The 56712-nt window shown below is 60.9% G+C and carries 52 protein-coding genes, 2 tRNA genes and 1 riboswitch (2 of these 55 cut by a window edge); of the genes, 22 read left to right on the top strand and 32 right to left on the bottom strand.

All coding sequences use genetic code 11. The features are described from left to right. The 3 genes from mgtE to acpP all read right to left on the bottom strand — a co-directional run. On the bottom strand, positions 1-1001 hold the 5' portion of the coding sequence (gene mgtE / locus LKD23_RS02960) for a magnesium transporter (RefSeq protein WP_227620283.1). Its footprint begins 379 nt before the window's first position; only the first 1001 of its 1380 coding nucleotides appear in the window; its start codon is at positions 999-1001; the stop codon falls past the left edge of the window. Between the two features lie 343 nt (positions 1002-1344). Further along, positions 1345-2784 (bottom strand): proline--tRNA ligase, encoded by a 1440-nt coding sequence (proS, locus tag LKD23_RS02955; RefSeq protein ID WP_227620282.1) that lies wholly within the window; start codon positions 2782-2784, stop codon positions 1345-1347. A 127-nt stretch (positions 2785-2911) separates the two neighbouring features. Beyond that, positions 2912-3145, bottom strand: a complete 234-nt coding sequence (gene acpP, locus LKD23_RS02950; protein WP_227620281.1) for an acyl carrier protein — start codon at positions 3143-3145, stop codon at positions 2912-2914. Between the two features lie 410 nt (positions 3146-3555). Here acpP and dapF point away from each other — a divergent pair, with 410 nt between their 5' ends. From dapF to LKD23_RS02935, 3 genes are all read left to right on the top strand, one after another. Beyond that, positions 3556-4395 (top strand): diaminopimelate epimerase, encoded by an 840-nt coding sequence (gene dapF, locus LKD23_RS02945; RefSeq protein WP_227620280.1) that lies wholly within the window; start codon positions 3556-3558, stop codon positions 4393-4395. Between the two features lie 69 nt (positions 4396-4464). After that, positions 4465-5652 carry an LL-diaminopimelate aminotransferase gene (locus LKD23_RS02940; RefSeq protein ID WP_227620279.1) on the top strand — a complete coding sequence of 396 codons (1188 nt, stop codon included), beginning with the start codon at positions 4465-4467 and terminating at the stop codon, positions 5650-5652. Between the two features lie 225 nt (positions 5653-5877). Further along, entirely contained in the window at positions 5878-6429 is a 552-nt protein-coding gene (locus tag LKD23_RS02935) for a hypothetical protein (protein ID WP_227620278.1), read from the top strand. 87 nt (positions 6430-6516) lie between these two features. Here LKD23_RS02935 and LKD23_RS02930 read toward each other — a convergent pair whose 3' ends face one another. Next, on the bottom strand, positions 6517-7398 hold the full coding sequence (locus tag LKD23_RS02930) for an aldose 1-epimerase family protein (protein ID WP_227620277.1): 882 nt from the start codon (positions 7396-7398) through the stop codon (positions 6517-6519). A 148-nt stretch (positions 7399-7546) separates the two neighbouring features. Between LKD23_RS02930 and LKD23_RS02925 the strand changes: the two genes are divergently transcribed. Further along, on the top strand, positions 7547-10165 hold the full coding sequence (locus LKD23_RS02925; protein WP_227620276.1) for a peptidoglycan-binding protein: 2619 nt from the start codon (positions 7547-7549) through the stop codon (positions 10163-10165). Positions 10166-10168: 3 nt separating this feature from the next. Continuing rightward, positions 10169-10861 (top strand): peptidoglycan-binding domain-containing protein, encoded by a 693-nt coding sequence (locus LKD23_RS02920; RefSeq protein ID WP_227620275.1) that lies wholly within the window; start codon positions 10169-10171, stop codon positions 10859-10861. Positions 10862-10972: 111 nt separating this feature from the next. Here the strand turns inward: LKD23_RS02920 and LKD23_RS02915 are convergent, their stop codons facing one another. From LKD23_RS02915 to LKD23_RS02900, 4 genes are all read right to left on the bottom strand, one after another. Beyond that, positions 10973-11698 carry an NAD-dependent protein deacylase gene (locus LKD23_RS02915; RefSeq protein ID WP_227620274.1) on the bottom strand — a complete coding sequence of 242 codons (726 nt, stop codon included), beginning with the start codon at positions 11696-11698 and terminating at the stop codon, positions 10973-10975. Between the two features lie 76 nt (positions 11699-11774). Next, positions 11775-12674, bottom strand: coding sequence for an NAD(P)H-hydrate dehydratase (locus LKD23_RS02910; protein WP_227620273.1), 900 nt, complete (start codon positions 12672-12674; stop codon positions 11775-11777). A gap of 2 nt (positions 12675-12676) precedes the next feature. After that, positions 12677-15295, bottom strand: a complete 2619-nt coding sequence (locus LKD23_RS02905) for a translation factor GTPase family protein (protein WP_227620272.1) — start codon at positions 15293-15295, stop codon at positions 12677-12679. Positions 15296-15306: 11 nt separating this feature from the next. After that, on the bottom strand, positions 15307-15726 hold the full coding sequence (locus tag LKD23_RS02900) for a hypothetical protein (RefSeq protein WP_227620271.1): 420 nt from the start codon (positions 15724-15726) through the stop codon (positions 15307-15309). Positions 15727-16079: 353 nt separating this feature from the next. On the opposite strand from LKD23_RS02900, the gene LKD23_RS02895 reads away from it, so the two are divergent. From LKD23_RS02895 to LKD23_RS02865, 7 genes are all read left to right on the top strand, one after another. After that, positions 16080-18107 (top strand): peptide ABC transporter substrate-binding protein, encoded by a 2028-nt coding sequence (locus LKD23_RS02895; protein ID WP_227620270.1) that lies wholly within the window; start codon positions 16080-16082, stop codon positions 18105-18107. 300 nt (positions 18108-18407) lie between these two features. Further along, positions 18408-20435, top strand: coding sequence for a peptide ABC transporter substrate-binding protein (locus tag LKD23_RS02890; RefSeq protein WP_227620269.1), 2028 nt, complete (start codon positions 18408-18410; stop codon positions 20433-20435). A 429-nt stretch (positions 20436-20864) separates the two neighbouring features. Then, positions 20865-22892, top strand: a complete 2028-nt coding sequence (locus LKD23_RS02885) for an ABC transporter substrate-binding protein (protein ID WP_227620268.1) — start codon at positions 20865-20867, stop codon at positions 22890-22892. A 27-nt stretch (positions 22893-22919) separates the two neighbouring features. Further along, a complete protein-coding gene (locus LKD23_RS02880; protein ID WP_227620303.1) occupies positions 22920-23870 on the top strand; it encodes an ABC transporter permease in 951 nt (316 codons plus the stop codon). Next, positions 23870-24811, top strand: coding sequence for an ABC transporter permease (locus LKD23_RS02875; RefSeq protein ID WP_227620267.1), 942 nt, complete (start codon positions 23870-23872; stop codon positions 24809-24811). The genes LKD23_RS02880 and LKD23_RS02875 overlap by 1 nt, the downstream gene beginning before the upstream one ends. Positions 24812-24835: 24 nt before the next feature. After that, entirely contained in the window at positions 24836-25891 is a 1056-nt protein-coding gene (locus tag LKD23_RS02870; protein WP_255668054.1) for an ABC transporter ATP-binding protein, read from the top strand. Then, positions 25884-26825 carry an ATP-binding cassette domain-containing protein gene (locus LKD23_RS02865; RefSeq protein ID WP_227620266.1) on the top strand — a complete coding sequence of 314 codons (942 nt, stop codon included), beginning with the start codon at positions 25884-25886 and terminating at the stop codon, positions 26823-26825. Before LKD23_RS02870 ends, LKD23_RS02865 begins: the two co-directional genes overlap by 8 nt. A 133-nt stretch (positions 26826-26958) precedes the next feature. Here LKD23_RS02865 and LKD23_RS02860 read toward each other — a convergent pair whose 3' ends face one another. The 5 genes from LKD23_RS02860 to LKD23_RS02840 form a co-directional block, all read right to left on the bottom strand. Beyond that, positions 26959-27873 (bottom strand): CinA family protein, encoded by a 915-nt coding sequence (locus tag LKD23_RS02860; RefSeq protein ID WP_227620265.1) that lies wholly within the window; start codon positions 27871-27873, stop codon positions 26959-26961. A 17-nt stretch (positions 27874-27890) separates the two neighbouring features. Continuing rightward, positions 27891-29216 carry a competence/damage-inducible protein A gene (locus tag LKD23_RS02855; RefSeq protein ID WP_227620264.1) on the bottom strand — a complete coding sequence of 442 codons (1326 nt, stop codon included), beginning with the start codon at positions 29214-29216 and terminating at the stop codon, positions 27891-27893. Between the two features lie 3 nt (positions 29217-29219). Continuing rightward, positions 29220-30419, bottom strand: coding sequence for a tRNA uracil 4-sulfurtransferase ThiI (gene thiI / locus LKD23_RS02850; RefSeq protein ID WP_227620263.1), 1200 nt, complete (start codon positions 30417-30419; stop codon positions 29220-29222). A 157-nt stretch (positions 30420-30576) separates the two neighbouring features. Then, entirely contained in the window at positions 30577-31728 is a 1152-nt protein-coding gene (locus LKD23_RS02845) for a cysteine desulfurase family protein (protein WP_227620262.1), read from the bottom strand. Between the two features lie 138 nt (positions 31729-31866). Continuing rightward, positions 31867-32154 carry a hypothetical protein gene (locus LKD23_RS02840; RefSeq protein ID WP_227620261.1) on the bottom strand — a complete coding sequence of 96 codons (288 nt, stop codon included), beginning with the start codon at positions 32152-32154 and terminating at the stop codon, positions 31867-31869. A gap of 168 nt (positions 32155-32322) precedes the next feature. On the opposite strand from LKD23_RS02840, the gene LKD23_RS02835 reads away from it, so the two are divergent. Then, positions 32323-33210, top strand: a complete 888-nt coding sequence (locus tag LKD23_RS02835) for a GDSL-type esterase/lipase family protein (RefSeq protein WP_227620260.1) — start codon at positions 32323-32325, stop codon at positions 33208-33210. Between the two features lie 193 nt (positions 33211-33403). On the opposite strand, the gene LKD23_RS02830 is transcribed toward LKD23_RS02835, so the two are convergent. Both LKD23_RS02830 and thiT read right to left on the bottom strand, forming a co-directional pair. Beyond that, positions 33404-33479 (bottom strand) — tRNA-Ala (locus LKD23_RS02830). Between the two features lie 139 nt (positions 33480-33618). Next, positions 33619-34191 carry an energy-coupled thiamine transporter ThiT gene (thiT, locus tag LKD23_RS02825; RefSeq protein WP_227620259.1) on the bottom strand — a complete coding sequence of 191 codons (573 nt, stop codon included), beginning with the start codon at positions 34189-34191 and terminating at the stop codon, positions 33619-33621. 85 nt (positions 34192-34276) lie between these two features. Continuing rightward, positions 34277-34377: riboswitch (TPP riboswitch) on the bottom strand. A gap of 108 nt (positions 34378-34485) precedes the next feature. On the opposite strand from thiT, the gene LKD23_RS02820 reads away from it, so the two are divergent. Next, entirely contained in the window at positions 34486-34737 is a 252-nt protein-coding gene (locus LKD23_RS02820; protein ID WP_015565655.1) for a sporulation transcriptional regulator SpoIIID, read from the top strand. 35 nt (positions 34738-34772) lie between these two features. Here the strand turns inward: LKD23_RS02820 and sigG are convergent, their stop codons facing one another. From sigG to LKD23_RS02805, 3 genes are all read right to left on the bottom strand, one after another. Next, the gene (gene sigG / locus LKD23_RS02815; protein ID WP_227620258.1) at positions 34773-35540 is read right to left on the bottom strand and encodes an RNA polymerase sporulation sigma factor SigG; all 768 of its coding nucleotides are present in this window, start codon (positions 35538-35540) and stop codon (positions 34773-34775) included. 322 nt (positions 35541-35862) lie between these two features. Then, a complete protein-coding gene (locus LKD23_RS02810) occupies positions 35863-36582 on the bottom strand; it encodes a sigma-70 family RNA polymerase sigma factor (RefSeq protein WP_227620257.1) in 720 nt (239 codons plus the stop codon). Positions 36583-36589: 7 nt separating this feature from the next. After that, positions 36590-37423, bottom strand: a complete 834-nt coding sequence (locus tag LKD23_RS02805; RefSeq protein WP_227620256.1) for a sigma-E processing peptidase SpoIIGA — start codon at positions 37421-37423, stop codon at positions 36590-36592. A 366-nt stretch (positions 37424-37789) separates the two neighbouring features. On the opposite strand from LKD23_RS02805, the gene LKD23_RS02800 reads away from it, so the two are divergent. From LKD23_RS02800 to LKD23_RS02765, 8 genes are all read left to right on the top strand, one after another. Further along, positions 37790-37863: transfer RNA gene (locus LKD23_RS02800), tRNA-Asn, on the top strand. A gap of 643 nt (positions 37864-38506) precedes the next feature. Further along, on the top strand, positions 38507-38905 hold the full coding sequence (locus LKD23_RS02795) for a hypothetical protein (protein ID WP_227620255.1): 399 nt from the start codon (positions 38507-38509) through the stop codon (positions 38903-38905). A 437-nt stretch (positions 38906-39342) separates the two neighbouring features. Next, positions 39343-41679 (top strand): peptidase domain-containing ABC transporter, encoded by a 2337-nt coding sequence (locus tag LKD23_RS02790; RefSeq protein ID WP_227620254.1) that lies wholly within the window; start codon positions 39343-39345, stop codon positions 41677-41679. Between the two features lie 114 nt (positions 41680-41793). Continuing rightward, positions 41794-42237, top strand: coding sequence for a hypothetical protein (locus LKD23_RS02785; RefSeq protein WP_227620253.1), 444 nt, complete (start codon positions 41794-41796; stop codon positions 42235-42237). 418 nt (positions 42238-42655) lie between these two features. Beyond that, the gene (locus tag LKD23_RS02780; RefSeq protein ID WP_227620252.1) at positions 42656-43033 is read left to right on the top strand and encodes an endonuclease domain-containing protein; all 378 of its coding nucleotides are present in this window, start codon (positions 42656-42658) and stop codon (positions 43031-43033) included. Positions 43034-43095: 62 nt separating this feature from the next. Beyond that, on the top strand, positions 43096-43551 hold the full coding sequence (locus tag LKD23_RS02775; RefSeq protein WP_227620251.1) for a hypothetical protein: 456 nt from the start codon (positions 43096-43098) through the stop codon (positions 43549-43551). Between the two features lie 2 nt (positions 43552-43553). After that, positions 43554-44666 carry an HlyD family secretion protein gene (locus tag LKD23_RS02770; protein ID WP_227620250.1) on the top strand — a complete coding sequence of 371 codons (1113 nt, stop codon included), beginning with the start codon at positions 43554-43556 and terminating at the stop codon, positions 44664-44666. 32 nt (positions 44667-44698) lie between these two features. Beyond that, entirely contained in the window at positions 44699-46180 is a 1482-nt protein-coding gene (locus LKD23_RS02765; RefSeq protein ID WP_227620249.1) for an Ig-like domain-containing protein, read from the top strand. A 177-nt stretch (positions 46181-46357) separates the two neighbouring features. Here the strand turns inward: LKD23_RS02765 and glmS are convergent, their stop codons facing one another. From glmS to hemZ, 14 genes are all read right to left on the bottom strand, one after another. After that, positions 46358-48190: a glutamine--fructose-6-phosphate transaminase (isomerizing) gene (gene glmS / locus LKD23_RS02760; protein ID WP_227620248.1), complete on the bottom strand. Its 1833-nt coding sequence runs from the start codon at positions 48188-48190 to the stop codon at positions 46358-46360. Positions 48191-48567: 377 nt separating this feature from the next. Further along, positions 48568-49125 carry a hypothetical protein gene (locus tag LKD23_RS02755; protein WP_227620247.1) on the bottom strand — a complete coding sequence of 186 codons (558 nt, stop codon included), beginning with the start codon at positions 49123-49125 and terminating at the stop codon, positions 48568-48570. Further along, the gene (locus LKD23_RS02750) at positions 49122-49994 is read right to left on the bottom strand and encodes a DUF5685 family protein (protein WP_227620246.1); all 873 of its coding nucleotides are present in this window, start codon (positions 49992-49994) and stop codon (positions 49122-49124) included. Before LKD23_RS02750 ends, LKD23_RS02755 begins: the two co-directional genes overlap by 4 nt. A 259-nt stretch (positions 49995-50253) precedes the next feature. Further along, positions 50254-51474, bottom strand: a complete 1221-nt coding sequence (locus LKD23_RS02745; RefSeq protein WP_227620245.1) for a THUMP domain-containing class I SAM-dependent RNA methyltransferase — start codon at positions 51472-51474, stop codon at positions 50254-50256. Between the two features lie 100 nt (positions 51475-51574). Then, positions 51575-52111 carry a S1 RNA-binding domain-containing protein gene (locus LKD23_RS02740; protein WP_227620244.1) on the bottom strand — a complete coding sequence of 179 codons (537 nt, stop codon included), beginning with the start codon at positions 52109-52111 and terminating at the stop codon, positions 51575-51577. A 63-nt stretch (positions 52112-52174) separates the two neighbouring features. Continuing rightward, positions 52175-52483 (bottom strand): septum formation initiator family protein, encoded by a 309-nt coding sequence (locus tag LKD23_RS02735; protein WP_227620243.1) that lies wholly within the window; start codon positions 52481-52483, stop codon positions 52175-52177. 47 nt (positions 52484-52530) lie between these two features. Further along, entirely contained in the window at positions 52531-52992 is a 462-nt protein-coding gene (locus tag LKD23_RS02730) for a hypothetical protein (RefSeq protein WP_227620242.1), read from the bottom strand. Beyond that, positions 52989-53273, bottom strand: coding sequence for a YabP/YqfC family sporulation protein (locus LKD23_RS02725; RefSeq protein ID WP_227620241.1), 285 nt, complete (start codon positions 53271-53273; stop codon positions 52989-52991). The genes LKD23_RS02730 and LKD23_RS02725 overlap by 4 nt, the downstream gene beginning before the upstream one ends. A 57-nt stretch (positions 53274-53330) precedes the next feature. Beyond that, a complete protein-coding gene (locus LKD23_RS02720) occupies positions 53331-53618 on the bottom strand; it encodes an RNA-binding S4 domain-containing protein (protein ID WP_227620240.1) in 288 nt (95 codons plus the stop codon). 73 nt (positions 53619-53691) lie between these two features. Continuing rightward, the gene (locus tag LKD23_RS02715; RefSeq protein WP_227620239.1) at positions 53692-53961 is read right to left on the bottom strand and encodes an HU family DNA-binding protein; all 270 of its coding nucleotides are present in this window, start codon (positions 53959-53961) and stop codon (positions 53692-53694) included. 32 nt (positions 53962-53993) lie between these two features. Next, the gene (locus LKD23_RS02710; protein ID WP_227620238.1) at positions 53994-54719 is read right to left on the bottom strand and encodes a MazG family protein; all 726 of its coding nucleotides are present in this window, start codon (positions 54717-54719) and stop codon (positions 53994-53996) included. A gap of 174 nt (positions 54720-54893) precedes the next feature. After that, positions 54894-55343, bottom strand: a complete 450-nt coding sequence (locus tag LKD23_RS02705; protein WP_227620237.1) for a zinc ribbon domain-containing protein — start codon at positions 55341-55343, stop codon at positions 54894-54896. 204 nt (positions 55344-55547) lie between these two features. Further along, the gene (locus LKD23_RS02700) at positions 55548-56483 is read right to left on the bottom strand and encodes a uridine kinase family protein (protein ID WP_227620236.1); all 936 of its coding nucleotides are present in this window, start codon (positions 56481-56483) and stop codon (positions 55548-55550) included. Continuing rightward, positions 56449-56712 carry the 3' end of a coproporphyrinogen dehydrogenase HemZ gene (gene hemZ / locus LKD23_RS02695; RefSeq protein WP_227620235.1) on the bottom strand. 1206 nt of this gene lie beyond the right edge of the window, so the window shows 264 of its 1470 coding nt (coding positions 1207-1470); its start codon lies off the right edge, out of view; its stop codon occupies positions 56449-56451. The genes LKD23_RS02700 and hemZ overlap by 35 nt, the downstream gene beginning before the upstream one ends.

The raw sequence follows: 56712 nt of genomic DNA, 5'->3' as shown, positions 1-56712 counted from the left end.
ATGGTGACGGCCAGCGACTGGGTGCCCACATTGCCCGCCATATCCAGCACCATGGACTGGAAGCAGATGACGATGGGCAGGACGGCCACCACCGACTCGAAGGCGCCCACCACCGAGGACACCAGCATCCCGAGGAAAAGCAGGGCGATCAGCCACGGCAGACGCTTTTTGACGCTCTCGAACACGCCCTCGTTCAGGTCCTCCTCGCTGGTCAGACCGCCCAGCTTTGCGTAATCATCGCCCATCTCATCATCCACCAGCTCGACGACATCCGCCGAGGTGATGATGCCCACCAGCTCTCCGGTGTCGTTCAGGACGGGCAGCGAACGCTCGGCATAGTCCACGATACGGTCGATGCAGTCGCTGATCTTCTCGTGGTCCGTCACATAGGGGTACGACCGGGCGATGAGCTTCTCGAGGCTGTCGTCCGCCCGGGCGATGATGAGGTCTTTCAGATCGATGGCACCGTAGAACTTCTCGTTCTCGTCCACGACATAGAGGGTGGAGATGTTGTCGTTCTCGCCGGCCTGCTTCACCAGCTCACTCATGGCCTGCCGGATGGTCATGTCCTTCCGGATGCAGATGTAGTTGGTGGTCATGCTGCTGCCGATCTCGTCTTCTCCATAGGACAGCAGCATCTTCACGTCCTCGGCGGAGTCCTTGTCCAGCTGGCCGACGATCTTGGCCTTGTCCTCTTCCTCGAGGTCGTCCAGCGCATCCACAGCGTCGTCCGAGTCCATGTTCGAGACGACCTTTGCGGCCTTCTCGCTGGGCAGCTCCTTCAGGTAGGGCTCCGCGTCATCCAGATAGGAGAAGATCTCGGCCACACGCTCCACGCCCAGCACGGTGTAGAGCTTCTGGCGCTCATCAGGCGTCAGGGCCTCGAGGGCGTCGGCAAGGTCATTCTCATGGTAATCGGAGAGCTTTTCGGCCAGCTCAGCCTGCGGCAGGCCGCTGTGGATGAGGTCGAGTATCTCCTGCTGGTAGTTCTTCTTCTGCATCTTGGGTTCCTCCTCCCCTTTTGGGGCATAAAAATACACCGCGTCGTCTTCTGGTCGGACTCCTGCGGTGTATCATGGGCAGATGCATTCAGGACGCGGCAGAGCTATTCGTTGCTGCCCGCATCGCAGGAGGAGCGTTGTTTGGGTTGGTCTAAATGGTCGCCGGACATTCGTCTCGTTTCCTCCTGTCAATGTATTTGCCTTTCCAGCTAGGTCAGCATACTACGCTGGGGCGGATTTTTCAACCCCTTTTACAAATTTTTTACTGCTTTCTTGCCAGAATGCACAAAAGAGCAGCCGCCCTCCCCGGAGGAAAAGCGGCTGCTCTCGTTTATTTTGACGCTTAGTATGCGACGCCCCAGTAGACCATAGTCTTCGCAGGCTTGCCGCAGCAGGGGCAGACATCGCTCAGATGCTCCTGCTCGAAGGGCATACAACGGCTGGACAGGCCAGCCTCTTCCTTCATCTTCATCTCACAGGCCAGATCGCCGCACCACATGGTCTTGATGTAGCCGGTGTTGGCCTTGGCCAGCTCCTTGACCTCGTCCATGGTGGTGGCGGGCCAAGTGCGGGCTTCACGGTTGGCCAGAGCGCGCTCGTACAGGTCCTTGCGCAGGGCCTCCAGCTGGGCCGGGATGGCGGTCTCCAGCTCGTCCAGAGAGACGAACACCTTCTCGCGGGTGTCGCGGCGGACGAGGACGCACTGGTTCTTCTCCAGATCCTTGGGGCCGATCTCAAGGCGCAGGGGCACGCCCTTCATCTCCCACTGGGAGAACTTCCAGCCGGGGGCGTTGTCGCTGTCGTCCAGCTTGACGCGGGCGTACTTGCTGATCTTCTCGGCCAGCTCTGCAGCTTTCTCGGAAACGCCGGGCTTGTGGGCAGCGATGGGCACCACCACGACCTGAACGGGGGCGACAGCCGGGGGCAGGATGAGGCCGTCGTCGTCGCCGTGGGTCATGATGATCGCACCCACCAGACGGGTGGAAACGCCCCAGCTGGTCTGGAACGGGTGATGCAGCTGGTTGTCGCGGCCGGTGAAGGTCACGTCGTAAGCCTTGCTGAACTTATCGCCGAAGTAGTGGCTGGTGCCGCTCTGCAGGGCCTTGCCGTCCTTCATCATGGCTTCGATGGTGTAGGTGGCCTCGGCACCGGCGAACTTCTCTTTATCGGTCTTACGGCCCTTGACAACAGGGATGGCCAGATCCTGCTCGCAGACGTCTGCGTAGCAGTTCAGCTGCTGCTGGGTCTCAGCCTCAGCCTCGGCAGCGGTCTCGTGGATGGTGTGACCCTCCTGCCACCAGAACTCGCGGCTGCGCAGGAAGGGGCGGGTGGTCTTCTCCCAGCGCACGACGCTGCACCACTGGTTGTACTTCATGGGCAGCTCGCGGTAGCTGTGCAGCACACGGGACCAGTGATCGCAGAACATGGTCTCGCTGGTGGGGCGAACCGCCAGACGCTCTTCCAGCTTGTCCGAGCCGCCCATCGTGACCCACGCCACCTCCGGCGCGAAGCCATTGACCAGCTCGCCTTCCTTCTGCAGCAGGCTCTCAGGGATCAGTACGGGCATCGCCACGTTCTCGTGGCCGGTGGCCTTGAAGCGGGCATCCATGTCTTTCTGGATCAGCTCCCAGATGGCCTGACCGTAGGGGCGCAGGATGATGAAGCCCTTGACGCTGGAATACTCGACCAGCTCTGCCTTGACGCAGATGTCGGTATACCACTGTGCAAAGTTTTCCTCCTGGCTTGTGATCGCCTGTACGAGCTTTTTGTTGTCTTTTGCCATTTTAATCTTATCCTCCCAAGGCCGTGCGCCAAACGCTCATCGTTCCGCACGAACCCATATATAAAGCCCCGCCGCTCTCTCTGCCGTGTGCAGAGTCGCGGATGCGGGGCTTTTCTGCATCTGTTGCTCAGCCCTTGTGGCTGTCCACAAAGTTCACCACATCACCCACCGTGCGCAGGTTCTCGATGGCGTCGTCGGGCACCTCGATGCCAAACTCATCCTCCAGCGTCATCACCATATCCACGATGTCGAGGCTGTCGGCCTCAAAATCGCCCATAATGTCGCTGTCCATCGTGATCTTAGCAGGATCGACGTCCAGCTGTTCTGCCAGCAGTGCGCGGATCTTTTCAAACGTATCCATGATCGCGGTCTCCTTTTTGTGCTTTAATTTCGCATTTTCACGCTGCGCAGGCCGGGCATCTCTCCCCGCCTCCCCTTTGGCGGGCAGGCCGTCCCCCTGCGCAGAATGCTCTCTTTCTTTATATCCCATGACATGGCTGTTGTCAAGCCCCGTTTTTCTCTCCGGGTCGTTTTCCGGGCAAAAATTCCAGTTGAAATCCATCTGCCGCCTCTTTTTTTGCTTGACAGAACCGCCGTTCGTTCTTATAGTAATAGTAGCCCTCTCAGGCGCTTGCGCGCCAGCTCTCCCAGAGGGAGAGCCACTGGCGTGCCGGTCAGGTCTGTTCTGGATGAAAAAGCCCATGCTGCGATGCACAGCTTCGCTCCGCTTTATCCATCAGGTCGTTAAGAGAGGCCAAAGGAGTTTTCAACATGAAGCTTTCATTCACCAAAATGCAGGGCTGCGCCAACGATTACATCTACCTCGACTGCCGCACCAGCGGCGTGCCGGAGGACATCGCGGCCCTTTCGCAGAAGCTCTCCCGCCGCCACTTTTCCATCGGTGCGGACGGCATCATCTGCATCTGCGCCCCGGTGACGGAGGGTGCGGACGGGCGGATGCGCATCTTCAACGCCGACGGCAGCGAGGCGCAGATGTGCGGCAACGGCGTGCGCTGCGTGGCCGAATGGCTCTACACCCACGGCGCTGCGAAAGAGACGCTCCGCATCGACACCAACAGCGGCACCAAGACCATCACCCACAGGGGCGCACAGCTCTGGCAGGTGGAGATGGGCGGATACTCCGCCATGGCTGCGGCCCTGCCCGCTGTGAACATGGGCGAAGGGCCGCTGGTGGACTGCCCCCTCACCGTGGAGGGCAGGACGTGGCGCGTCACCTGCATCAGCGTGGGCAACCCCCACTGCGTGACCGTGGTGGAGGATGTAGACTGCCTGAAGCTTGAGGACATCGGCCCCGCGTTCGAGCGCCACGCCAACTTCCCGGAGCGGGTCAACACCGAGTTCGTGGAGGTGGTGGACGCCACCCACCTGAAAATGCGGGTGTGGGAGCGGGGCAGCGGCGAGACATGGGCCTGCGGCACCGGCACCTGCGCCACCGTGGCGGCGCTGACCGAGCTGGGCCTCTGCCCCGCCGGAGAGGACGTCCATGTCCAGCTGCGGGGCGGTGAGCTTATCATCCGGGTCCTGCCGGACAAAAAACTGCTCATGACCGGCAGTGCGGTCACCGTATGCGAGGGCACCGCTGAGGTATAAAGCATCCTTGCCCTCTCCGTAACTGAGAGGGCAGGCCGCCTATCAAGTAAAGAATCGAGGGAAAGTATTATGAAAATGAACAAGCACTACAACGAGCTGAAGGCCAGCTACCTCTTCGTGGACATCGCCCACAAGGTCGCCGCCTATCAGGAGGCCCACCCCGAGAAGGAGATCATCCGTCTGGGCATCGGCGACGTGACCCAGCCTCTGGCCAAGTGCGTCGTGGACGCCATGCACGACGCCGTCACCGAGATGGGCACCAAAGAGGGCTTCCACGGCTACGGCCCCGAGCAGGGCTACCCCTTCCTCAAGCAGGCCATTCAGGGCTACTACGCAGGCCGCGGCACCCAGCTGGCGGAAGATGAGATCTTCATCTCCGACGGCGCAAAGAGCGACCTCGCCAATCTGCTGGGCCTCTTTGACGTGGACAACACCGTCCTCGTTCCGGACCCCGTCTACCCCACCTATGTGGATGACAATGTCACCGACGGCCGCAAGATCATCTACGGCCGCACCAGTCAGGAGAATGGCTTCCTCGGGATGCCCGACGACAGCGTGAAGGCTGACATCATCTACATCTGCAGCCCCAACAACCCCACCGGCGCGGCCTACACCCGCGACCAGCTCAAGGCATGGGTGGAGTACGCCAGAAAGAACAACGCCATCCTCCTCTACGATGCTGCCTACGAGTGCTTCATCTCCGACGGCGAGCTGGCCCGCAGCATCTTCGAGATCGAGGGTGCCCGCGAGTGCGCCATTGAGATCTGCTCCTTCTCCAAGATCGCAGGCTTCACCGGCACCCGCTGCGGCTACACCATCGTGCCGAAGGAGCTGGAGCGTGACGGCATGAGCCTCAACAAGCTCTGGCTCCGCCGCCAGACCACCAAGTTCAACGGTGTGCCCTACATCGTGCAGCGCGGCGCGGCCGCCGTCTTTACCGAGAGCGGCATGGCTGAGATCCAGCACAACCTCGACTACTACCGCCAGAACGCCAAGGTCATCGCCGACGCGCTGGACGAGTGCGGCGTGTGGTACTGCGGCGGCAAGAACAGCCCCTACATCTGGCTGCGCTGCCCCGGCAGCATGAAGAGCTGGGAGTTCTTCGACTGGCTCCTGGAGAACTGCGGCGTCGTGGGCACCCCGGGCGTGGGCTTCGGCGAGTGCGGCGAGGGTTACTTCCGCCTGACCGCTTTCGGTGACGCCGAAAAGACCAAGACCGCCGCCGAGCGCATCAAGGCCGCCATCAAGGCTCTGTAAATTTTATCGCACAAAAAGAGGGAGGCTCCCGCCGAGGGCCTCCCTCTTTTGCATCCAACGATTTGTGAGCTTGTCACAAAAATCAGTCGTTCTTTACTGCAAATCGTCGATTTTTAACCATACTCTTGTCCCTCCCCCGAAAAAATGATAAGATAATGTTAGACAGATGAGCAACTGTCCTTTGCGGCCATGAACATCCATCTATTACTTACAGGAGGAATCATCATGAAGCACTGGAAACGCATTCTATCCGCGCTCCTTATCAGCGCATTCGCTCTCACACTTTTTACAGGATGTGACAAAAAAGTAAAGCTGGAGGATGAACTGTTCAACCAGATGGCTGACTACGGCGAGACCATTGGGTTAAAGGTCGAAAAAGAAAAAGATAACAGCATTGCTGAGACCGCCTTTCATTTCCTCAGCAGTCGCTGCACAGGCAAGCTGGATAAGAACTTCTTTGGTAAAACCAAAAACTGGAAGTGGACTCCGACCGAGAACGGAAAAGAGTTTTTGGCCCTTCTTCCAGATCAGGAGACCTCTCGGTATCGCATCAGTTGGACGTTACTTCCTTCTGACCCCAAGAGCCAGTATTATAAAGATCCTCAAGTCATTGCCGCTGCTGTCATGCAGGACGCTTTTATTGAGGGCACAAACAGTTACGAAACCTTCAACTCTTCGCTTACCTTTGAAGATACGATTCATGTCAGCATAGCTCAGGGCAAAATCGGAGGATATACATATTGTCTTGTTATCCAGCGCCGCTCTTCTGTCAACTGAGTTTTTATTCTAGCGACACACTCTGACCTCATATAAGCAAGTCGTCCCCGCAGCGAAAAATGCTGCGGGGACGGCTTTTATTTTACTTTACCGCTCAAATGTCGTGCTAAGGGTCGTGCTCCACTCCCCGCCGGGGGCGAGGCAGGCCGCAGCGGCCCGCTGGCTCCACTCCTGCGGGTCGTCCACCGAGGCGGGCAGAGAGTTCCACGGCTCGATGCAGACGAAGCGCAGCGGCTTCGACAGGGCCGACCAGATGAGGGTATAGGGGAAGCCGGCCACATCGCAGACGATGCTGCGGCCGGTGTCCTTCTCGTAGATGCCCAGCGTCTTGGTGCGCAGGCCTGCCATGCAGAAGCTGTCGTTGTCGAAGAGGTCGTTGGTCAGCGGGATTGCCTGCTGGTTCTTCCACTGGTAGTAGCATTTGCCCGTCAGCAATCCGCCCCCGCTGGCGTCGAGGATGACCGGGCTTTCGGGCTGGTCGAAACGGAACTCATAGTCCTCGACGGTGTGCTCTGCATCGAAGGGCACACAAAAGGCCGGATGGTAGCCGATGCCGAACCGCAGCTCCTCGCTGCCGGGGTTCGAGACGGTGAGGGTGTGGTGAAGGGTCTTGCCGTCCAGCCGGAAGGTACTGGTGAGGACGAAGTCGAAGGGGAACCGCTCTGCCTTCATGGTCTCGTCCGGACGCAGCTCGAGCCGGATGGTATCGCCCTCGGCCTTTCGCAGGGTGTGCTCCACATCCCGCGCGAAGCCGTGCTGCCCGCCCTTATAGGTCTTTCCGCCGTGGGTGAAGCTGCCGTCCTTGAGCTTGCCCGTCCACGGGAAGAGGATGGGCGCGTGGCGCTTCCAGACTGCCGGGTCTGCCTGCCAGAGCAGCTCTTCTCCCGCTGCGTTCTTCAGGCTGACGGCCTCGGCACCATGGGTGTCCACCGTAAGGGTCAGATATTCGTTGTGAATGGTCGCCTGCATTTGTCTGCACTCTCCTTTTTCAGTGTGTTTTTGCTGCTTCCAGTATACTCCCCCTGCCCCGAAAAGCCAAGAGGATTCACCCATTCTCTCCCAGCGGAATAGGCTGTACCGAGCCTTGTTCTGATTTTACGCAAAGGAGAGTTTTTATATGGCTACCGGAATCCTGCGCATCCAAGCTTTTGCAGCCCGCCAGTCCAGCCCCATCGAGGGCGTGACCGTTAATGTCAGCGGCGACGGCTTCACCGCCACCCGCCTCACCGACGCCGAGGGCAATGCCGCCGACGTCACCCTCACCACACCCGCCTGCGCCCTCTCGCTGGACGAGAATAACACCACGCAGGCCCCCTACGCGGTCTGCAGCCTTGTGGCCTCCAAACCCGGCTACCGCACCGTCCGCATTCAGGGCGTGCAGGTCTTTCCCGGGCAGGTGACGCTGGCTCAGCCCGAAATGATCCCCGACACGGAAGAGATTCGGGACCCCCTCAACGCCCCCATTATCATCCCGCCCCACAGCCTCTTCACCGGCAACGGCGGCAGCGGCCCGACCCCCGCCCTCGCCTGTGTGCCGAGGGTGCTGGACCGGGTCATCATCCCCAAGAACATCACCGTCCACCTCGGCCGCCCCGCCGCATCGGCCCAGAACGTCACCGTCTCCTTCCGCAGGTATATCGCCAATGTGGCGTCCAGCGAGGTGTATCCTACCTGGCCTGAGCAGGCCCTCCGCGCCAATATCCACTGCCAGATCTCGCTGGCCCTCAACCGCATCTACACCGAGTGGTATCCCAGCAAGGGCTACACCTTCAACATCACCAACTCCACCAGCTACGACCAGTACTATGTGCACGGCCGGACCGTGTTCGACGTCATGGTGCGGCTGACAGACGACATCTTCAACACCTATATCCGCAAGACCGGCACCGTCAACCCCTACTACGCCGAGTACTGCGACGGCAAGAGCGTCACCTGCCCCGGCCTCAAACAGTGGGGCACCGTCACGCTGGCCAATCAGGGCCGGAACGCCCTCAGCATCCTCAAATATTACTACGGGAACAACATCGAGATCGTCCGCACGAACAACATCCAGTCCATCCCCCGGAGCTACCCCGGAAGCCCCCTGCGGCAGGGCAGCACCGGCAGCGCGGTGTTCACCTTACAGCGCCAGCTCAACCGCATCACGAAGGATTATCCCTTCCTCGGGCTTCTGACGGTAGACGGCATCTTCGGCAGCCGGATGACCGCGACGGTCAAAAAGTTCCAGAAGCAGTTCGGCCTCACCGCCGACGGCGTGGTGGGCCGCAGCACATGGTACAAGATCAGCTACATCTACGTCTCGGTCAAGGACCTCGCCGAGCTGACCAGCGAGGGAGAGACGTCCAACGGCACCCTCTCCAACGGCACATGGGACCCCGGCAGCGCGCCCCTCAAGGTGGGTTCGACCGGCCGGGAGGTGGAGCAGCTGCAGTTCTGGCTGAGCACGCTGGCCCAGTACGAGAGCCGCATCCCCTCCGTCACGGTGGACGGCATCTTCGGCAGTGGCACTGCGGCGGCGGTGCGGGCGTTCCAGCGGCGCTACGGCCTGACTGCGGACGGCATCGTGGGGCGGGCTACATGGACCGAGCTGTACGACCAGTTCCGCAGCATCCAGTCCGACAACGGCACCCCCAACGCCTACCCCGGCACTGCCCTGCGCCAAGGCAGCAGCGGCCAGAACGTCCGGCTGGTGCAGTTCTGGCTCAAGATCGCGCGGACAGTCTACCAGAGCCTCAGCAATGTGACGGTGGACGGCATCTTTGGCCCGGCCACGACGGCAGCAGTGCGGCGGTTCCAGACCTACTTCGGCCTCGCCAGTGACGGCGTCGTGGGCCGCACGACGTGGAACAAGCTCTACGAGGTCTACAACGACATCGCCAACCGCCTGCTCTCGTCCAGCCTGCGGCCCGGCGAATATCCGGGCCTGCTGCGCAGCGGCTCCACCGGCACAGCGGTGCGGGAGCTGCAGTTCTACCTCTATCTCATGAGCGCCTACCAGAGCAGCATCCCCTCCGTCTCCATCGATGGCCGTTTCGGCGCGGCCACCGAGGCCGCTGTCCGGGCCTACCAGCGGTTCGCCGGGCTGACGGTGGACGGCATCGTGGGCCGGAAAACATGGGATTCGCTCTACAGAAAAGCCTCGGCTCTCCGCTCCTCCGGGCCTGTGGTCACCCTCAAGCGCCTGCCCTATCCCGGCACGCCGCTGACCATCGGCAGCGACAGCAGCGCCGTGCTCTACTACACCCTGCTTTTGCAGCGCATCGCCTACTATTATGACAGCGTGGCATCCCCCGCGCTTTCCAGCCAATACACGCAGGAAACGGCAGACGCCACCGCCAGTGCACAGGAGCTTCTGGGCCTGCCCGCCACCGTCACAGCCGACGCCGAGACGTGGACGGCGGTGGAGGCTCTGAGCTTACAGCTGGCGGCCTTTACGCCCAACCCTGACCGGCATCCCGAGCAGGGGCCGGACTATCCGGGCCGGGCCATGAAGGAAGGCAGCGTGGGGCCTGACGTCAGCCTCATCGAGGGCTGGGTCAACGACCGCTCCCAGCTCTACTGCGAGGAGGACTACGTCACCGACAATGCCTCCTTCGGCCCGGAGGACACCGCCGCCGTGAAAGAAACGCAGCAGCGGGCGGGCCTTGAGACGAACGGCGTCGTAGACCGGCCCACTTGGGCCGCGCTCCGCGCCCAGAGCCACACTGCCTGCGACAGCTGCACCGAGGAGGGATGAGAGATGGCACGCTTACTGGTCTATGATGCTTACGAGAACAAGGTCTACACCTATTCCAGCCTGAACGAAAACGACCCCATGCCCTACAGCACCGGCACGACCCTGACCGTCCGGGAGTTCCGGGGCAGGTCCAACAGTCCGGTGCTTTGGACGACCATTGCGGCCATGGAGGCATGGAACCTGACCCGCCGCAAGTACGGCAGAGGCATCCCGGTGGGGTACGCCTTCCGCCGCATCTGGGAGGGCGGCCACGGCACCCGCAGCCAGCACTACGCAGGCGTGTCCTTCGATGTGGGGCAGCGCCTCAGCCAGACCCAGCGCACCGCCATCTACAGAGCCGCCCGCTCCACCGGGGCGTGGGGCTACGTTGAGCCGCTGAGCCAGACCCCCACATGGGTGCACATCGACCGGCGCTACGGCACCCCCGCCTGCAGCGGCACCACGGCGGGCTACCCCACCCTCCGCAGGGGGAGCCGGGGCTGCTACGTCATGATCCTTCAGGATGCCCTCTCGACGCTGGGCTACCAGACCGGCAGCCGCATCGACGGCATCTTCGGCAGCCGGACGGAGGAGGCCCTCCGGGGCTATCAGCGCCGCACCAGCCTCCGCGTGGACGGCGTCTGCGGCTGCAACAGCTGGAAAAAGATCTCCACCGCCGTGCTGGGCGTGGGACGGACCAGAACGACCATTGATTGATTTTCATATATAGGAGCAGAAAACAAAAAGACTGCTGCAAAAGTACGACCTCTCCGGCACAGCGAAGCCGTGACGGAGAGGTTGCTTGCAGCAGTTTCTTATTTTTATGGTTCAATCCTCCAGCACCACATCCTCGCTGAGCACCTGCCCGATGGGCTTTGCGATGCACAGGTCGGCTTCGGCGTCTGCGCCCGTAGGCTGCATATTGATGACCACGAGGTGGTCGCCCCGGAAATAGCGGATGAGGCCCGCCGCCGGGTAGACCACAAGGCTGGTGCCGCCGATGATGAGGGTGTCGGCATGACGGATGGCCGAGACAGCCCCGGACAGCACCTGCTCGTCGAGGCCCTCTTCATAAAGGACCACGTCCGGCTTGACGATGCCGCCGCACTTGGGGCAGCGGGGCACACCGGTGCTGTTGGCGATGAAGTCCACGCCGTAGAACGCGCCGCAGTCCACGCAGTAGTTGCGCAGCGTGCTGCCGTGCAGCTCGTATACCTTCTGTGACCCTGCGGCCTGATGGAGGCCGTCGATGTTCTGGGTGATGACGGCCTTCAGCTTTCCCTCCCGCTCGAGCTTGGCCAGACGGAGGTGGGCCGCGTTGGGCTTTGCGCCCCGGACGATGAGCTTATCGCGGTAGAAGCGGTAAAACTCCTCGGGGTGCGTTTCCCAGAAGGTGTGGCTCAGGATGGTCTCGGGCGGGTAGTCGTATTTCTGATGGTAGAGGCCGTCCACGCTGCGGAAATCCGGGATGCCGCTCTCGGTGGACACACCTGCACCGCCAAAAAAGACGATGTTCTGGCTCTGCGAAATGATTTTTTCTAACTTTTCAACCATATTCAACACCTCTTTTGTATTATTTGCCGGAAAACAGCTTAAATTTTTGTATATTCTGCGCGTTATTCTCCACGTTTCAACGGTCATTCTCCGCAAACATCCGCCCCAGCTGGGGAAAAATGTCCTGCGGAAGCATCCCATACTCGCCCCTCCGGGCAGCAGCCCGGTCGGCGGCGGCACCGTGGAGCCAGACCGCGCAGGCGGCGGCATCGTAGGCAGGCAGGCCGCAGGCCAGCAGAGCCGACGTCATACCGGCCAGCACATCGCCGCTGCCGCCCCGGGCGAGGCCCGGGTTGCCGGTTGGGTTGACGCAGACCCGCTCATCCGGCCCGGCGACCACGGTCCGCGCTCCCTTCAGCACCACGACCGCGTTCCATTGGGCGGCATACCGCCGGGCGATGCCCTCCCGGTCAGCTTGGACCGCCTCCACCGAAAGCCCGGTCAGCCGGGACATCTCGCCCGGGTGGGGCGTCAGGATCAGCTCTTTGGCCGGGCGGGGCAGCTCCTCGCCCCCATTCATGAGGCTGGCGGCGGCGTTCAGGCCGTCGGCATCCAGCACCGCACTGCCCGAAAAACCGGTGAGCAGCTTCTTCACCAGCGTCCGCGTCTCGGCGGCGCGGGCGCTGCTCTGGGCCAGATACCCCAGCCCCGGCCCGATGAGAAGGACGGTGGCCTTCTGCCGGAGGATGCGGGGGATGCTCTGGGGCGAGATGCCCCCCTCTGCCCCCGGCTCACAGGGGCAGAGGCAGCATTCCGGCAGGCGGGCCGCTACCGCCGCCATCACCGGCTCGACGCTGGCCAGTGTGACGATGCCCGCGCCGGTGCGCAGGGCACCCTCCACGGTCAGCGCCGCAGCGCCCCGGTAGCAGGCACTGCCCGCCACCGCCAGCACCGCCCCGAAGCTGCCCTTGTTGCTCTCGCGGCCCCGCTTCGGGATGCGGGACCAGACAAATTCAGCGGTGATGTCCGGTGTCATGCTCACGCCTCCCCCTGAATGCAGCGCTTGATCTCTTTTTCCACGTCCTGCACCTCTTGGTGAAACATCCGGGCCGAGACGCGGAGCGCGCCGTGGCCCAGAATGATGACCTGTTCCATGCCGTCGGAGGTCGCCACCCGCACCCGGCGGTTCCTGCCGATCTCATGGGTGACGCGCTCGATGAACATATCCGCCGTCTCGGCCTCTTTCGTATAGACGACATGGATGTTGTGATACTCCTCGATGCTGCCGGGGCTGCCCGGTACGCGGTAGGCGTCAAAGACGAGGATGAGGACGCACTTCTTGAAGCCCTGATAGTTGCAAAGAATGTCCATCAGCCGGTGGCGGGCGGCGTCGAGGCTCTCTTTGGCGAGTTCATTCAGCTCGTCCCACGCGAAGATGATGTTGTAGCCATCCACCAGCAGGTATTCCGGTGCGATCTCCCACTGTTCGGCGGCAAAATCGGGCCGCTCCTTCTTCTGCACCGGGCGGAACGCCGCCAGCGGGTCTCGCTTGATGGGGCCATAGGTGCGTTCGAAGATCTTCAGCAGCTCGGCGTCCTCTTCCAGCGTGGCACGGTACGCGGCCATCCGGCGGGGCCGGGCGGCGCTCTCTTCTGCCGTCGGGGCGGTGTGGCCCCAGCCGCTGTCCACGTGCATATGGCTGCGCACCTGTTCCCACGGCACGACGAAGCCCGCGCCGTGGGAGCAGAAGACCGAATCGGCAGGGTTGTCCAAGTCGTGCTCCGGCTCATAGCCCGCCGCCGCGATGACCTCCGCCGCATTGTGGCAGGGGCGGTAGCCGTCCAGCGTCAGGCTCAGATGTCCCCGGCCCCGGCTGTAGCTCACCACCTCCATCGGGTAGCTGCGCATGGCTGCCACCGGCGCAAAGCCGGTGAGAGCGGCCGTCTGGCCGTCGGGGGCGGTCTCGGGCGGGTCGAAACTGCCCTCCATCCGCTGGATGTCGCTCATGGCCCGGCCAATATTCTCCGCAGGCACTTCCAAGCGGAAGGAATACCACGGCTCAAGGAGCTGAGTCTTTTTGATCTGGTCTGCCATCATCAGACCCTGCCGCACGGCGCGGTAGGTGGCCTGACGGAAGTCACCGCCCTCAGTGTGCTTGAGGTGGGCGCGGCCGGCGATGAGGGTGATCTTCATGTCCGTCAGCGGTGCGCCCATGAGGACGCCGACGTGCTGCTTTTCTTCCAGATGCGTCAGCACGAGGCGCTGCCAGTTCTTGTCCAGCTCCTCTTCCCGGCAGTCGGCGGCGAACTGCATCCCGCTGCCCCGGGGCAGCGGCTCCAGCTTCAGGTGGACCTCGGCGTAGTGGCGCAGCGGCTCATAATGGCCCACGCCCTCGATGGCCTCCGTTATCGTTTCCTTATATAGTATGCCGCCGGAGTCGAATTCCACGTCCAGCCCATACCGCTCCGCCAACAGGCTTTTCAGTACCTCGAGCTGGATCTCGCCCATGAGCTGGACGTGGATCTCGCCCAGCGTCTCGTTCCAGACGACGTGGAGCTGCGGCTCTTCCTCTTCCAGACGGTGGAGCCTGCCCAGCGCGGCATGGACGTCCGCGCCCTCGGGCAGGCAGACCCGGTAGCTCAGCACCGGTTCCAGCACCGGGAGGTCGCTGTCCCGCTCGGCGCCGAGTCCGGTGCCGGGGCGGGCCTTGGTCAGGCCGGTGACGGCGCAGACCTGTCCCGGCCCGACGGCCTCTGCCAGCGTATACTTTGCACCCGAATAGAGCCGCAGCTGGTTGGCCTTTTCGGCCCAAGGCTCTCCGTCCGCTTCGCCGGTGAGCTGGGCCTTGACCTTCAGCTCCCCGCCCGTGACCCGCAGCCACGTCAGCCGCTCGCCCCGCTCGTCCTGCGAGACCTTGAACACCCGGGCACCAAAGGCTTCCAGCGCCGGGGCGGCACGGGTGTATCTGTCAAGCCCCTCCAGCAGCTCATCCACGCCCTGCAATCCGCCCGCGTTCTCCCGCTGAAGGGCCACGCCGAACCAGCAGGGAAAGACGTGCCGCCGGGCGATGGCGGGGATGATGTCCTCCGCCGTCAGGCCGCCTGCGTCCAGCATCGTCTCCATCAGGCGCTCGTCGCAGAGGGCCAGTGCCTCATCCCGTTCGGCCTGCGGGGCACCGAAGTCCACGAAGCCCTCGCCCAGACGGCGGGAAAGCTGCCCCAGAAGGGCTTCTTTCCCCGGGCCGGGCAGGTCCATCTTGTTGAGAAAAACGAAGGTGGGGATATGATACCGCCGCAGCAGACGCCAGAGGGTCTCGGTGTGGCTCTGGACGCCGTCGGTGCCGCTGACGACCAGCACCGCGTAGTCCAGCACCTGCAGCGTCCGCTCTGTCTCGGTGGAAAAATCCACATGGCCGGGGGTGTCCAGTAGGGTGATGCCGGTGCGGCCCGTCTTCAGCAGGGCCTGCTTGGAAAAGATCGTGATGCCACGCGCTTTTTCCAGCGTGTCGGTGTCGAGGAAGGCATCCTTGTTGTCCACCCGGCCCAGCCTGCGGATGCTGCCTGCACGGTAGAGCATTGCTTCGGAGAGAGTGGTCTTGCCGGAGTCCACATGGGCGAGGATGCCCACCACCAGCTGTTTTTCGCTTTTTTCTGCCATGTCTTCCGCCCTCACACTGCGCCTGCGATGAGGCTGATGATGAGCAGCGCTGCGCCCAAGATCAAATTCGAAAGCATACTGCAATAGATGCGTTCCTCCGGCTCCAACTCCTCGAAGGAGACGATGCGCTCGTCCGCAAAGTCCACGATGGACTTGGTGGCGTGGAGCTTCTTCTTTTTGCCCATGTCCTTGAACTCCTCGCCCAGATGGTGGACGGTCACGCCGTCCAGACGGAGGTAGTTCACCCACGCCCACGCCAGCAGCACGACGCCCAGCAGCAGGGCCGGGGCCTGCCACATCGTGAATCTGCCGTCGCTGACGTAGCGGTCCCACAACAGCATCAGGACGGCCACGACCGACACCCGGGTGACGGATTTATACAGAACGGGGCGGAACATATATTTTTGATACATCGAGATCAGCTTTTTCATCCAAGGACGCTCCTTTTATAGAAGTAACATTCTTTTTTATTGTAGCATGATTTTGTGAAAAAAGATAGCCGCTTTGCGTTTTCCAACTTTTGTTGTATCCATCTTTCGTCCCGCGAAAGTACGACTTCTTTTCATTCTTTACCGTTTTTTTGCCGTCATTTTTCAGAAAAAAGCATCCGTTACTATTTTGTTTTTATTTTAGGGCTGTATGTCATTGACTTCTTTTGCCCACAATGTTAGAATACGAAAGGTGCGGCCCCGGGCGCTTTGTGCGTTTTGGCACCCGGAGCGCGCCGTTTTTTGCATTTAGGATAGGAAAAAAGGAAAACAATATCTCGGAGGAGCGTATCTCAATGAACATCGATTTTGAGTCCCGCAACATCACCCGCCGCAGCTTCCTGAAGGGCGCCGGCGTCGTGGGTGCCGCCGGCCTGCTGTCCGCCTGCGGCGGCAGCAAGTCCAACAACTCCGGCAGCACGGCTGCTTCCGGCGTGGAGGCCCCCAACTCCACCGGTGCCACCCCCCTCAAGGAGTACATCTCCTGGGAGTCTGCCAACCGTGAGATCGAGAGCTGGAACCTGCTGTACAGCCAGACCCTCAGCGACGCCAACGTCGTCACCAACCTGTGGGACGGCCTGATGAGCTTCGACTGCTACGGCAAGCTGGTGCCTGCCATCGCCACCAGCTGGGAGGCCAACGAGGACTCCACCGTCTGGACCTTCCACCTGCGCGACGACGTGGACTGGGTGGACTGCAACGGCGAGGTGAAGGAGCACATCACCGCCACCGATTTTCTGGTCGGTCTGGAGTGGGTGCTGAACGCCTCCAAGAACGAGGCCAACAACACCTCCATGCCCACCCTGTACATCGTGGGCGCTGAGGAGTACTACGAGAAGACCAAGGATATGGGCGCTGCCGCCGCCGACCTGCACTATCAGGATATGCTGGACGCAGGCGTGGGCATCGAGGCTCCCGACGACTACACTCTGGTGTTCACCTGCAAGGACCCCTGCCCCTACTTTGACACCGTGGCCTCCTACACCAGCTTCTACCCCGCCTCTCAGGCGCTGATCGACGAGCTGGGCATCGAGACCTTCCGCGGCTGCGACAACACCAATATGTGGTACTGCGGCCCCTATATCGTCGAGGAGTATATCCAGGGCAACACCAAGAGCTATATCCCCAACCCCCACTACTACGATGCTGCCAATGTCAGCCGCTTCGAGCGTCTGACCGTGACCATGATCTCCGATCAGGCCATCGCATTCCAGCTCTACCAGAACCGCGAGCTGGACGAGATCGACCTGAACGAGAGCACCATCACCACCATTACCTCCGACCCCAACAACGAATACAACAGCCAGCTCTGTGAGAAGCGCGCCCGCCCCTCTGCCTACGCCATGCACTTCAACTACCAGAAGAACAACGCCGACGGCACCCCCGACGTGAACTGGAACAAGGCCATCGCCAACACCGCTTTCCGTCAGTGCTTCTACCGCGGCCTGAACCTGAAGGCATGGTTCTCCCGCTACAACAAGATCAACCCCCTGAAGTGCGAGAACGACTACTACACCATGAAGGGCCTGTGCTACAACACGCAGGGCGCTGAGTACACCACTCTGGTGGCCAAGGAGATGGGCTTCGACACCGAGAAGTACGATGGCGAGACCATGATCCGCCTGCGTGCCAACGGCGGCGACATCTCTGCCCTGAAGAAGCAGGCCATGGAGGAGCTGAGCGCCATCGGCGTCACCTTCCCCGTCAAGGCCACCTACTTCATCATCGCCAGCAGCACCTCTGCACTGGACAACGCCACCATCCTGAAGCAGTGCTTCTCCGACAGCTTCGGCGACGACTTCATCAAGCTGGACGTCCAGACCTACGTTTCCAGCCTGACGCAGGAGGTCCGCACTCCTCAGCTCCAGAGCTTTGTCATCAACGGCTGGAGCGCCGACTTCGGCGACCCCGTCAACTTCCTCGGTCAGGAGACCCTCCACGACGACAACGCTTTCTACTCACACTACTACTCCAACATCGCCCGGGTGGCTGAGGCTCCTGCCGACTACCAGAAGGATCTGATGGACGCTTTCGAGCAGTACACCGATCTGGTCAATGCCGCCAACGCCATCGTCAACGACACCGACGCCCGCTACGAGGCCTTCGCCAAGGCTGAGGCCTATATGCTGGAGAACGTGCTGGTCAGCCCCACCTATTATGACATCGCATGGTCCCTGACCCACGCCAACGAGTACAGCAAGATCAACGCCATGTACGGCGGCTGCAACTACAAGGCCGTCAACTGGGAGACCAGCGAAGAGGCCTACACCACCGTCCAGTACGAGCAGTTCGCCAAGGCATTCGATCAGGCTTCTCAGGGCTGATCCGGCGCGAAAAGTCATACAATTCCAGCTTACGCATGAAACATTTTCATTTTCATATGTCTGCTGAGTCAATAAGATTCAATCCGTACCAGCGTGGTTTTTCTTGACTTCCCGGCGATGGGATGATAGAATACTTGCAACCGATACGGATTCTGCAAAGGCGCAGAAACAGGTCATTAAAAATCTGTCTCTGCGCCCTTTTTGTACCCATTTTTACTCTGTGGGAGAGTAAACTGGCACTATCGGGATAGAGAAACGGAGCGCGCAGAGCCGTACCAGCAATTACAGGAGGGAAAGAATATGTACCACGATTTTGAGTCTCACGCCATCACCCGCCGCAGCTTCCTCAAGGGCGCAGGCGCTGTGGGCGCAGCCGGTCTGCTGGCCGCCTGCGGCGGCAGTTCCTCTTCCAGCACTGCTGCCAGCACCTCCTCTGCATCCTCCGGTGCAGCGGCCTCCGGCAAGGGCCTGAGCGAGCTGTTCACCTACGAGACCTCCGGCCGCGAGATCGAGAGCTGGAATATGCTCTACAGCCAGCAGGCCATCGACTTCAACGTCACCACCAACCTCATCGACGGCCTCATCGGCTTCGACAACTACGGCAAGCCCGTCCCCGCCATCGCCAAGAGCTGGGAGCACAACGAAGACTCCACCGTCTGGACCTTCCACCTGCGGGATGACGTGGACTGGGTGGACATCAACGGCGAGGTACAGGAGCATCTGACCAGCAAGGACTTCCTCACCGGCTTCGAGTGGGTGCTGAACGCTAAGAAGAATCAGGCCTCCAACACCTCCATGCCCTCCACCACCGTCGTGGGCGCAGCCGACTACTATGACAAGACCTATGCGATGGACGACGCAGCCGCCGCGGCCCTGACCTACGACGATATGATGGCCGCAGGCGTCGGCATCGACGCACCGGACGACTACACCGTCGTCTTTACCTGCCTGAACCCCTGCCCCTACTTCGACACCGTGGCTTCCTACGTCTGCTGCTACCCGGCCCCTCCGGCTCTGGTGGAGAAGCTGGGCGTCGAGGGCTTCCGCGGCGTGGACTACACCCAGCAGTGGTGCTGCGGCCCCTACCTCATCGAGGAATTTGTGGCCGACAACTCCAAGCGCTTCATCCCGAACCCCCACTATTATGCGGCAGACGAGTGCACCCGCTTCGAGCGCGTGTCCCTGAGCATGATCACCGACCTGACCGTGGGCTACCAGCTGTACCAGAACCGCGAGCTGGACGAGCTGGAGCTGAGCGAGAGCACCCTGACCACCATCACCTCCGACAGCTCCAACGCCTACAATGACCAGCTCTGCGAGAAGCGCCCCACCAAGTACGCCTACGACTTCCACTTCAACTTCAACTGCCTCAACTCCGACGGCACCCCCAACGAGAACTGGAACAAGGCCGTGGCCAACCGGGCGTTCCGCCGCTGCTTCCAAGAGGGTCTGAACCTCATCCCCTACTACGCACGCTTCAACAAGATCAACCCCCTCAAGTGCGAAAACAGCTTCTACACCATGAAGGGCGTCTGCTATAACTCCAAAGGCACCGACTACGTTGATCTGGTTGCCAAGGAGCTGGGCATCGACGGCGAGAAGTACGACGGCAAGACCATGATCCACCTGCGCAAGTCCACCGCCGACTCCATCGCCGCCCTCAAGAAGCAGGCCATGGACGAGCTTTCCGCCGTCGGCGTCACCTTCCCGGTGAAAGTCCCCTTCTTCTTCGTGGCCGGCAACACCGTCCAGCAGGACAACGCCACCGTCCTCAAGCAGTGCTTCACCGACAGCTTCGGCGACGACTTCATCCAGCTGGAGCTTGGCACCTACGTCTCCAGCCTCGCCAAGGAGGTCCGCATCCCCAAGCTCCACGGCTTCGTCATCAACGGCTGGGGCGCAGACTTCGGCGACCCCATCAACTTCGTGGGGCAGGAGATCCTGCATGACTCCAACGCCTACTATGCCGTCAACTACTCCAACATCCCCCTCGTGGCGGAGAACCCCGCCGATTACCAGAAGGAGCTGGTAGAGGAGTTCGAGCAGTTCACCGACCTCGTCAACGCCGCCAACGCCATCGTGGACGACACCGATGCCCGCTACGAGGCTTTCGCAAAGGCCGAGGCCTACATGATCAACAACTCGCTGGCCGTCCCCTGCTACTATGACGTCCACTGGTGCCTCACCCATGTCAACGAGTACACCAAGATCAACGCCATGTTCGGCCCCTGCAACTACAAGTACATCAACTGGGAGACCAGCGAGGACGCCTACACCACGGCCCAGTACGAGGAGTTCGCCAAGGCATTCGACGCAGCAAAAGCTTAACTTTTTCTGAACTTTTTCCCTGCCGGGATCTCCTGTCCCCGGCCTATATCCCACACAGCGGGAGCTGTTCTCATCTCGAGAACAGCTCCCGCTGTTTTGTTTTTTGGCCGCTTTGTCTTATTTTCGTCACCCTTCATTGCGGTAAAGTAAATTTATTTCATGTGTATACGGCGTATTCCTTTCTTTTAGAAGAAAAAGCGATTTCCATTCCATTGACAACCATTTATTTCGATGGTACAATATATGTCGTGTTAAGGATTTTACGGGAGGAGCACAGGCACAGACAGAGGGGTCTGTTTCTGCGCTCTTTTGTATTCTCTGGCAATACAGGGAGGGCAGATGATCTCGTAAAAGAGTGGGAAATCGGCAGGGCACTGTACCCTGCGCCATAGAGCCGAGACACGAAAGAATAATTGGGAGGAAAACACAATGAACGCAAATTTTGAGTCTCATTCCATCAGCCGCCGCAGCTTCCTCAAGGCTTCCGGCGTCGTGGGCGCTGCAAGCATCCTGGCCGCTTGCGGTGGTTCTTCCAGCAGCACTGCTGCCAGCACCTCCGGTGCCGCCTCCGGCGCAGCCGCACCCGCAGCCGACGCCATCACCGATTACGTCTCCTTCGAGACCTCTAACCGTGAGCTGGAGACTTGGAACTTCCTGTACAGCCAGTCCGCTTCCGACCTGAACGTCACCACCAACTGCTGGGACGGCCTGCTGAGCTTCGACTGCTACGGCAAGGCAGTGCCCGCCATCGCATCCAGCTGGGAGCACAACGAGGACTCCACCGTCTGGACCTTCCACCTGCGCGACAATGTCGATTGGTGCGACGTCAACGGCGAGGTCAAGTCTCACCTGACCTCCAAGGACTTCCTCGTGGGCTTCGAGTGGGTCCTGAACGCCCTCAAGAACGAGGCCTTCAACACCTCCATGCCCTCTGAGACCGTCGTGGGCGCTGCCGAGTACTACGACCTGACCAAGGACAAGGGCGACGCTGCTGCTGACATGACCTACGAGGATATGCTGGCTGCTGGTGTCGGCGTCGAGGCACCGGACGACTACACTCTGGTCTTCACCTGCAAGACCCCCTGCCCCTACTTCGACACTGTTGCAGCATACAACAGCTTCTACCCCGCCTCTGAGGACCTCATCAAGGAGCTGGGCATCGATGGCTTCCGCTCCTGCGATTACTCCACCATGTGGTACAATGGTCCGTACCTCATCGAGGAGTACATCCAGCAGAACACCAAGAGCTTCATCCCCAACCCCAACTACTACGCTGCAGACGACTGCACCCGTTTCGAGCATCACACCATCACCATGATCCCCGACCTGTCCTTGGGCCTGCAGCTGTACGAGAACGGCGAGGTCGATAACATCGACCTGACCGAGTCCAACCTGACCACCATCACTTCCGACCCCAACAACGAGCACAACAAGTTCCTGTGCGAGAAGCGCCCCACCAAGTACAGCTTCCAGATGCACCTGAACTTCCAGCGCAAGGATGAGAACGGCAATCTGGACGAGAACTGGAACAAGGCTGTTTCCAACCGCGCGTTCCGTCAGTGCTTCTACAAGGGCCTCAACCTCATCAACTACTACGCCCGCACCAACAAGATCAACCCCCTGAAGTGCGAGAACGACTACTACACCATGCCCGGCGTCTGCTACAACACCAAGGGTGAGGAGTACACCACTCTGGTCGCCAAGGAGATGGGCTTCGACACTGAGAAGTACGATGGCGAGACCATGATCCGCCACCGCGACAACGGCGGCGACATCGCTGACCTGAAGAAGCAGGCCATGGAAGAGCTGAGCGCCATCGGCGTCACCTTCCCCGTCCACTGCTACCACTACATCAAGAGCGGCGACACCAATGCTCTGGATACCGCCACCGTCCTGAAGCAGTGCTTCTCCGAGAGCTTCGGCGATGACTTCGTCGTGCTGGACATCGGCACCTACGTCTCTTCCCTCTACAAGGAAGTCCGTAACGTCCAGCTGCACTCCATCCTGCAGAACGGCTGGGGCGCTGACTTCGGTGACCCCGTCAACTTCCTGGGTCAGGAAGTCCTGAGCGACGACAACGCTTACTACGCTCAGACCACCTCCTGGATCGCAGCCGTCGAGGCCGACCCGAAGGATTACCAGAAGGACCTGCTGGCTGATTACCAGGAGTTCACTGATCTGGTCACCGAGGCAAAGGCTATCGTCACCGATACCGATGCACGCTATGCCGCATTCGCAAAGGCTGAGGCTTCCATGCTGAACAACGCACTGTGCATCCCCTGCCTGTACGAGGTGTTCTGGTGCCTGACCCATGTCAACGAGTACACCAAGATCAACGCCATGTACGGTCCCTGCAACTACAAGGCCGTCAACTGGGAGACCCGTCAGGGCGACGGCTACACCACCGAGGAGTACGAGGCTTTCTCCGCTGCTTTCGATGCAGCAACCAAAGCCTGATGATTATTTTATAAAGGTTTGGTTATCATGTTAAAATACACCGTCAAGCGGCTGGCTCAGTCGCTCGTCACGATCTTATTGATCGCAACCATCGTCTTTCTGCTGATGCGCTGCCTGCCTACGGACTACTACTTCACGGAAGAACAGCTCATGAAGTTTACCGAAGAGCAGAAGTACGCTGCACTGGAAGCCGCCGGTCTGACCGACCCCATCGGCACCCAGCTGCTGCACTTCTACAACGACCTGCTCCATCTGGACTTCGGCACGTCCCGCCGCATCCAGAACGGTGCCTCCGTCGTGAAGGTCATCGGCAAGAAGTTTGGCGTCTCCATGCGCCTCGGCCTGATCTCTGCCGGCATCTCGCTGGTGGTGGGCGTTCTGCTGGGCATCCTGCAGACCGCCTTCAAGGACAAGGTCTTTGACTGGATCGGCACTGCCTACACCGTTTTCGTCAACGCGGTGCCCTCTCTGGTCTCCTATTCGCTGGTGCTGGTGTTCGGCTCCAAATATCTGGGTTTCCCCACGCTGTACTCGACCCGCAACGTCGGCCCGTCCAGCGTGCTGCCCATCGTCTGCTTGTCGCTGGCTTCTATCGCAGGCTATGCCCTGTGGACCCGCCGCTACATGGTGGATGAGCTGACCCGCGACTATATCAAGCTGGCTCGCGTCAAGGGCCTCAGCTCCAGCGAGATCATGTTCAAGCACGTCCTGCGCAACGCCATGGTCCCCATGGTGCAGTATATCCCCCAGTCCATCCTGCTGACGGTGGGCGGCTCTCTGCTGATGGAGCGGTTCTTCTCCGTCCCCGGCATGGGCCCCCTGCTGACCGACGCCATCCAGCGCTATGACCTGAACGTCGTGCAGACGCTGGTCATCCTCTATGCTGTGCTGGGCATCGTGGGTGTTTTTATGGGCGACGTGCTGATGATGCTCGTTGACCCGCGCATTACTCTGACCGGAAAGGAGGCCGCACGCTGATGGCAAAAGCATCGGATTTTGAGGGCAAGAAGCAGGACGAACTGTTCTACTTCGTCGAGTACTCTCCGGAGGAAGCCGAGCGTGTCGGCTACTCCAACTACAGCTACTGGGGTTCTGTCGTCCAGAACTTCCTCAAGCACAAGGCTGCTGTCGTCTGCCTGTTCCTGTTCCTGTTCCTCGTGGTCTTCTCCTTCATCGCACTGGCCATCGGCAAGTACGATTATCAGACGCTGGTGACGGATTCCTCTCTGGCGTTCCAGAAGCCCAACGGTGAATACTGGTTCGGCACCGACAACCTCGGCCGCGACTACTGGTGTCAGGTGTGGTACGCCACGCAGGTGTCCATCCGTCTGGCCCTCATCGTCGCCGTGGGCGAGAGCATCCTCGGCGTCATCATCGGCCTGATCTGGGGCTATGTCCGTGAGCTGGACCGCTTCTTCACGGAGCTGTACAACCTCATCGACAATGTGCCCTACATCATCTACATGACCCTGATCGCACTGGTCGTCGGCCAGAGCTTCACCATCATGGCCGTCTCGATGATCGCCATCGGCTGGCTGGTCATGGCCCGCCGCGTCCGCAACATGGTGTTCATGTTCCGCGACCGCGAGTACAACCTCGCGTCCCGCTGCCTTGGCACCCCGCTGTGGCGCGTCCTGACCAAGAACATCCTGCCGTATCTGGTCTCCGTCATCATCCTGCGCATGGCGCTGAGCATCCCCGCCACCATCAACCTCGAGTCCACCCTGTCCTATCTGGGCATCGGTCTGGGCATCGAGACCCCGTCGCTGGGCCTCATCCTGAGCAAGGTGCGCGGCTTCTTCCTCGACTACCCCTACCTGCTGGTCTTCCCCGCATCCATCGTGTCCATCATCTCCATTTCCTTCTATATCATGGGCAACGCTTTCTCGGATGCTGCTGACCCGCGCAACCACGTTTAACAGATGGGAGAGAAAATCACAAAAATGGATAGACAACCGATCATCTCTGCCAAAGACGTGGAGATCACCTTTAGCCTGCGCGGCAAAAAGCTGAACGCGATCCGCAAGTGCTCGCTGGACCTGTACGACGGCGAGACACTGGCCATCGTGGGCGAGTCCGGCTCGGGCAAGTCCGTATTCACCAAGACCTTCGTGGGTATGCTGGATGTCAACGGTAAGATCACCGGCGGCTCCATCCTGTACGAGGGCCGCGACATGACCAAGTTCACCGAGAAGGACTGGCTGGGCGTGCGCGGCAAGAAGATCGCCATGGTCATGCAGGACCCGATGACCAGCCTGAACCCGCTGAAGAAAATCGGCAAGCAGATCCAGGAGAGCATCGAGCATCATCAGGGCCTGAAGGGCGAGGCCGCCAAGAAGGCCGCCATCGAGATGCTGGCCAAGGTCGGCATCCCCGACCCGGAGCGCCGCTACGAGCAGTATCCTCATGAGTTCTCCGGCGGTATGCGTCAGCGCGTGGTCATCGCCATCGCTGCTGCCTGCCGTCCGCAGGTGCTCATCTGCGACGAGCCGACCACCGCTCTGGACGTGACCATTCAGGCACAGATCCTGCAGCTCATCCGCGACCTGCAGAAAGAGCTGGGCATGTCGGTCATCTACATCACCCATGACTTGGGTGTTGTGGCCAACGTGGCCGACCGCGTGGCCGTCATGTACGCCGGCCAGATCGTCGAGTACGGCACCGTGGAAGAGATCTTCTACGATGCATGGCATCCCTACACTTGGGCGCTGCTGCAGGCTCTGCCTCAGCTGGGCACCAAGGGCGAGGCTCTGCCCACCATCGACGGCACGCCGCCGAACCTGTTCAATGAGATCAAGGGTGACGCATTTGCGCCCCGCAACAAGCACGCGCTGGCCATCGACTTCGTGGCAGAACCTCCGTTCTTTCAGGTGTCCGAGACCCACGCGGCAAAGACCTGGTATCTGGACCCGCGCGCTCCCAAGATCGAGCGTCCGCACTCCATCCAGAACCTGCGTGAAAAAATGGGAAAGATGGGAGGTTCCAACTTAAATGGCTGAACGCGAAAAGCTGATTGAGCTGAAAGACCTTCAGATCACCTTTGGCTCCGGCAAAAAGAAGTTCGTGGCCGTGGACCACGTCAATTTTGACATCTACAAGGGCGAGACCTTCTCGCTGGTCGGCGAGTCCGGCTCCGGCAAGACCACCATTGGCCGTGCCATCTGCCGCATCAACCCGACCTCGGGCGGCGACATCTTCTTCAAGGGCCAGAAGATCAACGGCAAGATCCCCAAGGAGCTGGACCGCGAGGTCATCCGCAAGGTGCAGATGATCTTTCAGGACCCCATGGCCTCTCTGAACGAGCGCGCCAAGGTCGAGTACATCGTGGCGGAGGGTCTGCTGAACCACCACCTGTACAAAGATCAGGATGACCTGCACGAAAAGGTCATGAACGCTCTGCACGAGGTCGGTCTGCTGCCGGAGTTTGCCTCCCGCTTCCCCCATGAGTTCTCGGGCGGCCAGCGCCAGCGCATCGGCATCGCCCGTGCGCTGGTCATGGAGCCGGAGTTCATCGTGGCCGACGAGCCGATCTCCGCACTGGACGTCTCCATCCGTGCACAGGTGCTGAACCTGCTGAACAGCATGAAGAAGTCCCGCGGTCTGACTTACCTGTTCATCGCGCACGACCTGTCGGTCGTCCGGTTCATCTCTGACCGCATCGCCGTCATCAGCAAGGGCCGCATCGTGGAGCTTGCAGAGGCTGAAGAGCTGTTCCTCCATCCCCTGCACCCCTACACCAAGGCTCTGCTGAGCGCCGTCCCCATCCCCGACCCGGGTCTGGAAAAGAAGAAGAAGCTTCTGGTCTACGACCCCTCCTGCCACGATTACAGCGTGGACAAGCCGGTCTGGGAAGAGATCGCAAACGGCCACTTCGTCTATGGCAACCAGAAGGAGCTGGAAGGCTACCGCAAGGAATACCAGAGCCAGCTCTAAGCACTGTCACTTGACTGTATTTTAACACAAATGCCCCGCCGCATTGGGAATCTCCCTTTTGCGGCGGGGTTTTGTGCTGTAGAAAAACGAGGCCGCCTCCCGACTCTGCGCCGGGAAGCGGCCTCCTTGTGTTTTATATCAGTCTTGCGCCGGGCTTCGGCTCGTGGGCCTGCCAGAGGGTGATCCACTCGGGCAGGTGCAGGGCCTTCAGCCGCTCCGGAAGGGCGGCAAGGTCGCCGCCGGTGAGATACCACCCACCGCCCAGAGCCGCCAGCGCCAGCAGCAAGAGCACCGCCAGCAGGACGCGGAGGGGGTGCTTCTTCTTTTGTGGCGGGGTTTCGGCGTGGTTCTGGGCGGCCTGTCCGGCGGGGAGGAAGCCTGTCCCCTCTGCCTGCGGCAGACCGGCGGCGGCGCGGCGTATCATGTCCAGCAGCCAAAGCGCGGCGTTGTCCGCTGCGGGGACCGTGCGGAGCCAGCAGCCCTTTTTCGCACTGAGCACCAGAACATGGTCGCTCTCCCGCTCCGCGCAGGCCACAGCCAGCTCTGTGCCCACGATGCGGCGGGCCGCCTGCGCCCGGGCAAGGGCCAGACGGACAGGTTCGGGCTTGTCCCCCTCCCCGCCGAGCTTGGCCCGGGCACGCTTTTCGATCTGGGGGCCGGTCTTGGCGTCGGCGTAGCTCATGGTGCCGAAGTCGTAGACCTTCTCCGCGCCGGACACCTTCTCGAGCCGGGCTTCCAGCAGAGCACCGGCGGCGGCATCGCCGCAGGCCAGCAGCCGGTCATGGGCTTCCAGCGCCTGCACGGCGGCAGCCGCCAGACTGGTATCCCCTGCCCCATACACATCTGCACCGAAGCTGCTGCGCAGGCTCTGGGCCGCTTTTTTCAGCCCAGAGGGCGTATCTGCATGGACAGCCAGCAGCGTCTCTGCGCCCCGGCACTTCCACTGGGCCTCTGCCCTCCACTGGGGCGCAAACCGCGCCACCGCAGCTGCCAGCCGTCCCTGCGGCGCACCGTACAGGCGCAGCACACAGCGGGTCTCCTCTGCCAAATCCCATCAACCCCTTATTATGATGTTTCCCGGACGAAAGCCCTGTCCAGCGCGGCCAGCGCCGCGTCGTCCGACTGCCGGGCGGCGGTGAGGGCCTGCGTCCCTTCGGGGACTTTGCCCTGCGCCAGTCGCAGACCCAGCTCCAGTGCCGCCTGTGCGGCCCGGGCACGCACCAGCGCACGGTCGGGCCGGGAGACGAAGAGCTTTTTGACATAGGCCACGCCATCCCGGGCAGCGCCGAGATAGACGGTGCCCACGGGGCGGACCTCATCGCCGCCGGTCGGGCCGGCCACGCCGGTGACGCTCAGGGCGATGTCGGCCCCCGAGGCCGCTGCCGCGCCCAGTGCCATCTGTGCCGCCACGGGAGCGGACACGACGTTGTATTTCCCGATGACCGCCGGGTCTACACCCACGAGTTTGGTCTTGGCCTGCTCCCAGTAGGTCACGAAGCCATAGCCGAACACCTCGCTGGAGCCGGACACGGAGGTCAGCCGCTGGGCGATGAGTCCGCCGGTGCAGCTCTCAGCGGTGGAGATGGTCAGCCCCTTTTCCTTCAGGGTATCCACCACCGTCTCTTCCAGCCCGGCCACATCCTCATCATACACCGCATCGCCCAGCGTATCATAGAACTTTTTGGCATATGCGCGGCACATTTTTTCGCCGTCCTCGTCGGAGCGGGCGCGGGCCGTGATCCGGATCTCGCACTCGCCGGTCTTGCAGTAGATGGCGGCGGTGGGATTCGGGTTTTCCAGCAGGTCACGGACTCTATACTCGATGTCGCTCTCGCCGCCCAGCACCCGGAGAGTGACGGAGTGGAGGGTGCAGTTCTGGCGCTCCATCAGCAGGGGGCGGACGCTCTCAGTCCACATGGCTTTCATCTCGTGGGGCACGCCGGGCATGAGGACAGCACAGCGGCCATCCTGCTCGAACCATGCACCGGGCGCAGTCCCATGGTTGTTGATGATCTTATGGCCCCTGACTGGCACCATCGCCTGCTTGCGGTTGTTGGGGGTCGTCTCACGGCCGGTGCGGGCAAAGTAGCCGGTGATCTTCTCCCACTCGGACGCATCGAAGACCAGCTCGTCGCCGAAGCAGGCGGCGACGGTCTCTTTGGTCAGGTCGTCCGCCGTGGGGCCGAGGCCGCCGGTGAAGACCAGCAGGTCGCAGCGGCTCTTGGCCTCGTTGACGAAGTCGGCCAGACGGTCATGGTTGTCGCCGATGGTGCTCTCCCGCTGGACGGTGATGCCCAAATCGGCCAGCTCCCGGCTGAGGTACTGCGCGTTGGTGTTGAGGATATTGCCGAGAAGAAGCTCGGTGCCCACACTGATGATCTCTGCTGTCATGGCTCAGCCCTCGAATTCCACGTTGTCGGTGATGCGCAGACGGATGCGCTCGGTGGCCTCGGCAGCTTCGGCTTCCAGCTGGGCCAGACCGGGCATCCCGGCCTCGGCCTCAAGGATCTCTTCCAGCTCGGGGCGGATCTTCGGGTGCGGCGGGGTGAAGATGGTGCAGCAGTCCTCGTAGGGCAGGATGCTCGTCTCAAAGGTATTGATGTGGCGGGCCGTCTCGACGATCTCAGTCTTGTCCATGCCGATCAGGGGGCGGAGGATAGGCAGGTCCTGCGCGGCATCGGTGCACTGCAGGGCCTTGACGGTCTGGCTGGCCACCTGTGCAAGGCTCTCGCCGGTGACGAGGGCCTCACAGCCCTGCTTCTTGGCGATGATGTTGGCAATGCGCATCATGCTGCGGCGCATCAGGACGGTGAAGAGGACGTCCGGAGCGTTGTCGCGGATGTACTCCTGCGGCTTGGTGTAGGGCACCACAAAGAGGTTGGTGCTGCCGGTATAGGGGGTGATCCGCTGGGCCAGCGCCTTGACTTTCAGTTTTGCACGCTCCGAAGTATACGGAGGGGACGCAAAATGGATGTGGTCGAGGCCGAGACCGCGCTTTGCCATCCGGTACGCCGCCACCGGGCTGTCGATGCCGCCGGAGAGCATATTGAGGGCGCGGCCGGAGGTGCCCACCGGCAGGCCGCCCTCACCCTGTATTTTCGGGCCGTGGATATACGCGCCGTAATCGCGGATCTCCACGATGACCTTGAACTGCGGGTTCTTGACGTCCACCCGCAGGTAGTTGTGCTTGCCCAGCAGGTAAGCGCCCAGCTCCCGCATCAGCTCAGGGCTGGTCATGGGGAAAGTCTTGTCCGAGCGGCGGGCCTCCACCTTGAAGGTCTTGATGCCATGGAGACTGTCGCCCAGATAGTCCTCGGCGGTCTGGCAGATGGTGTCAAAGTCCTTCTCGCAGACCACGGCGCGGCTGAGCGCGGCGAGACCGAACACCTTGCTCACCCGCTCAAAGGCGAGGTCCATGTCGATGTCGTCCTCCTCCGGCTCCATGTAGAAGGTGGACTGGGTGCAGTAGACGCGGAACCTGCCCACCGTCTTGAGGCGGTAGCGCAGGATCTTCATCATCGTCGATTCGAACTGGTTGCGGTTGAGGCCCTTCAGGGACATCTCGCCCTGATAGCCCATAATGACTTCTCGCATAGTAGTTACTCCTGATATTATGTTGTGCGTTCGTCGGTGTTCCGGGAGTTTCTCCGAGGACCGTCCGCTGGGGTGGGACCCTGTTGCCGAAGGCAATAGGGCGGGTGATGGAATGGCCCGATTCGTGTCCGAGGAGAAAGCTCCCGGAACGCGCCCCTTACTTTCTGATTCTCTGCAAATGCTTCATGCCGTCCTCAAAGCGCTCGAGGAAGGCATCCACATCCTCCGGGGTGTTGTCGGCACAGAAGGACACTCGGATGGCCGTATCAATGGCCAGCGGGTCACGGCCCATCGCCGCCAGCGTGTGGCTGGGCTGTCCCCTGCCGCAGGCGCTGGCCGACGAGACATAGATCTGCTTCTCCGACAGCCACGCCAGCATGGTCTCGCTCTTGATGCAGTTCTCACTGAAGTTCAGCACCTCAGGCACCGCCCCCGCCGGGCTGTTGATCTCCACCTCCGGGAAGATGGAAAGGCCGGCGCGCAGACGGTCGTTGAGGGCACGCATGGCCTTATCGCGGCTCCGGATGCTGCCCGCAAGGCGGGTGGCTGCTGCGGCGAGGCCCATCGCATAGGGCAGGTTCTCGGTGCCGGGGCGGAGGCCGCGCTCCTGCTCGCCGCCGAGGTAAGGCGGCTGGAACGCCTGCACCAGCCGGTCGCTCAGATAGAGGGCACCGACGCCCTTGGGCGCATGGATCTTGTGGCCGCTGACCGCCATCGTGTCGATGTTGTCCAGCTTGATGGGCACCCGCATCCACGCCTGCACCGCGTCCACATGGACGATGGTGCGGCTGTTGCGGCGCTTGACCTCCGCGGCCAGACGCTCCACATCGTTGCGGGTGCCGATCTCGTTGTTGACCATCATGCAGGCCACGAGGATGGTGTTCTTGTCCACCGCTTCCAGCATCCTGCCCATGTCCAGCGTGCCGTCAGGCTGCGGGGCCACCACGGTGACGTGATAGCCCTGCGCGGCCAGACGCTCCAGCGGGCGCTGGACGCTGGGGTGCTCGAAGCCCGACACCACGATGCCCTTGCCGAAGGTGCGGGTCTGGGCCGCGCCCAGAAGAGCCAGATTGTTGCCCTCGCTGCCGCAGGAGGTGAAGTACAGCTCCTTCGACTTGCAGCCCAGCGTGCGGGCCACAGCGGCGCGGGCCGCGTTCAGGGCCTCTTCGCTCCGCGCTCCCGGGGCGTAGAGGCTGGACGGATTGGCCCAGTGCTCCCGCATGGCCTTGTCTATCACGTCTGCCACCTCGGGAGCGACGATGGTGGTGGCGGCGTTGTCCAGATAATGCAGTTCTGGATTTTGCAGCATAATTTCATTCCTGCCTTTTGTGCATAAAATATCAGATTAAGTATACCACAAAGTTCCGCAGAACGCAAAATATTCGTGCAGCAAAAAAGGGGCCGCCCCCTTGCGGGGCAGCCCCTTTCAGCAGCTTGCGATTTGGGTTCAGACGTTCTCGTTTGCCTTCTGCAGCCAGATGCTGCCGATGTCCAGCGCATTGTACAGGCCGTTCTTGGTGGTCTGACGGGCCACGCGGGCCTCACGGGGCTTGGATTCATCGGTAGAGAGCAGCTGCAGATGGACCTTGTCTGCCACATCCACGCCGCCCACCGTCTTGGTGGACTGGATCTGCAGATAAAGCACATACGGGTCGGTCATACAGCCATAATACAGCTCATTGTCCTTGCGGACGAGGGGCTTGCCTTTATAAGTCAATTTCGGAGTAAATGGCATCGTGAAAGCCTCCCTATCATATTTGATTCACTTTAGTATATCATATTTAGAATAGGAAACGCAAGGGCAGGCCCCCTGAATATGGGAATTTTTCCTCACGGGTTGCACGGGCCGGAGCGGTGCTGTATAATAGGGGTGAAAGCTATCGTTCCGCCACAGGAGGACATTATGGCAGATTATCAGGAATATCGCCGCCGCATCCTTCACCGGCGCTGGCGCAGGGTGTTCATCACCGCCGCGCTGCTCATCCTTTTGGTGCTTCTGGCCGCTGTGGGCATCCTCTGGAAGCGTCTCCACCGTGAGCCGTCCCCCAATGCCGCCCAGCAAGGCCCCACCATCCTGCAGCAGGAGCTGACCGGCAGCGAGTGGAACACCATCAGCTACACTCCGGCCCGCCGCCTCAACGTCCAGACCCTCGACAACGGCATGACCGCGATGGATTTCCGCCTTGCAGCCCAGACCGCCAGCCCCGCCGTGGAGCGGAGCAGCTTTTCGGACGTCAGCTTCTTGGGCGACAGCCTGACGCAGGGGATGCAGATGTACGACACCGGCCTGCCCAACGCCCATTTCTGCGCCTACAAGGGTGTCGGCCCCAACGCCGTTGTCAACAACACCACCTGCCGCCGGGCCGACGGCGAAAAGGAGATCCCGATGGAGGCGCTGGCCTCCCAGCAGCCCCGGGCGCTCTACATCCTGCTGGGCACCAATGTGCTCACCGCCGACAACGACTATTCCAGCTTCCTCACCTACTACCGGCTGATGCTGGACATGATCTCGCAGGCGCTGCCCAACACGAAGATCTACGTCCAGTCCATCACCCCCGTCCGGCCCGAAGTGAGCCAGAAGTCCCCCGGCCTCTACAAACAGCGCCTGTGTGAGATCAACGACGCCCTCTCGGCCATCGCACTGGAAAAGGGCTGCACCTTCCTGAACCTCTGGGAGGCGCTGGCCGACGAGAACGGCGACCTGATCGCCGAATACGCCCAGCCGGACGGTTACCATCTGCTGCCCGCCGGGTATGACGCATGGGTGGAGTACCTCTGCACCCACACCTGACCGAACCATAAACATAAATGAGAGATGCTGCCCCCAGAGCTTTCCGAGGCTTTGCTTTGCCCGGTCTGCTCCGGGGCAGCATATTTTTTTCGGGGTGTCACTGGGCCGAAAACACTGCAGGCAAAGCAATGCAGTCCCCATCGGCTTCAGCAAAAAGAAAAGCACCGTACTTCCTGCGAAGTACAGTGCTTTTTGGTGGAGAATAGCGGGATCGAACCGCTGACCTCTTGCATGCCATGCAAGCGCTCTCCCAGCTGAGCTAATCCCCCAGAGCTGGTGTGTCGTCCCTGACGACGTGGTTTATTATACCAGTCAAAAGAGCAGTTGTCAACATCTTTTTTCAAAATCGTGCAAAAAAATCCCGCCGGGGCTTTTCAGGCTCCGGCGGGACTCTTATTCTGGTATCATTCAGGCCTTAGCGTACTGGCGGTCGAAGATCTGGGGGGCCGCCTTGATGAGCAGCACAGCACCCACCACGGTCAGGAGAGTCTCCGGCAGCATGTAGCTGGCATTGTACCCGAGGCTGTAGGTCCATGCGCTCAGGCCCTCATTCAGGTTGCCCCAGACGAGGACGCCGGACAAAAAGCTGCACATAAAGCGCAGGAAGCCTGCAACAGCCGTACCGACGGCCACGCCGACCATCCGGTTCTTGAAGGGGCGGGCAAAGAACTCTGCCGTGCCCAGAGCCATGAACGCCACCAGATAGTCCAGCAGGATCTCGCCGAGGAAGTAGAGGAAGGTGGGCGTTGGGGGTGCCCAAAAGCCCAGAAGCATCTGCAGGCAGCCGTTCACCAGACCGGTGAACAGACCCCACTTGACGCCGTGGCGGAAGGAGACGAGCACAAAGGGCAGCATACTCAGCAGAGTGACGCTGCCGCCGTTGGGCATGGTGAAAATTTTGATGTTGGACAGCACGGTGCCGATGGCGATCATCAGCGCGCACTCCACCAGCACCCGGGTCTTGGAGTAAGATTTCGACATAAGGATTCCTCTTCTCATAACAATAGTACACAAAAACAAAATGCGCCTGCTTTTCTGGCAGGCGCACGGGCTGTTTGTGAAAATCGGGACCTTTCCGCAAACTACCTACGCCGGCATTACCCGGATCAGGTTCAAGGGTCTCTGCCCACAGCAGATCTCAGCCTCACGGCGCCCCTGTTTTCATGTCCGCTTTCAGTATAGCCGCTCTGCGTCAAAAGTCAAGCCCCCGGCAGCATATCGAGCCAGCCGGACACATATTCTGGAACAAGCACATTTTGGCGGGAGGGAGCAGTCATGAAAGGTGATCCGGAACAGAGGGCGCTGCTGCTGGGAGAGTACATCGTGGAGCATGGAGCCACCGTGCGGGCGGCGGCGCGGGCCTTCGGGTGCAGCAAATCCACCGTCCACAAGGACGTGTCGGTGCGGCTGCGGACGGTAGGGCCGGAGCTGTTCCGGCAGGTGCAGATGGTGCTGGCCCGGAACAAAGCCGAGCGCCACCTGCGGGGTGGCGCGGCCACCCGGGAGAAATACCACAAGCCCCGATAACAAGAGCGGCGGTGCACTGTGTACCGCCGCTTTTGTCATGTCTGCTGGTGGAACTGCTCCAGTGCCGCCTTTTCCAGACGGCTCACCTGCGCCTGACTGATGCCGATCTCCTGCGCCACCTCCATCTGCGTCTTACCCTTGAGATACCGCAGCTCCATGATACGCTTCTCCCGCGGGGTGAGGCCCGCCACAGTCTGGCGGAACTGCAGCCCGCTGATCCAGCTGTCCTCGCCGTCGGGGTCGCGCACCTGATCGATGACGTAGACGGCATCCCCGCCGTCGGCGTAGACCGGCTCCTCGAGGCTCAACGGCTCCACCACCGATTCCAGCGCCGCCGACACCTCCCGGCGGGGCAGGCCGGTCTTCTGGGCGATCTCCTCCACGGTCGGCTCACGGCCCAGCTGCTTTTCCAGCTCCTCGCGGGACTGCATGGCCCGGTAGGCCGTGTCCCGGAGGCTGCGGCTCACCCGCAGGGCGTTGTTGTCCCGCAGGAATCGCCGTATCTCGCCGATGATCATCGGCACACCGTAGGTGGAGAACCGCACCTGCTGGGCCGGGTCGAAGTTGTCGATGGCCTTGATGAGGCCGATGCACCCCACCTGAAAGAGGTCGTCCATATTCTCGCCCCGCTGCGAAAAGCGCTGCACGACGCTGAGCACCAGCCGCAGGTTGCCCTCGATCATGCTTTGACGAGCCGCCTTGTCCCCTGCCCGCGCCCGGGTGAGCAGATCGCGCTTCTCCTGCTCGGACAGGATCGGCAGCTCGGCGGTGTTCACACCGCACAGTTCCACCTTGTTGTACATCCTCTCTAGCCTCCGGTGTCTTAGTTTCACCGGAAGTATGGCCGCAGGGGCGGGGCGGCATTCATTCCAAATTTAGGAGGATAACCTCTCCGTCAGCGCTGACGCGCTGCCACCTCTCCTACCGAGGAGAGGCCTTGGCATACCGGAAAGTTTTCCCTCTTCGCCAGAGGCTCCCCTCGGTAGGGGCAACAACGACGACCGCTGCCAGTGGCAGAAACAGGGAGTCGTTGTTGGGGCAGCGGCCAGCAGGATGCAAGCGACAGCGAAGCAGACGCTGAGAGCCGCAACCCGGCCTTGTCGAGCGAATGCGAGACTGAGAGGTTTACTCCCCCAGCTGTTCCCTCAGCTGCCGTATGATGCGCTTTTCCAGCCGGGAGATGTAGCTCTGGCTGATGCCGATGGCATCGGCCACCTCCTTCTGGGTCCGCTCCACGCCGTCCAGCAGGCCGAAGCGCAGCTCCATGATCTGCCGCTCCCGGGGCGAGAGCTGCTCCACCGAGCGGCGGAGGCTGGCCCGCTCGGCGTCCTGCTCAAGGCGCTGGCCCACCTGATTCTCCTCGCTGCTCAGCACGTCCGACAGCAGCAGCTCGTTGCCGTCGCCGTCGATGTTCAGCGGCTCGTCGATGCTGGCCTCCTGCCGACGGTTGGAGCTTTTGCGCAGGTACATCAGGATCTCGTTGCCGATGCAGCGGCTGGCGTAGGTGGCCAGCTTGATGCTCCGCTCCGGGGTGAAGGTGTTCACGGCCTTGATGAGGCCGATCGTCCCGATGGACACCATATCCTCCGAGGGGACGCCGCTGCCCTCATACTTCTTGGCAAGGTAGACCACCAGCCGCAGATTGTGGGTGATCAGCGCATCCCGGGCGGCGGGGTCGCCGTCGGCCATCCGGGCCAGAAGGGCTTTTTCCTCCTCCGGGGTCAGGGGCGGGGGCAGCCCCGGCCCGCCGCTGAGGTAGTGCGCGCCGCCCGTCCAGCTGAGTCTGGCCCAAAGGCCCTGCAAAAACTTTACAAATCGTTGAAACACAGGCAGATTTCCTCCCATCGTATCCTCATTTCCCCAACAGCGACGCCATCTCCGCGCTGACGAGGGCCGTCCAGCCGCCCTGCGGGGGCGGCGTATCGCAGAAGGCCGCATAGATGCCCTCCTGCGTCCTGCCGCCGCAGGAAAGCGCAGCGGGCAGGGCGGGCAGCAGACAGTGGCCCGCGACGGTCTGGCAGGGCACGAACCGCACGCCCCATTCCGGCCTCGGCTCTCCCCCGCCGCCCGCGAGGCAGCGTTCCAGATAGGTTTGCAGCGCCTCGGGCAGACGCACCGCCCCCAGCCGCACCAACACCACGGCCCGGCCCGAAAGCGGCTCCTGTACGTGGAAACCGGTGTCGCAGAGGGCTTTCAGCTCCACGCTCTGCCCCGCCACACGGAGCCGGGCCTCGAAGCAGGCCGAGCCACTGCGTCCCAGAAGGTGCATCACCCCCTGCACCCCGCCGCAGACCCCCGCCGTGGACGCCAGCAGCAGCCCCGGCGACACCGGCAGGTAGAAGCTGAGGTTGTTGCAGGCCGCGCCGGGCAGGAACAGCGCCCCCGTAAGGGTCAGGTTGAGCAGGATGAACCATGCCGTCAGCCGGGCGGTGTTCCGCACGCCCTGCCAGCCGTAGGCCGCAGCCACGCAGAGGGCGGCAGTCGTACCTTTATAAGTAAGGGCCAGCGGCCACGGCGCGGTGGGGGCCAAAAGGACCAGCGACGACACCGCCGCCGTCCCCGCGCCGCCCACCAGCCGCAGCGGCGAACAGCACGCCCCGCACAGCAGCCCCGCCGCCAGCAGGAACGCCGCCCCCACCACGAAATTCACCAAAAGCAGCACGTCCAGATAGATGACCGTCCGCACAAGCCCCACCCCCCTCTCTCTATGGTAGCAGAGCGGGAGGGGGAAAAGAGTCGGGAGGGGGGACAAAGCCTCTCCCTTTGGGAGAGGTGTCACCGCAGGTGACGGAGAGGGCAAGCCCATGGCGATAGAGCTGCAGGCACAGCGATAGGCAGGCTCTTTGTCAGAGGGATGTTATCACCGCGCAGCAGTTTCGCTGTGAGCGTCCTTGCCCTCTCAGGCGCTTCGCGCCAGCTCTCCCAAGGGGAGAGCCTTACAGGAGCACTACAAAACCAATAAGTGTGCAAAAAATCACAAAAACCCCTTGCAAACTCTCCCGAGATGCGGTATAATACTTCTCGCGGCAAGGCCGCAGAGAAATGAATATCTGCCTCTTTAGCTCAGTCGGTTAGAGCACCTGACTGTTAATCAGGGTGTCGCCTGTTCGAGTCAGGCAAGAGGCGCTTTTGCGGCGGGGAGCTTTCCCTGCCGCTTTTTGTTTGCCAGCCCGTCAAGCTCGTTCTCTTAGGGCAGCTCTTCCTTTGTCCAACCTCTCAGTCTCGCATTTGCTCGCCAGCTCCCCTAGTAGGGGAGCCTCTGGCGAAGAGGCAAAGCTTTCCGGTATGCCAAGGCCTCCCCTCGGTAGGGGAGGTGGCATTGCGAAGCAATGACGGAGAGGTTTCCCTCTCTCGTGTAACCAAACTGTAGCCTTTTTCACATTATTTTCAAAAATTAAGGGTAAATTAAAAAAAGTCCTCTTGAAGAAATGGCGTATTTGTGTTACACTACATCCAAGCTGTAATGGATTTTTTGGAGATTCTGGCGTTTTTGCCCCAGCCGAGCGGCTGTGAGGGGCAGGCGGCAGCGTACTTTCCATGCATTTTTTCTACTTTTTCCCTGTTTTGGCTGTTTTCTTGGCCGTTTGGCCTTGTGGCAGATGGGGAAGTATGGTAAAATGTAGTAGAGGTGTCTCCAAAAAAGGCACTACAGCCCACTTAACTCGTGATGTTGCCGAGTGCGCACTCGGTTACATAGGTTTTCCCGGTTGCGCAACCGGGAGGAGACCGATCATATTCGTTTTTTTTCATTTGAAGGGAGTAATTCATTATGATGATGCCTGCAAACTTCTCTGCTGTCAATGCAGAGGTCGTCTACGGCGGCGCTGTGGCTGATTACCTGCCCAACGCTTGGACTGCTGAGAGCGTGAAGCGTTTCAACAGCAATGTTATCACCCTGATCAGCAACAGCTTCACCGGTATGCTGCTGAATGCTACTCTGGGCACCATGTTCGGTGGCAACTGGGGCGAGGACAAGATCTTCGGCGACGACGGTGCCCTCTCCGCTCTGTACAAGGTCGGCCATGTTGCTACTGGTGACGACCAGAACTTCGGCAACAAGATCATGACCACTCTGGGTCTGGCTTCTGTTGTCTACACTCTGGGCATGAAGGATGCTGCTGTCCTGACTGTCAAGAAGGTTGCTAAGATTGATGGCACTGTCCTCTAATTCTTTTAGCATTCTAAGCAATCTGTAAAAAAAGCGCGGCGGACTTTCGCGGTTCGCCGCGCTTTTGTGCATTTCTTTTGTTACCAAACTGAGAATTTTTTCACATTTTTTTCAAAAATTAAGGGTTTATTAAAAATTGTCCTCTTGAACAAGCCGACAGAATGTGTTATACTATGCCCAAGGTTCAGGAGATGATACGTCAAAATACCCTCTCCGGGCCGACCAAAATGATCAAAGGGTAGGCGCTCCCTTCTTTTGATAGCAGCTGCTCTCTGCTCCGCTTGGCCGCAGGGCGGGGCGAGGCAGAGAGCTGTATGCTGCTTTTATCAAGAAGTGTGTAAGGCGCAGCAGTCAGAAGCCCTTTCTTCTTCGCCAAACCGTCCGTCCGCCAGCTGGCGCAGGGGCGTTTTGAGATAGAAACCAAAAAGGAAGCATCTATGCGTTATACCTACGTCCGGCAGCACGACACTACCGACTGCGCTGCCGCCTGTCTCGCAATGGTGTGCCTCCATTACAAAAAGGAGATCACCATCACCCGCCTGCGGGACATGATGGGTACGGACCTGAAAGGCACAAACCTGACCGGTCTGCAGAAGGCCGCGGAGGAGCTGGGGTTCAGCACCGCCGCCGTCCGCGTAGACCGCGAAAATTTCCTCAGTGAGTTTTCCGTCCCCTGCATCGCGCAGGTCATCACCGACGAGGGCCTCGCCCACTTCGTGACCGTCTTCAAAAAGACGACCATCAAGGACGACGGCGAGCGTCGGCGGCACGTCCTCAAGGAAGAGGAAGCACGAAAAAAATGCGCCGACGAGGGGAAGAAGTTCAAGTGTCGGGATTACGTCATCATCGGCGACCCGGCAAAAGAGCTGAAGAAGATCTCCCTCGATGAGTTCTACAAGAACTTTACCGGCGTCCTGCTCCTGCTGACCCCCACCTCGGAGTTCAAGGCAGGCAAGCAGGAGCATGGCAGTATGGTCAAGCGTTTCCTCGACCTGCTGCTTCCCCAGAAAAAGCTATTCTTCTACGCCATCCTCAGCTCGGTCATCATGACAGTTCTGGGAATCGCATCCTCGATGTTCAACAAGATATTGATGGATGAGATCCTCCCCTACGGTCTGAAGAGCCTGCTGATTTCGATGATTCTGGTGTTCAGCCTAGTCAGCGTCACCAGCGCCCTTATCAGCATGGTGCGGCAGTGGGTGCTCATCTATCTGTCCATCAAGATCGACATCCCGCTGATGCTGGGCTACTTCGGGCACGTCTTCAAGCTGCCCATGAAGTTCTTCGCCACCCGCAAGACCGGCGAAATTACGACCCGCTACTCCGACGCCAGCACCATCAAATCGGTGTTCACCAGCATCGCGCTGAGCGTTGCGATGGACATTGTGATGGCCTGCGTCACCGGCGTCATCCTCTTCCGGATGAATGCCACCCTTTTCTCCATCTCCATCTTCACTACCCTGTTGAGCATCCTGCTCGTCTTCATCTTCAAGCAGCCCTTCAAGCGGATCAACGAAGAGACGATGCAGCAGTCGGCCATCCTGAACAGCCAGATGATCGAAAGTCTGCGCGGCATCGAGACGGTCAAGTGCAATGCAGAGGAAGACCGGGAGCTGGAGGCTTTGGAGCGGGAGTACATCAAGAGCCTGAAGATAAGCCTGCGCTCCAGCAAGATCAGCACGGTGCAGTCCCTTATCTCCACCCTCATCACCACCATCCTCGGCATGGTAACGTCCTACGTCGGTATCATGCAGGTGCTGAATGGTGAGATGACGCTGGGCGGTTATATGGCGTTCAGCACCCTTTCCTCTTACTTTACTTCTCCGGTCAGCGAGCTGGTCGGCCTGCAGATGTCCATCCAGCAGGCACAGATCTCCATCAAGCGTCTGACCGAGATCATGGATTACGAGTCCGAGCAGGACGAGACCCGGGAATACACCGAGATGGAAAAGATCGACGGTGATATTGAATTCAGGGATGTCTCCTTCCGCTACGGCAGCCGTTCCCCGGCCCTGAGCCACGTCTCCTTCACCATCCCCTATGGCAAGAAGGTGGCCCTCGTGGGCAGCAGCGGCAGCGGCAAATCCACCATCACCAAGCTCCTGCTCAAGTATTATGAGCCGGAGGAGGGTTCCATCAGCGTGGGCGGTGTCCCGCTGGACGAGTACAGCAATGCCTCTGTCCGCCGCGCTATCGCCTATGTCCCCCAGAACGTCGAGCTGTTCAGCAAGACCATCTACGACAACATCCGCATTTCCCGACCGGAGGCCAGCCTCGATGAGGTCAAGGCCGCTGCCAAAAAGGCAGATGCCCACGAGTTCATCCGGAAGCTGCCGCTGCAGTACAATACCTACCTCGAGGAAGCCGGCAACGGCCTCTCGGGCGGCGAGAAGCAGCGTCTGGCTCTGGCCCGGGCCTTCCTGAAGGATGCGAACCTCTATATTTTGGACGAATCCACCAGCAGTCTGGACTTTGGCACAGAGAATACCATCTTTGATATGATCTACAACCAGCTTGCAGACCGCTCGATGCTGATCGTCGCCCACCGCCTCTCGACCATCCGGGATTGTGACCTCATCTTGGTCATGGATCACGGCGAGATCGTGGAGCGGGGCACCCACGAAGAGCTGCTGGCAAAGCAGGGCAAGTACTACGAGCTTTGGAGCCTGCAGCAGGGCATTTTCCGCAACAAGAAAAAAGCGGAGCAGCCCGCACCTGCCGCCGCCGCGAAAGTGGTGGAGGACGAGGACGATGGCGAGTCCATCACCTACTAATTCGTTGCAGCCGCGTGCGCACGCGGTTACATAAATGGCTTTCTTTCCGGATGCGCATCTGGGAACTGGGCCGACTAAATTTGTTTTTCATTCATTTGAAGGGAGTAATTCATTATGATGATGCCTGCAAACTTTACTGCTGTTAACTCTGAGGTCGTCTACGGCGGCGCTGACCTGTTCTCCGTTCTGGCTGACACCACCGCTCCTATCTGGAACGCTTCTAACGTCAAGACCTTCAACACCAACGTGATCAAACTGATCAGCAACTCTTTCTTCGCATCTACTGTTGCTAACACTCTGGGCGTTATGTTCAGCGGCAACTGGGGCGGCGATGACGGCGAGAAGATCTTCGGTGAGGATGGTTCCATCAACCAGAACATGTTCGGCCTGTGGGACGTTACCGACCCGAAGAATCCTGTTCGTACTGACGACATGACCTTCGGCAACAAGGTCATGCAGGTTCTGGGCATGGCTTCTGTCGCCTACACCCTGGGCACCACCGATGCCAAGGTCGGCTTCAACGACAAGGTCATGGGCGCTTTCGGTGAGACCTACTAATCAGTAACCCCTAGAATCTGAAGTGTATTTCGTCCGGCGGCTCTCGGGCCGCCGGATGACAATGCCTCGTAATGGTATGCCCGGAGGCACCTGCCTCCGGGCATATCTTATTTTTTTATTAAATTTACAGTTTGGCCCTTTATTCCGCACCGCCAAACCGTTATAATAAAGTGATGCCTAATATTCATCGTAGGATGAGTAATAGGTGATAGCAAAATGTAGAAACCTCTCCGTCACGGCTGACGCCGCGCCACCTCCCCTAGCGAGGGGAGGCCTTGGCATACCGGAAAGTTTCGCCTCTTCGCCAGAGGCTCCCCTACTAGGGGAGCTGGCTGCGAAGCAGACTGAGAGGTTGGACGAAGGACAGCCTGACCGGGCAGCCTCTGGCTTGTGGTCATCGAGAAACAGGAGATGTTCTATGCCTGTGCACAACCTGCCCTATGACCGCCGCTTAAATTCTCGTGCAAGGGGCCTTCGTCACGAAATGACGCCGCAGGAGCGCAAACTTTGGTTTGGCTTTTTGCGCAATTATCCGATAAAAATCTACAAACAGCGCGTGATAGAATTTTTTATCGTAGACTTTTATTGCGCAGAAGCAAAGCTGGTCATTGAATTAGACGGCTCTCAGCACTATACTGAGCAGGGGGTGCTTTACGACCACGAGCGAAGCTGCATCATCGAGCAATATGGCATTGAAGTGCTGCGCTTCTCCAACCGTGAAGTAAATCAGCAGTTTGAAGCTGTCTGCGGACAAATCGACTGCACGATCCATCGGCGCATTGCCCCCGCAGAATAAGATTCTACCTTTTGCTATTGCCTATTACAAGCAATGAAACCAAGAACAGGTGGTATAAAATCATGAGAGAGATCCAGACCGCAGAAAACAAGACCCTCAAGCTGACCAACGTGGTCAGCCGCCGCATCCAGCCCGAGGAGTTCAACAATATGCAGATCGTGCTGACCCAGCTGCACAACTTCATCAAGAGCAGCGGCGCGCAGCCCCTCGGCCCCATCATCCAGTGCGTCAAGATCCCTGCTGGCCCCAACCCCCAGCCTGAGGTCTACATGATGCAGCAGGCTACCCAGCTCATCCCCCGCATGGAGGCCGGCTACACCATGGACGCCGTGCTGCGGGTGCGCAACTGCCTGTACGCCCACTACGTCGGCCCCATGAGCCAGAGCGGCCTTGCCTCCCAGAAGCTGAACATCATGGCTTTCGAGCATGAGCTGGAGCTGACCGGCACCGTCTACACCGTCTTCGTCAATCAGGACGACGACGAGGGCGTGGTCGATACCTTTATGGAGACGAAGTGATTATGACGACGACCATCCGCGACATCACCGAGCTGCAGGACCGCCGCATCATGATGGAGAAGAAGCTGCCTCCCTTCGGGTATGCTCTCGTCCTCCTGACGGCCGCCCTGATGCTTTTCCTCGTGGTGTGGAGCACCAAAAACTACCGCACCTACGTCAGCCAGTCCAGCGGCTCGGTGCAGGCCGCCAACAAGACCTACATCATGTCCAGCTACTCCGGCTCCATCACCGAGCTGAATGTCTCTGAGGGCACCTACGTCAACGAGGGCGACCTCATCGCCCACATCAAGAGCACCGACCTCGATATGCAGCAGGACAGCATCCAGAGCCAGCTGGACATCTACAAAAAGCAGAAGTCCCAGTACGAGAAGCTGGTAAAGTCCATTCAGGACGACAAGAACTATTTCAGCGAGACGGACATCGACGATCAGCCCTACTACTACCAGTATGAGACTTACAAGAGTCAGGTGGCGCAGAAGGCTTTCGACGCCTCGCCCTATCAGGCCGCAGGCTACTCCGACGAGCAGATCAAAGCCCTGATGGAGCAGAACCAGAGCGAGGTGGAAGCGCTGTATTACTCCACCCTGCAGTCCATCTCCGCCAGCCTGACCAGCGTGCAGAGCAACATCGACAATCTGCAGAGCCAGCTGGACGCCCTGAACACCGGCGCCAACGACTATTACATCTACGCCCCCACCTCCGGCGTCATCCACATGGACACGCCCTATAAGGTGGGCATGGTGTTGAGCGCCGGCACCCCGCTGGCCACCGTCGCCAGCGAGAACAGTGACCTCGAGGTGGTGGCCTACGTCACCCTCAGCGACCGGCCCCTCCTCCATGTGGGCGACCCCTGCAAGATCGCCATCACCGGCCTGTCGGAGTACTCCTACGGCACCCTGACCGGTACCGTGACCTCCATCGACAGCGATGTGACCGCCAGCTCCTCCGGCTCCTACTACAAAATGACCATCACCCCGGACAGCACCTATGTCATCAGCAACAGCGGCGACAAGGTCGATCTGTCCAACGGCATGAGCGTCACCGCCCGTGTGGAGTACGACAAGCTGACCTATTTCGAATACGCGATGGAGGCTCTGGGCGTCCTGTTCCGCTGAGCGCACACCAACGCCCAAAGAGGTACGAAAGAATGAAACTGAACCCGAAAATGCTGGCCGTGAGCGCCGCTCTGCTGGGTCTGCTGGCCGGCGGCGCTGCGCTTCCGGCCGGAGCCGCCAGCCCCTTTGCGGCCGCCCCGGCTGCCATCTCTCTGCCGTGGCTTGCTGCGGAGGTGGAGAGCGTCGAGACCGGCAGCTACGCCTCCACCATGACGGTGGGCACGGCGCAGCAGCTCTCGCCTGTCATCCTGCCCGCCAAGGCCGCACGCACCGCCACGGTGACTTTCCTGTCCAATGACCCCACCATCGTGTCCGTGACGTCTGAGGGCGTGGCACAGGCCGTGGGCGTCGGCACGGCGCAGGTCGTCGCCAGCGCAAACGGCGTCAGCTGCGTCTACACCATCACCACCGAGTTGGACGACTCCATGATCGTCAAGGAGATGGACATCACGCTGGCTTCGAACACCATCTCCGTCGGCGACACCACTTCCCTGTCGCTGGGCGTGCTGCCCACCAGTGCATCGAATTACGCCAGCGTGAGCCTCAGCTCCTCGAATCCGGCTGTGGCCACCGTCAACAACTTTGGCAAAGTCACCGGCGTTGCCCCCGGCACCGCCACCATCACCGCCACCAGCGGCGATGTGACCGCCTCGGCCACCATCAAGGTCGTCAACAGCGGCGTGGATCGTCAGTCCATTGACTTGAACACCAGTTACGTCGTCCTGAAGCCGGGCGCAAGCCGCACTATCACCGGAAAAGTGACTCCCTCCTCGGCCTCCCAGTCCCTTACCTTCAAGTCGAACGACTCCAAGGTGGCTTCTGTGAGCGCCAAGGGCGTCATCACCGCTGTGGGCACGGGCGCAACCTCTGTGGTCGTGTCCAACGGCACGGCGTCCGCCTCGGTGACGGTCATCGTCAACCGCAGTGCATCCAGCGGCGGCTCTGGCAGCGGTGACAACAGCGGCGACGGCAGCGGGGAGGCCCTCATCGACCCCGTCGTGGAGGCCATCGAGGCTGCCGAAGGCGATGAAGTGGCCTTTGCACAGCGCGAAGTGCCCGTCGTCACCAGCGAGATGCTGAACGCCCTCCGCCTCAGCGGCAAGACCCTCGTGGTGGAGGCCGACGGCTACACCATCCGCATCGCAGGCACCGGCGTGAAGAACACCGCCGCACAGGTGAGCACTGCCTTGAGCTTTGCCCCCTCTGAGTACGGCGTCACCTTCACCCTCAACGGCGGCGCAGCTCTGCCCGGCGTCGTTCAGGTCGAGATGACCGGCGACAACGCCGCCTACACCCGCGTCTACCTCCACAACGCCGTCAAGGGTAAGTGGCAGTTCCTCAACAGCTACAGGGATCATGTCCTTGAGGCAGACACGGCGGGCGAATATCTGCTGACCACCCAGAATCTCCGCTTCGTCCATGTGGACTTTACCTTCTTCATCGCGGGTCTTGTGGTCATCGTGGGCATCATCATCGCCTATATCGCCATCAAGAAACGCTATTGGTTCTGGTAACTCTCATAAAAGAAAAGCAGCGGCTGTTGTAAGTCCTTGAAGACTACGGCAGCCGCTGTTTTGTTTATCGTATTACAGTTGCTCCGAGCGGGCTAAAGTCTCTCCCTTCAGCGTCCTTGCCCTCTCAGGCGCTCCGCGCCAGCTCTCCCAAAGGGAGAGCCTTTCAGCGGGGCACTTTTACTCCACCGTCACGCTCTTTGCCAGATTGCGGGGCTTATCGACGTCACAGCCGCGCAGGACGGCCATATAGTAGGCGAACAGCTGCAGCGGCACGATGAGCTGCAGGGGCATCAGCAGCTCTTCGTAGTCGTCCAGACGCACCACATAGTCGGCCACGCCGTCGGGAACGACGGCGTCCTTGGTAGTGAAGAGGATGACCCGTGCGCCCCGGCTCTTGGTCTCTTTGGCGTTGGAGATGGTCTTCTCGTACACCTGCTTCTGGGTCGCCAGTGCGATGACCGGCACGCCCTCGGTGATGAGGCTGATGGTGCCGTGCTTCAGCTCACCGGCAGCGTAGGCGTCCGAGTGGACGTAGCTGATCTCCTTGAGCTTCAGGCTGCCCTCCAGCGAGAGGGCGTAGTCGAAGCCGCGTCCGATGAAGAAGCAGCTCTGGGTGTTGACAAAGCGGCTGGCGAGGTATTTGATCTGCTCGCAGTCCGCCAGACGGGGCTGGATGACCTCCCCGGCCCGCAGCAGCTCGGCAGTCAGGTGCTCGGTCTCAGCCTCGCTCAGACGGCCCTTGGCGTAGGCCAGACGGAACGCGAAGAGGTAGAGGGTGCACAGCTGCACCATATAGGCCTTGGTAGACGCCACAGCGATCTCCGGGCCTGCATAGGTGTAGAGGACGTAGTCCGCCGCGCGGGCAATGGAGCTGCCCACCACATTGACGATGGCCAGCACCGGGACGCCCCGGCTCTTGGCGAGGCGGAGAGCCGCCAGCGTGTCGCTGGTCTCACCCGACTGGCTGATGATGATGACGAGGTCCTCGGGGTCGAGGATGGGGTCACGGTAGCGGAACTCACTGGCGATATCCACCTCGGCATGGACGCGGGCCAGCCGCTCGATGGCGGTCTTGCCCACCATACCGGCGTGCATGGCCGTGCCGCAGGCTACGAGGTGGATGTTTCGGATCTTCCGCAGCCGCTCATCGGTCAGCTCCGGGAGGCGGAGGTCGGGCATACCATCCTCCACACGGGGGCTGACGGTGGCGGTGATGGCGGCGGGCTGCTCGTGGATTTCCTTGAGCATGAAGTGGGGATAGCCGCCCTTCTCCGCGGCCTCCTCGTCCCAGTCGGCGGTCAGCACTTCCCGCTCCACCGGCTTGCCAAAGGCATCATAGAACCGGATGCCGTCGGCCTTGACCACCGCCATGTCGCCCTCCTCGAGGACACTGTAGCGGCGGGTATACTTGAGCAGGGCCGGGATGTCGGAGGCTACGAAGTTCTCGCCCTCGCCCCAGCCCACGATGAGGGGGCTTTCCTTCTTGACGGCGTAGATGGTGTCCGGCTCGGCCCGGAACAGCACGCCCAGCGCATAGCTGCCGCGCACCATCCCCAGCGCCTCCCGCAGAGCCGTCAGCGGGCTTGCCTTGGGCTGGGTGCAGCAGAAATAGTCGATGAGCCTGACCAGCACCTCGGTGTCCGTCTCGCTCTCAAAGGTGACGCCCTTGGCCATCAGGTCGGCCTTCAGGGGGCCGTAGTTCTCGATGATGCCATTGTGGACGATGCTCACGCGGGGGGTGGAGTGGGGATGGCTGTTCACATCGCTGGGTTCGCCGTGGGTGGCCCAGCGGGTGTGTCCGATGCCGCAGAAGCTCTCGGGCAGGCTCTCTGCCTCCAGCTTGCGGCGGAGCACCTCCAGCCGTCCCTTGCTCTTGACGACGTGGATGCCGCCCTCCAGCGCCAGCGCAACGCCTGCGGAGTCATACCCACGATATTCCAGCTTTTCCAGCCCGTTCAGCAGCACTTCCTGTGCACTGCGCTTTCCCGAATAACCTACGATGCCACACATACAAAACACCTCCATGCCGACAGCCCGACGCGAACGCGCACGGCGGCTGTCAGCCTCTTACGATAAGTTTATGTTCTTGTATGGCTTTCTTTGAAAGGAGTCTGTTGCGGTATTGCTGCCGTTTTTTCTCCTTTTTCTGCGGCTGGTAGCCTGTTCAACCGGAGGGACACCCGCCGAAACTTTCGATGATCCCTCTCCTCGTCACCCTCACGGCTGTCACCCGCGTGGCCCGGCGCTTTCTCGTCAACTGAAGTAGTCTTATCCCCTCTTTCTGTCTCATTCCGCCGACTTCCAAAAACAAAAAACAGCTCCTTCCGGAGCTGTCAGAAGCCGACAGAAAAGGTCGGTTTTATTTATATCATAAAATGGACCGCTCGTCAATGGACGCCCAGCATTTTGTGGAGCTTCGGCTGCCAGACCAGATGGTAGAGCATCAGCATATTGTGCAGTGCGCGGTCGTAGAGCAGAAAGGCCACATTGCCCATCGCCAGCGTCACCAGCGAGACGGCCAGCGCCGTAGTGCGCAGCTCCTCGGCGATGCTGCCTGCCGGCACCAACAGCAGCACCAGCCCGTACATCGCCAGCACAGCGCCATTGCAGAGCAGCAGCTTGCAGACGGCCCGCAGCAGAGCGGGGCGTATTTTCTCGAAATAAGGCTTTGCCAGCGGATAGTACCCCAGCAGGAACACGAAGGTCAGCGCCACCTCCTTGTCCGGCACGAAGAGTAGGCTCAGCAGGCTCACCGCGCCGTAGGCCGTCAGGGCCATCGTCCGGCCGCACTCCACGCAGACCGTGGCGATGAGGAAGCTGGCCACCGCCGGGGCGATGAACATTGCGATGGGAAAGACCGCTCCCATCAGCATCATGGCCACGCTGAGCGCTGCGGCCATGCCGCAGTAGGCCATTGCCCAGCTCTTGCTCCTGCGGCCCTTCACGGCAGCTCCCAGCGCACCGGCTGGTTCTCGGCGTCCAGCGGCTCAATAGCGTGTCGGAGGCCGAGGAGCATGATGTTGTCCAGCAGGGTGCGGTTGAGCTTGACGTCCAGCATCCCATAGGCCCGGACGAGGTCGTTGGCGATGGCAAGGGCCTGCCGCCGGGCGTTTTCCCGGGCGGCGTTCCGGTCATCGATGCCGTTCACGAGGAAGATGTTGTAGCGTTTCTTGTCCTTGTCCCGGGAAAAGCTCTCGGCTTTGTCCAACAGGTAGGCCGCACGGCCGATGCAGCTGCCGATATAGTGCATACTCTTGCGCTGGTTGGGGTCGTCCGTGGCCAGAACCGAGTAGAGCGCACCGTAGAGGTTGCCCTTCGGCTCTGCGGCCAGCAGGTAGTTCTTGGCGTTCAGGGCCATCTGGACGTTGGCCTGATCGCGCTCCTGCGCGAAGATACGCTCCAGCGCCGGATTTTCTGCCGCAGCCTTTTTATAGGCTCTGCGCAGCAGCACGGTGTCCACCACCCGGCGCACCTTTTTGCCGACCGGAAGATCCGCCCACTGGGCATCCTGAATGCGGTGCCAGCTGAGCAGGATTTCCACCTGTGCGGCTAGCCGGATGCCCTGCGTCTGACACATCATATTCTGCCAGAGCAGTGTGCCGGGCACCCGCATCCGCTTGCAGGTCGCCGGGCGGCCTGCAAGACTATCGGCCAGCAGTGCAAACAGCACGCCGTTGTAGCGCAGGCCATAATAACAGGGATAGATCCCATAGGTGGTGTAAAGCTGACGGCGTACGCCCCGCAGATACCACTGATAGGTGTTGTAGTCCCGGATGGTCAGCTCCGGCAGATAGGGCCGCATACGTCCTCTCATTCTGATCTTTCCTTTCGTCCGCCGCGCCGACGAGCTGGGCGCAGCCTCTTTTTCGGAGGCCTACGCCTCCCACAGCCATAGATATTAGTATAATCTATTTTTCGCCTGCGTTCAACCATTCTCTTGTAAATTTACAGCAATTCAACATCTCCTGCGACGGCAGCAGCGATGCCGTTTTCGTGCTTCGCGGTTTTACTGACCTGCGATAAGCAGGAAAAAGACCGCACGCTGCTCATTTGCCGTGCGGTCTTTCGGGACTTTATTTCTTTTCGAAACGGCCCGTGTGGCCGGGCTGGGTGCGCTTGCCGTCAAAGCCGCTCTTGGGCATCGGCTTTGCGGGACGGGCCTGCTCCGACTTGGGGGCGTTGTAGTACATATACAGCTGACAGGGGATCATGCCGTTGTACATCTTGCGGCGCTTGTTGGCCCGCTTGCCGTAGTGGTGCTCAAAGTCCATATCAGCGGTGATGGCGTAGACGCCTGCGCAGGGGTGAAGCTCCATCTGCTGGCCGAGGGTGCGGGCCAGCTTGGCAGCACCCTCGATGGTGCTCATCCGCTCGCCATACGGGGGATTGGTCAGGACGATGGCCTCGCTTCGGGCTGCGAAGTCGGCCACGTCAGCCACCTCGAAGTGGCAGCGCTTCTCCACACCGGCCAGCTTGGCGTTGGCGTTGGCGAGAGCCACTGCGGCGGGGTCGATGTCGTAGCCGAAAGCCTCGAAGCCCACGTCCAGCTTGGACTCCGCCAGAGCCTTCTGGCGCTGCTCGGCCCAGACGGTGGCGGGCACAAAGCTGTACCGCTCGGCGGCAAACCGGCGTTTGAGGCCGGGGGCGATGTTCATGGCCTTCTGAGCAGCCTCGATGAGGAGGGTGCCGCTGCCGCAGAAGGGATCCTCCACGAGGCTGTCGCGGCGGACACGGCCAAGGTCGGCGATGGTCGCAGCCAGCGTCTCGCGGATGGGGGCCTCCATGGAGTTGCGGCGGTAACCGCGCTTATGGAGGCCGTCGCCGGTGGTGTCCAGCATGATCTCGCAGACATTCTTGCGGAGCATGAAACGGATCTTATACTCTGCACCGGTCTCGGGCAGGCTGGTGGTGCGGTGGCCCTGCATCAGGCGCTTGACGACCGCCTTCTTGATGATGCTCTGGCAGGCCGGCACGCTGGACAGCTGGCTGTTCAGCGAGGAACCAGTGACCGGGAAAGCCGCATCGGCAGGCAGAAGCTCCTCCCAGTGGATGGAGTAGACTCCATCGAACAGCTCGTCGAAGGTGGTGGCCGTATAGGTGTTGAGGAGCAGCATGACCCGCTCCACCGTGCGGAGGTTGAGGTTGGCGGCGGCGATCATCTCCGCACCGCCTTTGAAGGTCAGGCGGCCGTCGCTGACCCGGATGTCCTCGGCACCGATGCGGCGCAGCTCAAAGTTGGCCGTGGATTCGCACCCGAAAAAGCAGGGGGCGATGAGTTCAAATTTTGCAGGCATTCTGGTTTCCTTTCCTGTCGGGTGCAGCAGCTGCCGCACCAAAAAACAGGCCCGCCCCGCTGGGGGCAGGCCCAAAGCTTCTTCGTCTTGTGCGGACGGCTCAGCGGCTGCCGCGGCGTCCCCGGGGAGCATAGCCGCCGCCCCGGCGGTTGTTGGTCTCGTGGTCGAGGTCTGCCATCTTCTCCTCGCTCTGGCTCTTGAAGCGGCTCATCATGTCCTCGAAGCTCAGGTTATCGCTCTTGGCCGGGGCCTTGGGCTGCCATACCCGGGGCGCAGCGTCCCGGGCCGGGCCGCGTCCGCCCTGCGGACGGCCGCCGGGGCCGTTGCGGCGGAAGCCGCCCTCCCGCGGGCCGTTGCTGTTGGGGCGGGGGCCTCGGCCCTCCCGCGGGGCGCGGGGTGCCGGAGGCAGCAGCCGCTTGATGGACAGTGCGATCTTGCCATCCGGTGCCACATTGATGACCTGCACCTTCACGGTGTCGCCGTCGTGCAGCACCGTTGCAATGTCCTGCACATACTCGTTGGACACCTCAGAAATGTGGACCATGCCCACGCGGCCCTCCGGCAGCGCAACGAATGCGCCAAACGGCTTTACGCCGGTGACACGGCCTTCAAAAATATTCCCTACCTCAATCGCCAAAACTCAATACTCCTTGTTGACTAATGTGTTTTCCTCCGGCCGCAAGCCGCCGGGGGCGCGGCATCAGTTGCCCGTCACATCCACGAAGATGCGCTCATTGGCCGCCGCATAATTATAAGAGTCCCGGGCGACCCACTCGGTCACGTCATCCGAATCGCCGCTGAGGATGCGCTGCATCTCCTCGTTCTGGGTCTTCTGCTGCTCGATCTGCTCCTGCAGGGTGTCCAGCTCCGCTTTTTTGGAGCTGAGCGCCACCTGATTTGCGATGTATGCCGCCAGCATACTCAACAAAAACAGAACAAACAGCATCTTCAGCACAGCACCCACGACGGATGCCTTTCTTTTCCGCTTTCTCCGGCTCGGATTTGCCATAACACAGTGCCCCCGTTTTCAACAGCAGGCCCAATGCGCCTGTACTCTTACTTTGATACGTTTGAATTATACAACATACGCGGCGGTGTTGGCAAGCTCTTTTTCGGTTTTTTTGCAAGTCTTTTTTCGTTCCGCCGTACTTTGGCGGCGGCACGGGCGGCTTTCCACGGGGCGATGCACCGGGCCGCAAGCTTTACCGGCCCCAGCAGCACCCGGCCCGCCAAGGCTTCTGCCTCCGCAAACAGAGGCCGAAGCACCGCCTGCACCGCACCGGCGGCGCAGAACGCCGCCAGCGCCATATAACCCCGCAGCTGCCCGGCCTGACTCTGGGAGACGGCATAGCCCTGCAGGGCCATCAGCACGCAGCCCACAAAGAGCAGGTCGGGCAGGAAGGCCGCCCGCCCCCGGGTGGGCAGGACGGCCCGGGCCGCGCCGAGCACACCGCCCAGCAGCCCGCAGGCCAGCATCTCCTGCCCCACCGCACCGGGCGGGAGGGCTGGACCCATCATCGGACGAGGCGGCGCAGAAAACCGCCCGGCGTGTGCTCTGCGGTATATTCCAGCGTGTCCACCCGGCCTGCAAGCTTTACCTCGCCCTTGTCGAGGTCGAGGCTGGTGATGCTCAGCTCTGCCCCGGTCAGCTCCAGCGTGCCCTTCGAGGTCAGGAGGGCCGCGCCCTCTGCATCGCAGCGGAGAACCCGCCGCACGCCGGTGGCGGTCAGCCTGTTCCGCCCCTCCAAGATGAGGTCATGCGGCAGGGCCTGCTCCGGCTTTGCGTCCTGCTGTTTCATGGCACACCCCTCCCCTTTTCTGTCATCCTATGCGGGAAGGAGCCTGCTTATGCCGTTTTACTCGGCCTGTGCCGGGTCGTGGGCGACAGCGAGGACGCTGTCCTGCTCGATGATCTCGTACATTTCCCGGGCCACGTCCTTGGTGCGCGGCTCCACATCGGAGAGGACTTTGACCTTGATGGGCCGGTTGCCGAACGTCACCTCGATGATGTCCCCGGCCTTGACGGCCTGACTGGCCTTGGCTGTCTTGCCATTGATGAGGATGCGGCCCGCATCGGCCACCTCATTTGCCACAGTGCGGCGCTTGATGAGCCGCGAAACCTTCAGATATTTATCTAAGCGCATTCTAAACTCCTTATCAACCTCTCCTACAAAAAAACCGCCGGGCCTAAAGGTTCCGGCGGCGGTGGGGCCTCTCTTACAGGGTGTCCTTCAGAGACTTGCCCGGCTTGAACACGATGCTCTTGGAAGCAGCGATGGTGATCGGCTCGCGGGTGCGGGGGTTGATGCCCTGACGCTCTGCGCGCTCACGCACCTCGAAGGTGCCGAAGCCGGAGATGGAGATCTTCTCGCCCTCGGCCATCGCCTTGCCCAGTGCCTCGAATGCGGCGTTGACAGCCATCTCGGCGCTCTTCTTGCTCATCTCAGTGTTTGCCGCAACCTGTGCGATCAGATCGGTCTTGGTCATAATAAAAGCCTCCACAATATTCTCAACATTTTCTATTCGAGCAGACGGTGTATCCGTCTGGTACCCGTTTCCGTTTCGTCTGCTTCCAGCCTCTGGGTGAACCGCTTGGCCGCGAAGGTCAGGGCCTCCTCGGCGTCCACACCGGCCAGCCGCATGGCGTCTGCAGCGGCAAGCAGCAGCTCCCCGGCGCTCTCCTGCGTCTGTGCCTCGTCCCACCCGGCTTTGGCGCTGTCCAGCGCTCTGGCTGCCCCGGCGGCATCCTCCGGCCCGCAGCCGAACCGCGCGGCCCGCTTCTGGAGCTTCTGGGCGCGCATCAGGGCGGGCAGGGTCAGCGGCACGGTGTCCAGCTCGTCGGCCAGCGTGGTGCGGCCCTTTTCCTTATTCTTGAGCGCATCCCAGCCGTTTATACCAGCATTTTCCGCCGCCGAGGAAGCGAAGATGTTCGGGTGGCGGAATACGAGCTTCTCGCACACCTCGCGGCAGACCTTCTCCATATCGAAGCGGCCCCGCTCCTCCTCGATGACGGTGTGGAACACCACCTGCATCAGGACGTCGCCCAGCTCTTCCTGCATCATGGCCGGGTCGTCGGCGTCGATGGCTTCCAGCACCTCGCAGGTCTCCTCCAGAAAGTTTTTCCGGATGGAGGCATGGGTCTGCACCTTGTCCCACGGACAGCCGGTGTCCCTGTCCCGCAGGATGCGGATGATCTCCACGAGGTCCTCCGCCGTATAGTGTTCACGCGGCGTCCAGTCCTGCATGGCCGTCTCCTTTCTGCGTGCCGAAAGCATCTGCGAACAGATTCAAATTGTACCGCAGAATCCACCGGAATGCAAGGGCCGAAGCCTATTTTCCGGCTTTTTGCGGCAAAATTTTCATTTCATTCACAACAAAAGGCGGTATCCCCCCGGGGGACACCGCCCTGCGCAGGTCTGTTACAGCTGTGCGCCGCACTTGTTGCAGAACAGCGCATCGTCCGAGATGGGTGCGCCGCACTGGGGGCAGGTCTTGGCCTCATCGGCCTCGGGCTTTTCCTCGGCAGGCGCTGCGGGGGCATCCTCCGTCACGTCGTCGTCGGCCTCGTCCTTCTCCTCGAAGGTGGTCTCGATGATGGCATCCGGCTCGAGAGAGGCTTTCAGGTCGGCAAGCTCCTGCTCGATGTTGGCGATCATCTCAATGTATTTGTCCACAAGGGGCTGGTTCTCCTCGTTGCCCTTGGCCAGACTATACACCAGAGCGCCCAGCTGGCGCTGCGCCTTGTACAGCTTGCCCTGTGCGTTCACGATCTTGGCCTGCGTCCGGCCCTTTTCGGCCAGATCCAGCGCGGCATTTTTGCCTTTCTCGGCATACTCGAGGCCCATTTCCTTGATCTTATTGAAGTCCATAAAAGACACCTCACTTGTCTGTGCCCGGGTGGGCAGCACTCCTCTGCGTTTTCTGCTCAGGCTGTCCCTGTGCCGCCGGAGATTATTTTCATTATAGCGCACTCCCCGGGGGAATGCAACGAATCCCACCCAAGTTTTACAGAATGGTGCGGATTTGGAAACAGTTTTTTCGCAATTTGCCCAGTTTCGGCGTTCTGGCGTCCTTTAAAGCTCGCCTGCGTAGAACTCCCGCAGCATACTGTCGGCGGGCAGCAGATCCAGCTCCACCGGGGCGACGTGCTCGAAGCGGCGGGCCGTCTCGTCCCAAAGCTCGGCGTTGTGGCCTTCCAGCGTGAAGCGCTGGCAGACCTTCCGCAGCAGCTTGGCAATCAGGCCCAGCTCATAGGTGAAGGAGGTGTCCAGCAGGAAATCTGCCGTGGTCTTGAAACCCTTGATATACCGCGTCTCGCCGTCGAGGACCCGGTCCCACATGGCGAGGGTCTTGGCGGGGCTGCGGCCCCGGGCGGCAGCATCCCGCAGGGTGCGGCGGCACAGGCGGATGTCCTGTGTGTTGATGACCCGGCGGCCGTCGATGCAGTATTCCTCCCGCAGACCGGCATAGATGCGGTAGACGTCGTCGCCCTTCACGAGGCCCGTCAGCTCCGGGTTCAGGGCGTGGATGCCCTCCACGATGCAGACGCCGCCCTCGAGGTCCAGTGTCTCCGTCTCGGAGGAACGGGACTCTGTGGCAAAGTCGTAGATGGGCAGCACGGTCTTGCCGGTGGTGCTCAGCTCGCTGAGGCACTGGCGGATGAGGGGCATATCCAGCGTGTCGGGGTTCTCGTAGTCCAGCGTGCCATCGGGCAGGCGGGGGTAATACTGCGCCCCCTTGAAGAAATTGTCCAGACTGATGACGTGGGCGGGCGTGCCGGAGGCTTCCAGCGCCTCGGCCACCTTGTGCGCCGAGGTGGTCTTGCCGCTGGCCGACGGGCCGGTGAGCATGACGATCTTGGCGCGGGAATCCCTGATCTTCCGGGCGGCATACTCCACCCGCTGGCGGTAGCTCTGCTCGCTCATCTGCGCCAGCGCCGCCGGATTCTGGGCTGCAACATTATACAGGTCGATCTCAACCAGACGTTTCGGTACCCAAATCGTGATCATAAAAATCAGCCACTCCTTTTTTCCGCTCCAGCACCTCATCGAAGCGCTGGATGTATTCCGTCGGATACTTGAAATTAAAGATGCGCTGCATCCGCCTGCCGCCGTCGGCCACCAGCTTGGTGCTTCCGCCTGCGCCGGCCGAGAGGATGGTCTGGACCTCTTCCATGATATAGATATTATAATACCCCTCGTGGCCCGGCTTGCACCAGCCCACGTTTTCCAGATTCTG

The sequence above is a fragment of the Faecalibacterium butyricigenerans genome, from assembly GCF_020687345.1.
GTDB classification, from domain to species: Bacteria; Bacillota; Clostridia; order Oscillospirales; family Ruminococcaceae; genus Faecalibacterium; species Faecalibacterium butyricigenerans.
This window is presented reverse-complemented; position numbering and strand designations above follow the sequence as displayed.

Bases quoted from the DNA above. Each gene is read 5' to 3' on its own strand.
- LKD23_RS02725 (WP_227620241.1), bottom strand. From the start codon at position 53,273: ATGAAACAGCAGGACGCAAAGCCGGAGCAGGCCCTGCCGCATGACCTC.
- acpP (WP_227620281.1), bottom strand. From the start codon at position 3,145: ATGGATACGTTTGAAAAGATCCGCGCACTGCTGGCAGAACAGCTGGAC.
- LKD23_RS02730 (WP_227620242.1), bottom strand. From the start codon at position 52,992: ATGATGGGTCCAGCCCTCCCGCCCGGTGCGGTGGGGCAGGAGATGCTG.
- LKD23_RS02885 (WP_227620268.1), top strand. From the start codon at position 20,865: ATGAACGCAAATTTTGAGTCTCATTCCATCAGCCGCCGCAGCTTCCTC.
- LKD23_RS02780 (WP_227620252.1), top strand. From the start codon at position 42,656: ATGCCTGTGCACAACCTGCCCTATGACCGCCGCTTAAATTCTCGTGCA.
- LKD23_RS02875 (WP_227620267.1), top strand. From the start codon at position 23,870: ATGGCAAAAGCATCGGATTTTGAGGGCAAGAAGCAGGACGAACTGTTC.
- dapF (WP_227620280.1), top strand. From the start codon at position 3,556: ATGAAGCTTTCATTCACCAAAATGCAGGGCTGCGCCAACGATTACATC.
- LKD23_RS02720 (WP_227620240.1), bottom strand. From the start codon at position 53,618: ATGCGCTTAGATAAATATCTGAAGGTTTCGCGGCTCATCAAGCGCCGC.
- proS (WP_227620282.1), bottom strand. From the start codon at position 2,784: ATGGCAAAAGACAACAAAAAGCTCGTACAGGCGATCACAAGCCAGGAG.
- LKD23_RS02795 (WP_227620255.1), top strand. From the start codon at position 38,507: ATGATGATGCCTGCAAACTTCTCTGCTGTCAATGCAGAGGTCGTCTAC.
- LKD23_RS02765 (WP_227620249.1), top strand. From the start codon at position 44,699: ATGAAACTGAACCCGAAAATGCTGGCCGTGAGCGCCGCTCTGCTGGGT.
- LKD23_RS02770 (WP_227620250.1), top strand. From the start codon at position 43,554: ATGACGACGACCATCCGCGACATCACCGAGCTGCAGGACCGCCGCATC.
- LKD23_RS02785 (WP_227620253.1), top strand. From the start codon at position 41,794: ATGATGATGCCTGCAAACTTTACTGCTGTTAACTCTGAGGTCGTCTAC.
- thiT (WP_227620259.1), bottom strand. From the start codon at position 34,191: ATGTCGAAATCTTACTCCAAGACCCGGGTGCTGGTGGAGTGCGCGCTG.
- LKD23_RS02890 (WP_227620269.1), top strand. From the start codon at position 18,408: ATGTACCACGATTTTGAGTCTCACGCCATCACCCGCCGCAGCTTCCTC.
- LKD23_RS02710 (WP_227620238.1), bottom strand. From the start codon at position 54,719: ATGCAGGACTGGACGCCGCGTGAACACTATACGGCGGAGGACCTCGTG.
- LKD23_RS02925 (WP_227620276.1), top strand. From the start codon at position 7,547: ATGGCTACCGGAATCCTGCGCATCCAAGCTTTTGCAGCCCGCCAGTCC.
- LKD23_RS02930 (WP_227620277.1), bottom strand. From the start codon at position 7,398: ATGCAGGCGACCATTCACAACGAATATCTGACCCTTACGGTGGACACC.
- LKD23_RS02705 (WP_227620237.1), bottom strand. From the start codon at position 55,343: ATGGACTTCAATAAGATCAAGGAAATGGGCCTCGAGTATGCCGAGAAA.
- LKD23_RS02900 (WP_227620271.1), bottom strand. From the start codon at position 15,726: ATGAAAAAGCTGATCTCGATGTATCAAAAATATATGTTCCGCCCCGTT.
- LKD23_RS02935 (WP_227620278.1), top strand. From the start codon at position 5,878: ATGAAGCACTGGAAACGCATTCTATCCGCGCTCCTTATCAGCGCATTC.
- LKD23_RS02820 (WP_015565655.1), top strand. From the start codon at position 34,486: ATGAAAGGTGATCCGGAACAGAGGGCGCTGCTGCTGGGAGAGTACATC.
- LKD23_RS02870 (WP_255668054.1), top strand. From the start codon at position 24,836: ATGGATAGACAACCGATCATCTCTGCCAAAGACGTGGAGATCACCTTT.
- thiI (WP_227620263.1), bottom strand. From the start codon at position 30,419: ATGCGAGAAGTCATTATGGGCTATCAGGGCGAGATGTCCCTGAAGGGC.
- LKD23_RS02745 (WP_227620245.1), bottom strand. From the start codon at position 51,474: ATGCCTGCAAAATTTGAACTCATCGCCCCCTGCTTTTTCGGGTGCGAA.
- LKD23_RS02845 (WP_227620262.1), bottom strand. From the start codon at position 31,728: ATGCTGCAAAATCCAGAACTGCATTATCTGGACAACGCCGCCACCACC.
- LKD23_RS02920 (WP_227620275.1), top strand. From the start codon at position 10,169: ATGGCACGCTTACTGGTCTATGATGCTTACGAGAACAAGGTCTACACC.
- LKD23_RS02865 (WP_227620266.1), top strand. From the start codon at position 25,884: ATGGCTGAACGCGAAAAGCTGATTGAGCTGAAAGACCTTCAGATCACC.
- LKD23_RS02915 (WP_227620274.1), bottom strand. From the start codon at position 11,698: ATGGTTGAAAAGTTAGAAAAAATCATTTCGCAGAGCCAGAACATCGTC.
- LKD23_RS02735 (WP_227620243.1), bottom strand. From the start codon at position 52,483: ATGGCAAATCCGAGCCGGAGAAAGCGGAAAAGAAAGGCATCCGTCGTG.
- LKD23_RS02810 (WP_227620257.1), bottom strand. From the start codon at position 36,582: ATGGGAGGAAATCTGCCTGTGTTTCAACGATTTGTAAAGTTTTTGCAG.
- LKD23_RS02905 (WP_227620272.1), bottom strand. From the start codon at position 15,295: ATGGCAGAAAAAAGCGAAAAACAGCTGGTGGTGGGCATCCTCGCCCAT.
- LKD23_RS02835 (WP_227620260.1), top strand. From the start codon at position 32,323: ATGGCAGATTATCAGGAATATCGCCGCCGCATCCTTCACCGGCGCTGG.
- LKD23_RS02880 (WP_227620303.1), top strand. From the start codon at position 22,920: ATGTTAAAATACACCGTCAAGCGGCTGGCTCAGTCGCTCGTCACGATC.
- LKD23_RS02840 (WP_227620261.1), bottom strand. From the start codon at position 32,154: ATGCCATTTACTCCGAAATTGACTTATAAAGGCAAGCCCCTCGTCCGC.
- LKD23_RS02910 (WP_227620273.1), bottom strand. From the start codon at position 12,674: ATGACACCGGACATCACCGCTGAATTTGTCTGGTCCCGCATCCCGAAG.
- LKD23_RS02715 (WP_227620239.1), bottom strand. From the start codon at position 53,961: ATGACCAAGACCGATCTGATCGCACAGGTTGCGGCAAACACTGAGATG.
- glmS (WP_227620248.1), bottom strand. From the start codon at position 48,190: ATGTGTGGCATCGTAGGTTATTCGGGAAAGCGCAGTGCACAGGAAGTG.
- LKD23_RS02700 (WP_227620236.1), bottom strand. From the start codon at position 56,483: ATGATCACGATTTGGGTACCGAAACGTCTGGTTGAGATCGACCTGTAT.
- LKD23_RS02940 (WP_227620279.1), top strand. From the start codon at position 4,465: ATGAAAATGAACAAGCACTACAACGAGCTGAAGGCCAGCTACCTCTTC.
- LKD23_RS02750 (WP_227620246.1), bottom strand. From the start codon at position 49,994: ATGAGAGGACGTATGCGGCCCTATCTGCCGGAGCTGACCATCCGGGAC.
- LKD23_RS02895 (WP_227620270.1), top strand. From the start codon at position 16,080: ATGAACATCGATTTTGAGTCCCGCAACATCACCCGCCGCAGCTTCCTG.
- LKD23_RS02775 (WP_227620251.1), top strand. From the start codon at position 43,096: ATGAGAGAGATCCAGACCGCAGAAAACAAGACCCTCAAGCTGACCAAC.
- LKD23_RS02855 (WP_227620264.1), bottom strand. From the start codon at position 29,216: ATGACAGCAGAGATCATCAGTGTGGGCACCGAGCTTCTTCTCGGCAAT.
- LKD23_RS02790 (WP_227620254.1), top strand. From the start codon at position 39,343: ATGCGTTATACCTACGTCCGGCAGCACGACACTACCGACTGCGCTGCC.
- sigG (WP_227620258.1), bottom strand. From the start codon at position 35,540: ATGTACAACAAGGTGGAACTGTGCGGTGTGAACACCGCCGAGCTGCCG.